The organism is Colwellia sp. 6_MG-2023 (genome assembly GCF_030547765.1).
GTDB lineage: Bacteria > Pseudomonadota > Gammaproteobacteria > Enterobacterales > Alteromonadaceae > Colwellia.
Map to the genome: position 1 here is coordinate 1 of NZ_JAUOPP010000016.1, position 57,671 is coordinate 57,671.

Below are 57,671 nucleotides of genomic sequence, written 5' to 3' on the forward strand. Positions count from 1 at the left end.
ATTTCAACAACACTTAAGAATAAACTTCCGCGCCACCTCTAGAAAAGCACACGGTGTTCAGAGCTACGGTTTACTGCAGCACTCTGGAAGAGCCTTCCTAATATATATAATTTCAACAACACTTAAGAATAAACTTCCGCGCCACCTCTAGAAAAGCACACGGTGTTCAGAGCTACGGTTTACTGCGGCACCCTGGAAGAACCTCTTTATATTAGTTAAGTAGTAATAGGTAATCAAAACAAATTTCCGCGCTATCTCTAGAAAAGCACACAATGTAGAATAGTATGGTCAACTTCGCTACCTAGGTAAAAATTTTCTCCTTATACTTATAAGTAGACAACCTAATAACCACTGGCAAAATGAATGGTTATTTGTAATATAAAATCTTAACTCTTACTTTTATTATTCCCTTTAATTATTTATAAATTGATAGTTTACAGTCGTTAAATATTACCTTTAATTAAACGTGTTCAAATAGGCTTGAAGTTATTATTTAAGCTGCTATATTGGGCCTATGAAAACACCTATTTCAGTATTTTATTATATTTTATTTTTAGGGAGCTTTGCCCTAAAATTCCCCGTTTAAACGAGCGTACCTTTACGCTCGTCTGTATTTCCAGATAAAAACTAAACGCACAGCATTTATTTAATGGTTCTTTTTAAGTTCGCTTAATAAAGAAGGCTTAATTGTATCCATATTTTCTAGATCTGTTTATTTCATAAAATATTTAGCTAACTCATTATAACTATCTAAGGAGGGTATTTTATTTGATTTATTTTCTATAATTTTTAGTTTTTTGCAAAAAACATACGTAATTAATCTGTAATTTATTATTAGGTGATAATATGTCTAAAAATGAAAAGAAAAAGCCCGTATTAACGTTAAAAGAAAAACGTAAATTGAAAAAAGAATCAAATACTACTCAAGTAGTAAAACCGAGAAAAAGAAAAGGTTAAATTTACTGGGCGCCAATTGTAGTGGCGCCCTTTTATTTTCTTTTCCACAAAATAACGTCAACGACCGCTGATTCGCTAACGACTACTCAATTGAGTACCTTTCTCTATTTTATATACCCTGCCTCAACAAAAAGTAAATTTAATAAAAAGTGCATAAACCCCATAAATTACTACGTAAACAGTTGTAAAATAAATAAATTTCATATTTTTCATTATAAATTTAATGATTTATACTTTAAAAGATTAAAGCCATTTAGACGTCTAGGCGTAAAAAAGATAGAAAAGTGATTCCTATAATAGTAAACTGCATCTATATATTGTATTAATGTTAATTTTTATCTTTTTTATCTACTTTTTAAATAACTATTTACTAAGCGAGATAGGTTAAAGATTTAAACTGTTGAGGTTTTATGTCTACACACTTTTTTACTTCTGAGTCCGTTTCTGAAGGACACCCAGATAAAATTGCCGATCAAATTTCTGATGCGGTTTTAGATGCTATTATTGCGAAAGATAAATTTGCACGTGTTGCGTGCGAAACAATGGTTAAAACTGGCGTTGCTATTATTTCTGGAGAAGTAAGTACTAATGCATGGGTTGATTTAGAAACCATTACTCGTAATGTTATTAGTAATATTGGTTATACATCTTCCGATGTCGGCTTTGACGGTGAAACTTGCGGCATTATGAATTTAATTGGTCAGCAGTCACCAGAAATAGCGCAAGGTGTTGATCGCAGTAAGCCGGAAGATCAAGGCGCTGGAGATCAAGGATTGATGTTTGGTTATGCTACCAATGAAACTGAAACGTTAATGCCTGCACCATTATATTATTCTCATCGTTTAGTTGAACGTCAAGCTGAAGCCCGTAAATCGGGTATTCTTCCTTGGTTACGTCCTGATGCTAAATCACAAGTAACCTTTATCTATGAAAACAATAAACCTGTGGCAATTGATACTGTTGTTCTTTCAACTCAGCATAACCCTGATATTAAACAAGAGGATTTAGTTGATGCAGTTATGGAAAATATTATTAAGCATGTGCTTCCTGCTGAGTTGTTAACTAAAGATACTAAATATCACATCAACCCAACAGGCCGCTTTGTTATTGGTGGCCCAGTAGGCGATTGTGGCCTAACAGGTAGAAAAATTATTGTTGATACTTATGGCGGCATGGCGCGTCATGGTGGTGGTGCTTTCTCAGGTAAAGATCCATCAAAAGTGGATCGTAGTGCAGCATATGCTGGTCGTTATGTTGCTAAAAATATTGTAGCTGCAGGTTTAGCTGATCGTTGTGAAATTCAAATATCATATGCTATAGGTGTTGCTAAACCTACATCAATTTCTATCGATACCTTTGGTACAGGTAAAGTAAGCGAAGAACGCTTAGTTGAACTTGTTCGTGAACACTTTGATTTACGTCCTTACGGCATTACTAAAATGTTAGATTTATTACATCCTATGTATCAACAAACAGCTGCGTATGGACATTTTGGTCGTGAACCTTTTGAAATGACTGTAGGTGACGATACATTTACTGCATTTAGTTGGGAAAAAACGGATAAAGCTGATGATTTAAGAAAATCAGCTGGAATTTAGTTAAAAGCTTTATTCATTAAAAACTGAAACAAAGTAATAAAACCAGCACTTGTGTATAAGCAGTGCTGGTTTTTTGCTTTTCTTCATTGAAAAACAAATATAGTACTAAATAGTTCATAGGGAGTATTGTTTTTATCATTTATGCCCTTATCTTTTAACTATATAGTCCCATACATTAATTAGTATTAACCAGCATGCCTAAAACACGTATTTACCAAGATAGTGAGCTAACTTTAAATGACACAGTGAAATTATCTGATGATGCCTTCGGTCATATTGTCAGAGTGTTACGTTTATCAGAAGGCGATACTGTTGCCCTGTTTAATGGTAAGGAGGCTGTACAATACACCGCCCAATTAGTCGATGTAAAAAAGAAAGAAGCAAGTGCAAAAATCATCGAACAAAAAGTAATAACAAATGAATCTCCAATAGATATTCATTTAGGGCAAGGTATTTCTCGTGGCGATCGTATGGACTACACTTTACAAAAGTCAGTAGAACTAGGGGTTAGTAAAATTACGCCATTATTTACTGAGCGTTGCGGAGTAAAGTTATCAGGTGAGCGTTTAGCAAAAAAACATGACCAATGGCAAAAAATAGTCATTAGCGCTTGTGAACAAAGTGGTCGTTGCATAGTGCCAGAAGTTACAGAACCTATGTATTTAGAAGATTGGTTAGCACAAGAAACAAGCTCGCTTAAATTAAACTTACACCCTAAGGCTACACATTCTATTATGACATTACCCGTTGATAGCACTGAAAATGCGCTTCAGGTTAGGTTATTAATAGGTCCTGAAGGTGGATTAAGTGATGAAGAAATAAGCAAGGCGAATACAGCTGATTTTCAAGACATATTACTTGGTCCTAGAATTTTAAGAACAGAAACTGCGGCACTAACCGCAATAACGGCATTACAATGTCGTTTTGGTGATTTAGCATAAATCATTACCAAGTTACTTAACTAAATAACATACAGATAGGATATAAAATGACAATAGAACAACCTAAAACCATAAAGCTCGGTATCGTAATGGATCCTATCAGTGAAGTTAAAGTAGCTAAAGACTCTTCTATGGCGATGATGCTAGAAGCACAGAAGCGTGGCTATGAAATTTACTATATGGAAATGAAAGATTTATATCTAGATCGTGGTCAAGCTCGTGCAAATACTCAGAGAATAAAAGTATTTGATGACGCTAATCATTGGTTTGAATTAAGCGACCAACAGGATATTCCACTGAGTGATCTTGACGCGATTTTAATGAGAAAAGATCCTCCTTTTGATACTGAATTTATTTATGCCACTTATATGCTTGAGCGTGCAGAAGTAGAAGGTACATTAATCGTCAATAAACCACAAAGTTTACGTGACTGTAATGAAAAGTTATTCACTGCTTGGTTTGCAAACCTAACTCCTCGTACTTTAGTTACCAGAAATGATGTTCAAATTCGCGCTTTCCATCAAGAATTAAAAGATATTATTATTAAGCCACTAGACGGCATGGGTGGCTCTTCTATTTTTCGTATAAAAGAAGATGATGCCAATGTAGGTGTCATCATAGAGACCTTAACTAATCATGGGCAACAGTACGCGATGGTACAAGAATATATGCCTGAAATAGTTGAGGGTGATAAACGTATTCTTATTGTTAACGGTGAACCAATGCCTTATTGCTTGGCCCGTATTCCTGCTCAAGGAGAAACTCGTGGTAATTTAGCTGCAGGTGGCCGTGGGGTCGCACGTCCGTTGAGCCCTAGCGATAAGCTCATTGCCGACACTATTGCGCCAGCGCTTAAAAAACGCGGTTTATTCTTTGTTGGTCTAGACGTTATTGGTGATAAGGTTACTGAAATTAACGTCACTAGCCCAACGTGTATACGTGAAATAGAAGCAGCTTACCCCATTAATATTAGTGGTAAATTAATGGATGCTATTGAAGACAACATCCGTAAAAAATAAACTTAATATTTTACTCTTATCAATTTAGATAAAATATTATTTAGCATATGTAGTGTAAACTTTCTGTTTAAAACAATCTATAAAAGGTAAATAGATGAAAAGCTTAGAGAATCAATTTTTAATTGCTATGCCATCATTAGCCAATGACTATTTTAATAAAACCGTAACTTACATTTGTGAGCATAATGACCAAGGTGCTATGGGCTTAATTATCAATATGCCAGTCAATATCACCTTACATGATTTATTAAAGCAAATTGAAGAGAATGATCGAGAAGAAAGCAATAAAAATATCGCCAACCAGAGCACTGATGATGCATCTGAACAATCACTTGCACATCCCCTCATGTCTGAAACAGATAACGATAGCGACAACATCTTAGTAGATATCAGCTTAGAGCAACCCGTACTTTCTGGCGGTCCTATATCTCAGAACCGTGGTTTTGTTTTACATCAAACACAACCGGGTTGGAAAAGCTCTTTAGCGTTAAGTGAAGACATAATGATCACCACCTCGAAAGATATTTTAATGGCATTAGGTACAGATAAAGCACCTGAGCAATTTATGGTAACCCTAGGCTATGCCGGTTGGGGTCCAGGCCAACTTGAGTCGGAATTAAAAAGTAACGCTTGGCTAACAATTGATGCTGACAGTGATATTTTATTTAACACACCAATTGAACTACGTTGGAAAAAAGCGACACAAAAACTCGGAATAGATATTGCGCATCTTTCTTCTGAAATTGGCCATGCATAATGACTAAAAAAATAACAAAAGAAATAGGTCAACGTACCATTATTGGTTTTGATTTTGGTAAAAAGTATATTGGTGTAGCTGTCGGTCAAGAAATCACAGGATCTGCTTCGCCATTAGGATCGGTTAAGGCGACTGATGGAATTCCTCATTGGGATTCCTTATCAGTATTTTTAACAGAGTGGCAACCAGATTTAGTTGTTGTTGGTTTGCCTCTTAATATGGATGGTAGTGAACAACAATTAACGAAAGATGCTCGAAAATTTGGTAATAGACTTGCTGGACGCTTTGGTTTAAAAGTCGAATTTCAAGATGAAAGATTGACGACAGCTGACGCAAAAGAACAATTATTTGCACGTGGTGGCTTTAAAAATTTGAAAAAAGATAATATCGATGCAGAATCGGCAAGGCTAATTATTGAAAGCTTCTTCGAGCAAAGCTATCAATAATAGCTATTCAATAACTCACTAGTTTACTTAACAGTTAGCGACTTGAATAAACATCAAGAATAAGATAAATGTTCTTCAGCTATACTGATATCTTTGTATAAAAACTTTGTTGAAATACTTAGCTGGCAAACCTTACTAAAAAACTATACTGATGGTAATCAAATGACTACACAAAAACACTTCTCGCACGTTAATGGAAAAATGCTAGTAGAAGATATTCCACTTAGCGATATAGCAAAGCAAGTAGGCACACCTTTTTACTGTTATTCAAATACAGCTATTAGCGAAAATTATAAAGATTACCAACAAGCATTCTCTACGGTATTGCCTGATCAAGACACACTTATTTGTTACGCAGTTAAAGCAAATGGGAATCAAGCCGTTTTATCAACATTAGCGAAATTAGGCTCAGGTGCAGATGTTGTATCAATAGGTGAAATACGCCGAGCACGTGCCGCAGGTATTCCAGCGAATAAGATTGTTTATTCCGGTGTAGCAAAAGTTGAGCCGGAAATAGAATATGCATTAAACGAAGGTATTTTTCAATTTAACGTTGAATCAGAGCCAGAGCTAGAACTCATCAGCCAAGTTGCTGTTCGTCTAAATAAAGAAGCCGCTATTGCCTTTCGTATAAACCCGGATGTTTGTGCGAATACGCACGCTAAAATTTCTACCGGTAAAGCTGAGAATAAATTTGGTGTTCCTATTAGTAAAGCTCGCATTGCATACAATAGAGCGGCTTCGCTTCCTAATATAAAGGTACAAGGGGTTGATGTTCATATTGGCTCCCAACTTACCAAACTTGCTCCTTTTGAAGAAGCTTACAAGCGTATTGCCCAGTTAATTATTGATTTAAGAAGTGATGGTCATAACATTAGCGTTGTTGATATTGGCGGTGGTTTAGGTATTACCTATAATGATGAAGTGATTCCAAGTAAAAAAGAATATGCTTCAATAGCCAAAAAGCAGCTAGGTCATTTGAATTGTAAAATAATAATTGAACCAGGACGCTCTTTACTCGGCAATGCCGGTATTTTAGTTGCTAGCGTTGTGTATGTTAAAACAGGTGAAGAACGCCAATTTCTTATTTTAGATGCAGGCATGAATGATATGATCCGCCCAAGTATGTATGAAGCTCATCATGAAATTTTGGCAGTTGATCAAAGCCAAACTGCACTTAAAGCGTATGATGTGGTTGGCCCTGTTTGTGAAACAGGTGACACCTTTGCCAAAGCACGCCAAGTGCATGAGTCAAAATCAGGTGACTTAATTGCTATTATGAGCTGCGGAGCTTATGGAGCAGTAATGGCGTCCACTTATAATACACGTATGCTAGCACCCGAGATTATGGTAAAAGGATCTGACTTTGCCGTTGTCAGAGCACGACCTAATTATGATGAAATCATAAACGCAGACTCTGTGCCTAGTTGGGTATAACGATAAGTTACCATGTAAATACAGCTAGAAAAATAAAGTTCAATAAAGAGATAAGTTACGTAACATTAAATATTAGTAGACTGTTTCGTAACTCATCCTTTGCAACTATCCTTTTGTAGCTAAAAGTCTCATCTAGGCTATTACAATGATTAAAATACGCAACAAACATCATCAAGCATACAAGTAACAACCCAAACATTTTTGTAACCAACACGATTCAGTTGTTCTGCAGCAAATGTAGCTCTAGCTCCTGTAGCACAATGAATAAAAATAGCTAAATTCTCATCTGGATACATTTGCAACATTTTCATTTCTAACAATCCGCGAGGGATATTAATAGTACTATCTCCTGACCTTTCAGCGAACTCTGCAGGCTCTCTCACATCAATAATAATACCATTCTCAAGCTTGCATTTTACTACAGCATCGGCTGCAGTTATGGTATTAAGTGATTGTCTTGCCTGAGCAATAACTTCAGGAATTGTTTTTAACATATTTATATCCTCAATTAAATTTTTTACTCTATTAATGGTTATCTACATTCAGTATTACTGTCTTTCAAACCTAGCTTTTTTAAAACAATCATCATTAAACACCACTTGCTGAATGCGGATTGTAATAAATTAAAACCAATAAACGCAGTAAACCATACCCAATTTGGGGAGTGATATTGTGTAAGCAGTAATGAAACTAGAATCATTACGCTTACGATCAAACGAAATACATCATTCACTGTCATGATCTTATCCTTGTAATCTCTATAGCGGTTATCACTTTTTATCAAATATATTTTCTTAATATAAAACAACCTTTAAATTAGATTATACTAAATTAACTTTATCTTATATAATGTATATTAGCCTTTACTAAATTAAAGTACAATAGTAGACTAAAATAAAATTAACGGATGAAATTTGTACAAAATATGAAAGCAGATCAAAAAAAGTTACTGGAAAGTGCGCAGCATGTTTCAACAATACTTAAGCAACTTTCTAACCCTTATCGATTAATGGTGTTGTGTTGTTTAGCTGATGGCGAGCTAACCGTTGGAGACTTGAATGAACAAATAGATTTATCACAATCGGCATTATCACAACACTTAGCAAAATTAAGAGAAAGTGAAATAGTAGCAACTAGACGTGAATCTCAAACAATTTATTATCGAATTGCCAATCAAAAAATATCGTATTTATTAGACGTTTTACAAACACAATTTTGTGAAGATATCTAAGTTATTGCCATTGCTTCTATCGAAGGAAAGTTAACTAAACATGCAAACACCAAGCAACTTAACATCGACATTGCTAAAAAGAACATTAAACAGCAAAATACCTTTCATCTTGCTAATGTTATCTATAATCGCCGGCATAATGGCATTGAACTATACGCCACGCGAAGAAGAGCCACAGATTGTGGTACCTATGATAGATATTATAGTCAGTGCCCCAGGGGTCAATGTTCAACAAGTAGAACGACTCGTCACAACACCGCTAGAAAAATTATTATCACAAGTAACTGGGGTTGAGCATGTTTATTCAGTTACCAACAATAGCCAAACTATAGTCACTTTACGATTTCACGTTGGCGAAAACCGTGAAAAAGCATTACTTAATACCTACAACAAACTTCACTCCAATACAGATAATATTCCCTCTATTGTCAGTAATTGGCGTGTGAAACCCATAGAAGTAGATGATGTACCTATTGTTATGCTCGGTTTATGGAGTAGCGATAGTGAAACAGTAGACGACTACAGTTTACGTCGATTAGCTGAAGAAGTTAGCACCTTCTTACAAGCGATAGAAAGCACAAGTGAAGTGAATATTGTTGGCGGGCGCTCAAGAGAGATTCAAGTCAATTTAAACCCTGAGCAAATGACTGCCAGAAAAATAGCAATGAACGAAGTATTGAATGCGATTCACTCTTCAAATGCTTTACAGCATCATGGCAATATTACTTTAGAGAACCAATCTTTTCGTCTTGAAAGTGGTGATGTTTTCAGAGACATAGAAACGTTAAAACAAACGCCTATTAATGTTATTGATGGCAGTGTGGTGCTACTTAAAGATATCGCGACTATTATCGATGGACCCAGCGAGCAAAATAATTATACTTGGATTGACTTCGCTAACGAATATCAACAAGCTCACTACGCTTCTAACAACAGTTTACCGCAAGCAGCACACTTTCCTAATAATGGAGACCACCCTCTTGTGACTATCAGTGTTGCCAAGCAACGCGGTAGTAATGCTGTGCAAGTAGCACAAGCAGTACATGATAAAATTAATGAATTACAAAAAACGATATTTCCAACAAATGTTCATGTACAAACTTTACGTGATTATGGAGAAACCGCTAACGAAAAAGTAAACAACCTCACTACAAGTTTAGCGTTTGCCGTATTTACCGTTGTCGTTTTTATTGCTGTTTTTTTAGGTTGGCGTTCGGCTCTTGTCGTAGGTTTAGCAGTACCTATTTGTTATGGCATAACCTTATCGCTAGATTTACTCTTTGGTTACACTATTAATCGCGTGACACTCTTCGCTTTAATTCTTTCATTAGGTTTACTCGTTGATGATCCTATTACGGGTGTTGATAATATTGAACGTTACTTAAAAGAGAAAAGTGGTTCTTTGCAAGACAAAATTGTCGGTGCAATAAACGAAATTCGCGTGCCTTTATTAATGTCGACATTAACGATAGTACTAGCCTTTGTACCACTCGCTTTTATCACTGGCATGATGGGTCCTTACATGGCACCGATGGCGTTTAATGTACCGTTAAGCGTTATTAGCTCTACCTTAGTCGCTTTTTTAGTAACACCTTGGTTAGCCTCAAAATTTATCAAACCGAAAACAGCGACCAATTTAGCGATCGCCGATAAAGGTAATCAAGGCTTTGAACAATTTTATCGTCGTATACTAACGCCTTTATTAGATAACAGGAAAAAAGGTAAATTTGTTTTATGGCTAGTATTAGGACTGTTTATTATTGCTGCCATGCTACCTGTATTAAGGTTAGTACCACTTAAATTGCTCCCCTTCGATAATAAAAATGAAGTACAAATTATTATTGATATGCCAGAAAGCGCTACCTTAGAGCAAACCGCTACCATAGCAAAAACAGTATCAAATAAAGTGCAGCAATTATCTGAAGTAAAGGCGATCGCCGCTTATGTTGGTACATCTTCGCCTATCGACTTTAATGGTATGGTTCGACAATATTATCAACGACAAACTCCTTACATGGCTGATTTGCGAATAATATTACTTGATAAAACAGAGCGAGAACATCAGTCTCACGCGATTGTTTTAAGATTAAGAGAACATTTAAAATCCATTAACACCTCGCTTTTTAAAGAAAATGATATTCAAATAAAAGTAGTCGAAGTTCCCCCAGGACCACCAGTATTAAGTACATTAGTTGCTGAGTTATATGGTGATGAATTAACGCAATACAGTGAATTACAACAAGCAGCAAGCATAGTTAAAAAACGCTTAAAGCAAGAACCTCATGTGGTCGAGGTAGACTCTACTGTGGGTGATGACCAACCAAGATTACGCTTTATTACCGACAAAACCAAAGCAGCCTTATCAGGTATTTCAACACAAAATATTAACCAAGCTATCGCTGTTGCTAATAGTGGCACTGTCGCGGGGTACTTACATGTTAACGAAGAAGCAACACCTCTGGCCATTAATATTAAGCTTCCCATTGAGCAAAGAGAAACACTTGCCGATATTTATCGATTAACCATTAAAGGGCAAGCAGGCATAGTACAACAAACCACACCTCAAGGAATTGATATTTCACCTCAATCATTGGTATCGCTCGGAGAATTAGGTCAATTTGAGCAAGGTATCAGTGACAAAGTAATATTACATAAAGATTTAAGACCCGTGGTTTATGTCACAGCTGATATTTCCGGTAGAACCCCTGCTGCAGTGATTGCCGACATTAGTAGCGATCTACATTATCGTAATATCGAGGACAATATAGAGGAGAACTCCCCTGCTCTAGCTCAATCAAACGACTGGCAGAATCGTACTTTCTTAACAAGTGGTAGTGGTAACGCTTGGTATTTGCCTGACAATATCCACTTATCTTGGAGCGGTGAAGGTGAATGGCGTATAACCATTAGAGTATTTCGCGATATGGGTATTGCTTTTGCTTTTGCGTTAACGGCTATATTTATTGTATTAAGAATACAAACAGGCTCAGCAGCATTATCTGGCATTATCATGTCAGCTATTCCATTAACGGTTATTGGCATAATGCCAGGCTTTTTCATGCTAAACCAATTTGGTGAACGTACCATTGCCAATGCACCTGACTCGGTATTATTTACCGCAACCGCCATGATAGGCATGATAGCGTTAGCAGGTATTGTTGTACGTAACTCTCTAATTCTCATTGAATTTATCACTCAAGCACGAGATCGAGGCGAACCAATTAAAGAAGCTTTAATTCAAGCAGGTTCAGTACGTATGCGTCCAGTATTATTAACAGCAGGTACAACGTTATTAGGCAATTTAATTATAACATTAGACCCTGTATTTAGTGGCTTAGCCATTGCTATTATTTTTGGCATTATTTCATCCACAATATTTACTTTATTGGTTGTTCCTATTGTTTACTTGTTAGTTTTTGACAATGAAAATCAACGACAATCATCAACCCATTCACCATTAGAACAGCCAAATAAAGCGGTTATCTAGGAAAAAACATGACTCAAATTAACAACCCCAAAAGTACTCAAAAAAGTGCCCAGAAAAGCATTATAAAAAAATTACTACTACCGGTTATCGCCTTGTTCGCTCTGCTGCTAATGGTCGCTTGGCTCGCTGGTTCATTTGATGAGAAGATTTCTCCTTCACTGAACGAAGATATTAATCAAGTATCCAATATAGCTAATTTTGATAAAGCTAATACTTATACAGTCATTGAAAGATCTGATGCGATATTCGAACCAGTTGCAGCCAGCGTAGAAGCAAAACAAACCACTATTATTTCATCACGTATGCTAGCTCGAATAAATACCATTGCTGTGAGAGCGGGTGATAAAGTAAAAAAAGGTGATTTATTAGTTGAGCTTGAACAAAGCGATTTACAATCACAAGTACTACAAACAAAGCAAAACATTATTGCCTTACAAGCACGCTATAAAGAAGCTAAACAGAACTTTGAACGCTCAGAAGAATTACTGGCAAAACAACTTATTTCGACATTTAATTTTGACAAGGCTAATGCGGATTACCAAAGTATTGTCGCTGAGCTAACCGCAGCCGAACAAAGGTTATCCCAAGCAGAAACTACGCTAAGTTATGCAACATTAACTGCGCCAATAAATGGTCTCATTGTTGATCGCTTTGCACAACCTGGCGACACTGCACAAGCCGGTGCTAAATTATTATCATTATATAACCCGTTACTATTACGTGTAGAAGCACAAGTACGAGAGCAATTAGCGCTAACCTTAACTCTTGAACAGAAAATTGATATTGAATTACCCAGTATTAACAAAACGATTACAGGTGAAATAGAAGAAATAGTACCTGCCGCGAATACAGGTTCACGTAGCTTTTTAATCAAAACACGCATTAAACATAATGAACACTTATTACCTGGCATGTATGCTCGTATGTTGATACCTGCTGGAGAGCAAGTAAGCCTAACGGTTCCATTAGATAAAATATCTCATGTTGGACAACTCGATTTTGTTTGGCTGAATGTGAATGGCACTGTGCAACGTCGTTTTGTGCGATTAGGTAAAATACAAGCCAATAATATGGTTACGGTCATTTCAGGGTTACAAAGTGGTGATGTAGTATTTACCCCGCTCTCTAAATAATATTGGCTTAATGTTAGCCAATACTCTCATCATTTTGAGTAGTATTGGCTACTTAAATACAGCGGGAGCAAAAGCAAAGTAGTCTAGCCCTTGATAACATCTAGGTAGTTACTTAAAATAGCCTACAACTTAATCTTTACCTCTTGGGATTCCCATGGCATTACCAGATAAATTTATATTCTCAATGAACCGCGTAAGTAAAGTGGTTCCGCCCAAACGTACCATTTTAAAAGATATTTCTCTCTCATTCTTCCCCGGTGCTAAAATTGGTGTTTTAGGCCTAAATGGCTCAGGTAAATCAAGTCTATTACGCATTATGGCAGGAATAGATAAAGAGTTTGAAGGTGAAGCAAGCGCATTAGCCGGAACAAAAATTGGTTACTTGCCGCAAGAGCCACAGCTAGATGAAGAAAAAACCGTTCGTGAAGTGGTTGAAGGTGCAGTAGCTACGGTTAAAAATGCATTAAAACGTTTAGATGAAGTGTATAACGAATATGCAGAAGAAGGCGCTGATTTTGACGCACTAGCCAAAGAGCAAGGTCAACTTGAAGATATTATCAATACACAAGATGGGCATAATATTGACAATGTGCTAGAACGAGCGGCTGACGCTTTACGTTTACCACCTTGGGAACAAAAAATATCAGTACTTAGTGGTGGTGAACGTCGTCGTGTTGCTTTATGTCATTTATTATTACAAAAACCAGACATGTTGTTACTTGATGAGCCAACCAACCATTTAGATGCTGAATCAGTTGCTTGGTTAGAGCGTTTCTTACATGATTACCCTGGAACCGTTGTTGCGATCACCCATGATAGATATTTCCTTGATAATGTCGCCGGTTGGATCTTAGAGCTAGATAGAGGTGAAGGCATTCCTTGGGAAGGTAATTACTCTTCATGGCTTGAACAAAAAGATGCACGTTTAGCCCAAGAAAGTAAAAGTGAAAATGCCTTACAAAAAACCATTAAACAAGAACTAGAATGGGTACGTTCTAATCCCAAAGCACGTCAAGCTAAAAGTAAAGCTCGTATGGCACGCTTTGAAGAACTAAATAGTCAAGAAAATCAAAAACGTAATGAAACAAATGAGCTTTATATACCACCAGGTCCACGTTTAGGTGATAAAGTTTTAGATGTGCATAACCTTAAAAAATCGTTCGACGGTCGAGTATTAATTGACGACTTAAGTTTTAGTATTCCAAAAGGCGCGATAGTTGGTATTATCGGCGCTAACGGCGCAGGTAAGTCAACTCTATTCAAAATGATGTCAGGTACAGAACAACAAGATTCGGGTACAATTGAAATTGGTGAAACAGTAAAGCTTGCCAGTGTTGATCAATTCCGTGATGACATGGATGATAACAACACCGTTTATCAAGAAATTTCTGAAGGACATGATATTTTAGAAATTGGCACATACCAAATACCAAGTCGTGCTTATTGCTCGCGCTTTAACTTCAAAGGTAATGATCAGCAAAAATTTATAAAAGACTTATCTGGTGGTGAGCGTAACCGTGTTCATTTAGCTAAATTAGTTAAAACTGGTGGTAATTTATTATTATTAGATGAGCCAACCAATGATTTAGATGTTGAGACATTGCGTGCTCTTGAAGAAGCTATTTTAGAATTCCCTGGTTGTGCTATGGTGATCTCTCATGACCGTTGGTTCTTAGATAGAATTGCTACGCATATTTTAGACTACCGCGACGAAGGTGAAATTAACTTCTTCGAAGGTAACTTTAGTGACTACGAAGCTTGGTTGAAGAAAACATTAGGTGCTGCAGCAATTGAGCCTCACCGTATCAAATATAAAAAAATAGGTTAAATATTTACCACACTTAAAGATACATGGGTTAAACATGTATCTTTAAGTGCCTTTTGTTTAAAAGACAGCTATGCTGAAACTATAATTCATAACGATAATAAGTTTACATGGACAATAGACGACAATTCACCCGAGTATTATTTTCAATTAAAGCAGAGCTAAACATTGAAAATAATAGCTATCCGGTCTCTATACACGATATATCTCTTAAAGGTGCATTAGTGACTTTAGTAGAGCCTAAACAATCACTCAAAGAAAAGTTAGGCACGCTAACGTTTTTCTTATCTGACGGTGAATCTAAAGTTACTATGGATATTATCGTAGTTCACGAGCAAGAAAGCGAAATAGGGTTACACTGTGATGCTATCGATATAGACAGTATTACCCTGTTACGTCGCTTGATTGAGTTAAATCTAGGTGACAGTCAACAACTTGATAAAGAATTAAATCAACTTTCCCGAGTAGTATAGTACATTATCATTATTCACAAACTCCGTATTTAAGGATTCCTATGAACCATATTGTAATTTCATGTATTGGTGCAGACCAAACGGGTATTGTAGATACCTTGTCTAATGTTATTAAAGAGCATCAAGGTAACTGGCAAGTAAGTAGCTTACATCATTTATCTGGTTTTTTTGCCGGTGTAATAGAAGTTGCAGTGAGTGTAGATAAAACTCAAGCCTTAGTGACAGCACTTAACAATATTGAAAGTTTACATTGTAAAATTGAAATAGCTCACTCAGTTTCAGAAAAAATAAACGCTAACCTAACACTCGAGTTAACCGCAAATGACAGAGCAGGTATTGTACAAGAAATATCGTCTGTAATTCACCTTCAAGGCGGTAACTTAGTTAAACTAGTAAGCTCGCAAGCAAGTGCTGCTCATACGGGGCAACTAATGTTTAATGCTAAAGCTCACATTGCAATAAAAGCAGATGATGTAGATACACTAGTGGATGCTTTAGAAAATATTGATGATGACTTAATGGTTGATATTGCCAGAGCTTAACTGCGTTAATTTAAAGCTAAATTAACGCAGTTAATAAAAAAAACATTAAATAAAAATGGTTAAAATAGCGTGATAAATTCACAGGAAAGGGCTTGATAATAGAATACTATTACTTTTAAGCCCTCTAATAAATAGCAACTTAATACCTGTTTAATACGTACTCTTTTAGCGATGCTTGTACTGAGTAGGACAATACCCCCGAGAGACATCGGCACTGCGAAGTTTTATATGCTTTGTTGCACGCCCAGAAACACGAGAACGCCAAAGTTTAAAACTGCCCAACTTTAAATGACTACGCATAAAGCGAATAACGTCAGACTCATTCAAACCAAATTGTAGCTCTATCGCCTCAAACGGCGTTCTATCTTCCCACGCCATTTCAATAATTCTTGATTCACTTTCTTGAGATAATTTCATTGAGTACCCTTTATTTGTCAACAGAGTAAACATACGTACATTCTACACTTTTAGATCAAAAGGGCGTCCACCTTAAACATTGGTGCACCTAAGTAACCTGAGCTCGGCTTAGCATATTCTTCTCTAACAACTAATTTTACTTGCTTCATCGTTAAGTTTTATTAGTAATTATTTCAATGGATTAAAAACATCTTAAACCGAGTTCAAGTTAAGTTACTAGTCGAGGGGAAATACAGTGGTAATATAAGCTATCAATTTAATGAATAAATTTTTTTAGCCGTAATGATGAGAAAAATCCTTTTATTTTAATTACAACTTTTGCCTCACTAATTAGTAGTGCTACAAGGTTAAAATAAGATGATACTTGTGGAAGAGCTTAGCCAGAATGTGTCTTCTCACTAGTTGAGCGTAGTTTTATATTTGTATAAAGACAAACATAGGGGTGCTGAAAATAACAGACTCCTGATAAAAATTGAGTAATTAAACTTAGCTAAAACTCATCATTAAAGGAGTCTAATTATCTTATTACCTATTTGAGCATTGTCATATTGTTATATCAAGCTATTACAATAGGTATATTGAGTATATTTAGAGTAGCTGTTCAGCTAATTTACGTTTAATTTAGAAACTTCAGCAACACTTTTCTTTGTTGAGTTGAAGCTACCTTCAATTACTGCACCCTCTTCAATACTGATAATTTCATGTTGGATGTCGCCATGCACCTTAGCACTTTTTTCAAGGACAACCTTTCTGGCCTTGATCGTACCAACGACTTTACCTTTAATAATCGCTTCATCTGCCACAATAGAGCCTTCAACCCAACCATCATTGCCGACGGTCAAATGATTGATATTGATATCGCCTTCTATTTTCCCTTCTAATTGCATTACGCCTTGGCTTGAAACATTGCCAACGATAGTTACATCTGAGCCTATGATTGAAGGAATAGCATTATTTGAAGTTTTTTTCATATTTGTTTCCACTTTAGTATCTTTGGTTACTTTCGTATCTTTAGTATCTTTGGTTACTTTAGGCGATATAATTTTAGAGAACATCTGTCAGAGCCCTTATCAATTTTACTGGATTAATCTGCTTTTTATCGAAGATAACTTCATAATGTAAATGAGTACCTGTGCTACGTCCGGTGCTCCCCATTAACCCGATAATATCATCTTTATCAACTTGCTGTCCTTTTTTTACTTTGATGCTGTGTAAATGACCATAGCGTGTCGTAAAGCCATTTTTATGGTCAATTTCAATAAAAATACCATAACTACCATTACGACCTGCTCGACGAACAATACCGTTAGCAGGAGAGTATATTTTAGTTTTTGGCCAGCCAGCCATATCAATGCCTTTATGCATTGCAGGACGAGTCATCATTGGATCACTTCGAATACCAAAATGGCTCGATATATAATATTTTTTTGCTGGAAATGCTCTAGGAACGTTACTAAGTGCCTCTTCAATATTAAGCAGAGAGACAAGTTTATTTAGTAAACTTTGATTATCGGCAGACATAGAGTCGAGAGCTAGATCACCTAAAGGTCCACCCTGCGCTTGTCTCGTCATATTTTGCAGTAACATATCAGGAGAGATCCCTGTTGACAAAACAGCGTTTGTCAACACTTGTTGTCGTTGACTAATTTGCTGAGCAAGCTGAGCCCGACTACTTACCTGATAATTTATAATATTTTCCAGCCTAACTTTTACGTTCTCTATACTATCCAGTACAACATCCGTTTGTTGGTTCGCTTTAGCTGTAGGTTTTTCACTTCCATCCTTCAATTCTGTATTTAAGATCTCAGACGATTTAATATCAGGACTTGTTTGGCTGGTTTGTTTTTCTGGTAGTACTAATGACATTGAATCAAGAATATTTTGTAAAAACTTTTGCTGCTTTTCTACTTGTTCTAGTTTTAATACCAGAGCGTTTTGCTTTTCTTGATAAGTTAATGATAACTGATTCAGAGAGTTTCGAGATTCACCTAGCTCATTTTTAGTTAATGATATTTTGTCATTAAGCGTAAAATATTCCAAACTAGAAAAGGCTAACCAAACAATACAAACGCATAAAACAACTACAAAGCTAAACTGCAGACGGGCAGAAGCGCTAATATATTTAATTTCACCGTCTTGACGAATTAATAATTGTCGACGCGGAAAAAGGTTCTTATAAATTTGTTGTATTTTTTTGAGCATGAGTTCGATTTAATATAAAAGCTAAAACATGAGTTCCTTGATAATATAACATCAAATCCCTGTAAAAAAAGAAATAATATCCTATTTTTATTTCATATATATATATACGGTTAAAAATCAAAATATAACAGTGTCATTAATAGCATAAAATCAGTTAGTATTGTTAGTTATTGAATTAACTTATTAATAGTTTCAAATAAATAGCTTTTCAATAACATCAATAAAGTATTAAAACGACTGTCTAAGTAGTCGAATCGCCTTTCGCTGAAATATGAAGCATGAACAAGGTCAGTTTTATTTGTATTGCTTGGTCAACTTTTATAGACACTTTTCTTTTGGCGTGAAGTCACTTTCAATAGTTTCTCCTTTAGCAAATATAAAAGCTATCGATAGATCTAATAATAAAATACTTTTATCTGAATGCGACATACACCATGCTTATCTCTACCACCTTTTATTTCTATGCTATTTCAGCCCTTGAATAAACTCACAAGCATAGTTTTTTTAAGGTGCGCTAGCACAAGAAGAAACAAGCGCTAAATTGCACCTGATTACAATGTCAGTTATATGATCTACAACCAATTTTATATCCTTATTCAGTTTTTTGTTATGTTACCTACTAACTAAAAACCTTGTCTTATATTAATCGCAGTAAAGTTTGACGGATTAGCCTTTAGTAATTTTCCATAAAATCTGCAGCCATTACAAAAGGCTTTTTATTACCTAATTTTTCTTTCCTAGTATTTCTTATACTGTTATTTTAAATAAACTATTTAGTAACTAGCTATTTACTAACTAACCAGATAGCTATTTCCCTGTTAAAACTGCTTCATAAACTAATGAAATAATACTACCGTATTTTCCAGTTTCAAATGCTTTACCTTTAAAGGTGTAATGCGTTTCATCACCTTCTACTAAACTGTGTCTAGCGTTAGTAAGCAATACAATAGCCAAATCATGTTCAGGGTCAATAACTGTCACTGTGCCTGTCCAACCAGTATGTCCGTAAGCTGATGGACTAGCATAAGGTCCAAAGTGCCATTTTAATGCGCCATTGTTATTTCGACGCCAACCTAAACCGTAACTACCATCGGTGTCTGCGGGTTTGATAAATTGGTCTAATACGCTCTGATCAAAAACCTGCGTACTTCCATAGCCGCCTCTATTTAAAAGTGTTTGCATTAATACCGCTATATCTGACGTTGTTGAAAAAACGCCTGCGTGCCCTGCTACACCAGAAAAAGAATGAAAAGCTTTTTCATCATGCACTTCACCTTGTAAAACATAACGACGAACATTGTCAAAATCTACGCGACCACCGCGTGTTGTACCATGAATTTCAGTTGCCGCTATTTGTTTTTTACTTTTACCTTTAGTTAAAGGATTAAATAACGTGTTATGTAAATCAAGTGGCTGATAAATATCAAATTCACAATATTGGTCTAGACTTTTCCCTGTGATACGTTCAATTAACATTCCCAGTAACATGAAGTCAGTATCACTATAAATATGCTTAGTATTCCTACCCATTGAAAATGGTACTTTAGTTAAAATAAGCTGTTTAGTTTTATCACTATTTTGAGAATAAAAAGCTCTGCCAAGTTTATTGTTTTTATCAAAAAAACGTACTTGAGGGCCATAGCCTGCACTATGAGTGAGTAAATCTTTAACGCGTCGCGTTTCCCTACCTGAGCCACTATAATCGGGTAAATAATATGACAGTGGTTTATTGGTATCTAAACGACCTTCACTCACTAACTTCATTAAAGCAAAGTTAGTTGCAAACATTTTAGTATTTGAGGCAATGTCAAAAATGGTATTGGTTGTCATAGGTACAGGTGAAGCTAATAACTCGCCGCCATCACCATACTTTTGTGCATAGCCATAAGCCGTGCTTTTGATCACTTTACCATCTTTAATAACCATTAATGCTGCACCTGGAAAGCCTTGTTCGATATCCGCATTAATTTGTTTATCTACATTGATAAAGCGTTTGTCTTGTTTTTTACTATTAAATTCAAGCTCTGGAAATGGAATGATAATATTTAACGACGCTCCTTCTGGGAAAATATTATCAACTTTTAACGTGTTAACACCATTGATAGTACGGCGCTTCAAGCTATATTGATATCGTTCGCCTATTTCCATGCGTTCTCTAATATTGATTTTTTGACCATTAATATAGATATCTGCAGATAACGCATCGTTATTATCAATGATAATTTCACCTGAGCCACGATAGCTTTTAAATGTAGTACGGTCATTAACCAGTTCTCGGGTACTTCGATCAATTTCAGGAAAACGTTGATCAACTTGGCCACGTTTTTGTGTAAGTAATACTTCAGGGGCAGCAGTTAACTCGCTCTTATATCGTTTTAATAAAGCAGTGGCTTTTTCAGGAAAATATTTTTCTAATAAGGCGAATATAGTAGCCACTGTTTTTGAGTCGGGTTGACCTGTTACTTTCCAAGGCACAAAGTGCATTTGAAATGCTGATAAAGTATCTAGTGTTTGAGCATCTAATTCGCCCGTTTCTACCACACCATAACCGTAACTTTTTAGTGCCGCTTGAATAAGGCCAGTATTCGCTTTTTCTTGTTCGAATATTTGCCAGTATTTATCTACTGTATCGGTTTCATACCAAGCACCAATACCCGCCTGATAAAGTTGTTGCCATGGAAATCTTGGACCGGGATCATTTTTTCGTGTTGGGGTAATATCTGAATGACCAACAATCTGTGTAGGTGATATATCTGGATTACGTTTAAGTATATCTTGTGAGAGTTTTATAATTAATTCGACTTGTTTCGGGTCGAAATCGGGGAATATACAGAGTTTACTCTCGCTGTTTTCTCGGATGTAGGTTGTCGTCTCATCAGCAACTTGTGCTAACTTTCGGCATTGCGGTACATTAACAATTTCAATTCCAATCGATTGATCGTTTAATTCAGTACGGCCTTGCCAATAACTTTTACCAGCATGCCAGGCACGTTGTGATTCAGGCACTAATTGGTAAATATTTAATTCATTTTCAGTATAGGTTTCATCATTTGTTTGTGGAATAAGGTAATGTGAGCTTACGTGACCTTTTTCTACTAACGCCTGCACTGATTTTTCATAATCAATGGCAGTGTAGTGCATAACTAAAAACTTTATTCGTTCACTGTAATTATGTGATGGCAGTGATTTTATTGGTAATGATGAGCAGCTAGTCAATAATAAGACACACGCAAGTAGTTGTCCTACTAAAAAGCACTTGGTGTTTTTACTATTAAAAGAAAAGAGTTTTTTTTTCATAATACTTGCCTATTCACTGCTGAGATTTCTGTTTTTGTAAAATCATAAAATAATAATCAAAAAGTAATAAGAAAAATCCCCATCTAATGACGGGGATTTCAATAATAACGTTAGCTAAAAACGTTAAAGATTCACTATTCGATTTTCAATTAAAAGCTAATTTTAGCTGATAATTGTAGACGACGTGGATTTATTAGACTACGTGCTTCACCAAACGTGGTATTTGATGCATACGGGTCGTAATCATAACCTGTTTGATTATCAAACACGTTAAATAGGTCTGCTTTAAATTCAAGCAAGAAATCATCATAAATAGTAAAGTTTTGGCTATAGTTTAAATCCATTTGCCAATGACTACTTTCACGACGGCTACCCGCAGTTTCAGCATAGCGTATTGTTGAGCTGCTAAAGCCGTATGCAGCGCCATCCCATTTCTCCCATACATCACCTGATTGGTAGACAAAGTATGCACCGATATTAGCTTCCCAATCCGTTGTGTAATAACCATAAGCTTTAAACACATGTGGTTTGTCACCATTTAATGTACCGTACTTACCATCCCAAACTTGACGACCTGCGCCATCAGCAAGGTTTGATGAACCAATGAATAAGTTAGCATCGCTATCGGCACCAGTAACATCTTGATCATAATTACCATAATAATGACTCCACACATAAGAGGCATTAAAGTATGTTCTATCACCGATATATTCAGCTTCTAAACTCACTTCCCAATACTTAGTGAAGGCATCATCCAGTTCAGCAATAACGTATGATGAACCACCTACTTCGGCGCGCATTGCGTCTAAGTTTTCGATATAAAGTCCTTTTTCAGCAATATGTGCTGGCACACCACCAAATGGACTTTGGTAATCACCTAACAGACGATCTGTGTTTGCTGTATCTTCCCAGAAATGATCACCTTTACGATGACGTACATGGCCACGTAAATATAGGTTATTAGACATTGATTTAGTTGCACCAATGGTAAATTCATCAATACTACGAGGTGTCATATCATCTTGGAAAAACTTACCAGAAGAGCCTGCACGTGCTTCAGATTCAATGTAATCACCATTTTCATCAAAATCAACATCTAATGCAGCACGCGTATTTCGTGCCCACGAAGCGGCACGCGCTAAAGAAGTTGCTTCAGGATTATATTTTGCGTAATTAATAAATATAGACGCATCCTCTTCATAATTCCAAGTAGCTCCTAAACGCGGCTGAATCATATCTTTAAAGTCAACGGTATACATTTCATATTTTTCACCAGGTGCGAGTTCATACCCTGACACATTTGATGAATTTTTTCTAAGACCTTGACCATATAATACGTCTTTGCTGATTAATACACCAACTTCGAAAATAAAATCACGGTACTCTATTGAATCATTAATTTCAAAGTTAAAGCTTTCACTAGATGATTCAATTACTGGTACGCTAGCACCCGAAGCATCTTGTAAGCTCATTTGTTCGGTAATAGTACGATAATAAATTGGCGTACCATCAGTTGCTGTTTCTTGACCACCAATATATTGCAGAGAGCCCCAACCATTTGAAAAACGGCTAATTTCTTCAGTACCTTCAGCCCATTTAAAGCCGAAATGAAGTGTGTGGTATGCAGGACCCCATTCAAATTCATGATCTAAAGATAGCTCTAAACTATCGCGGTAGAAATTTTGTTCATTAATTGTAGAAGCAGCGCCAATAGAGCCGCCACCCGTTAGAACACCTGCCTCATCAGTATAACCATATTGGTTAATTAATGCCTGAGCGCCGGCACTATCAAAATCGGCATTATCAGCTTGCAAGTTTGGTACTGAAAATAAACCAAGGTTATCTAAATTATTTAAATCTAAAGAGTCACCTAAAGACGGGGTAACGCCTGATAATAATCTATCTGGGCTACCAGCAGTTTCAAGGGTAAATTCACTGTACTGGAAATTAAAGGTTGTCATATCATTAATAATATATGAACCTTCAAACGTTAAAATATCTTGATCCGCTTGTGAGCCTTCAGAAGTACTATCAGCACTAAATGCTTCTATTGACTCACCCGTCAGGGTTTTATCAGAGGTACGGTAACTAAAGTTTAATAATAAATCATCTACTGGTGCATAAGTTAATTTACCAAAATATTCTTTACGTTCACTGCTGTAATCTTTTGTTTCACCGTAAGCGGTTTCTTTGTTTACGCGATCTTCTTCTGGTTGATAAAATGAACCATAGAAAAATAGTTGATCTTTAATGATAGGACCACTTACGCTACCCGTTAACCAACTTTTATTTGTATCGAATGAAGTACCATCAGCATCATCTTTGTCAGCAACAAAGTTTTTATCTTGAATTTTGTACTCTAAACTACCATGAAATTCATTAGTACCTGATTTTGAAATAGTATCAATTGAAAAACCACCAGAGCGGTTAAAGCCTATTGCTTTTGCTCCACCACGGTCAACAGTAACACTTTGTACATCATGCGTAGACGGCTCAGAAGCTAAAGTACCAAACATAGGTAACGATACATCAACACCATCAAAACCATACTTATTATCACGACCAGAGCCACCTGCAGATGGGCCCAATACTTCATTCTCAGAATATTGAACACCTGGAATTAGTTTCATTAAATCACGATAGTTAGTACCTGTTGGAATGCCTTCAACAACATCAGCACCAATAGAGTTAGTTAATGAAGAGTTACCTTCACGCACTATTGAAGAACCTGTAACCGTAATAACTTCAATTTTATTATCAACCGGTTCAAGTGCTAAATTTACTCTTGTTGATTGATCTAAGAATACTTCAACATTCATTCTACGTGTTGTGCCATCAGCAGAAACAAAGGTAAGTTCATAATTCCCAGGAATTAACGCTGGTAAATTGTAACTACCATCAGCGTTTGTTACCACACTACGTGGTTTTGGCATATTTTCACTTGAAGCGGTTACCTTAATACCACCAATAGCAAGGCCTGAGCCTTCAGCAGTTACATTCCCTTTAATGCTAGCAGACTGTGCGAATGTAGATACACCCAGTCCCATTGCAATGATAAGAGCTATTTTTTTTAATTTCATGTTTAACTTCTCCAACTTAATTATTATAAGAATTAAATACGCGCTGTGCTTACATTTTAATACAGGTATTTCGTTTTAAAATCCGTAACCTTTTTAAATGTAGAATTTTTATTCAGTGTTATTAACTTATCACAATAGTAATAAAAGTAAATATTTTATTACTATATATTAAAAATAAACAAATATATTATTATTAATATGTCTAAATATAATTTTTCAATTTTATTTTCAGGTGTTTTTCTGTCTTATATAATTTTTTACTAGTAATTCTTACTTATTAATTAAATAATAATATAAGTTTAAAAATAATTTATTACTGTAGGTAACAATGTCAGCACTTCTTAAAATTAAAGCTATTCAAAAGTCTCTTTCAGTAAGTGAATTAAAACTTGCCAACTTTGTATTAAAATCATCCAATGCAATCAGAGATTTATCATCTCAAGAGCTAGCCAATGTGATTGGAATAAGTCAATCTAGTGTGGTTAAATTTACCCAAAAACTCGGTTATAAAGGCTATCCAGCTTTTAAAATGGCTGTTATTGATGCTCTAAATAGTGAAGCAAGTAGTGCCCCAACCTTACATGGGGAAATCACCTTAGATTCTACATTAACTCAAATTGCGGATATATTACTTAACAGTAAAATGGCTGTGCTTTCTGAAACCAAAGCACTTAATGAACAAAGTGCTTTTGAAGAAGCAGTAAAGTTAATCACTTCTGCTAAGCGTATTTTAATCTGTGGCTTGGGCGGCTCAGCTTTGGTCGGTAAAGATTTCTCATACAAATTACAAAAGCTAGGTTTACCGGCCTGCGCAGAGCTGGACGGTCATGCACAATTAGCTTATGTATCAACGTTTAAAAAAAATGACTTAGTCTTTGCCATTAGTGAATCAGGCCAAACAAGAGAAATTAAAGCAGTTACCGCTCAGGCAAAAGCGAATAAAAGCTCAGTAATATCTTTAACCAAGTATGGCTCTACACCTGTTTCAGATAATGCTGATGTGAAACTCTATTCTATTGCCGAACAAGAGTCTGTGCGCTTATCGTCGATTATCGCCAGAACATCACAAGAATTTATTATTGATATCTTGTTTATTGCGTTAACGCAAGCCTCTAGCCAAGGCAGAAAACTATTGGAAAAAAGTAACCGTGTGGTTAAAGACTTCCAACAAGCTTATGATTAATTGATACAGAGCTAATGGAAGTAAAGCCAACTAATAGTAGCCTAGCCAAAACCAAGCTAATTAGGATAAAGCAAATATTTAGCGCGTAACTGTTTAAAATCTGATAATCCCTGTTGCCAACCTGCTTCTATTTGCTTGAGGCTAACCCCAGCTTGAATACTCTTTCTTAACTCATCAGTGCCTGCTAACTTATCCATAAAATCAGGGTACTTGAAAAACACTTTCTCGTTTGTTGCGAACACCTGATACCACTGAATAAATGGTTGAAGATCTAGCCCATTCATCGTTGAAACTCTTAAATCTTGCCCAGTGAGTAACTTATCCATCAATTTAGGACTAAGCGCACTGCCTGGCATTGAAATAGGAGTAAAATGAAAATCACCAATAGAATATTCATTATGACCAATCACTTGAAAAGGAAACTCTGTTCCTCGCCCAATACTTACCACGGTTGATTCAAAAAAAGTAAGCGATGGATAAAGCTGAATAGATTGATCATTAGGTAAATTAGGACTCGGTTTTATTGGTAAAGAATAAGTGCTATGTCGCGTGTAGTTTTTGACTGAAATCACATGTAAATCGAGTTCATTTTTACTTGTTAACCACCCTTGCCCACTGATCATTTTTGCTAATTCACCTAATGTCATACCGTGTAAAACAGGTATTGGGTGCATACCAACAAATGACGAAAACTCTGCTTCCAATATTGGTCCGTTCACAAACTTTATATTAGGGTTAGGTCGATCGAAAACAATAAAGCTTTTCCCTGCTTCAGCCGCGGCTTCCATCATATAATGCATAGAGCTTAGAAAAGTGTAGAAACGGACACCAACATCTTGAATATCAAAAATAATAACATCAAGTTGTCTGATAATATCTGGTGAAGGCTTTTTGTTTTTTCCATAAATAGAAATAACAGGAAGCTGAGTAAGTGGGTCTATATTATCTTTAACCTCAGCACCTGCATCATGATTACCTCTAAAGCCATGCTCTGGGGCAAAGATATATTTAATATCAACATCGTGACTAATTAAAAAATCAACAAGATGTTTACCTTCCACGCTAGACGTTTGATTAACCACCAAACCCACTTTTTTACCCTGTAAAAAAGGTAAATACTTAGCAGGCTGTTCAGCCCCCACAATGATAGATTTAGCATGCCCAGTGAAACTAACAATACTTATAACAACAAAACACAGGCAATATAAAAACAAGTTAAGTGTTTTCATTTTATACATTTATTTTAATAGGTTGTTCGATAGAGTCATTAACCGCTGCTCTTAAGAAACCATGTTTACTTTCTAGTAATACAGCAGCTTCTTCTATTGGTAAATCAGTTAACACTAATAAAATGGCAAGCTTTACATTGTTATTTGCCTTAGCTAAAGCAGCTGTTGCTATATGAATATCACAAGCAGTTGCTTGCATAACAATACGGACTGCTCTAGCCTTCAGTTTCTCGTTACTTGCATGCACGTCAACCATCAAATTTTCATAACTCTTACCGGTTTTAACCATACTTGCCGTGGTGAGCATATTCAAAATCAATTTTTGTGCTGTGCCTGATTTTAGGCGCGTAGAGCCGGTTAATGCTTCAGGACCAACCTCGGCACAAATAGCAATATCAGCCTCGGTTAGTAACTCAGATCCTGAATTACAAGAAACACCAACAGCAACAGCACCAATTTCTTTAGCATATTTCAACGCTGAAATTGTATAAGGCGTACGTCCACTAGCCGCTATGCCAACCACGACATCCTCTTTGCATAAATGACAAGACTTTAACTCTGTTATTGCAAGAATAGGATCATCTTCAGCACCTTCTACAGCTTTATACATAGCACTTTCGCCACCCGCTATTAATGCGATGATTTGATGTTCAGAAACACTAAACGTTGGCGGACATTCAACAGCATCAAGTACACCTAAGCGACCGCTTGTACCTGCACCAACATAAATAAGTCTTCCACCTCGGCGAAACGCAGAAACAATTTTTTCTACTGCTAAGGTTATTTCAGGAATAGCTCGATGAACAACGTGAGCAACTTTCTGATCTTCTTTGTTTAAGGCAACTAACAAGCTTTTTGTATCGAGTAAGTCTAAATCCATGGTATCTGGATTACGACCTTCGGACGCCATTAGTTGTAGATCCTCAATCAATTGAGATTGTTGACGGTTTACTTTAATTTCCATGTATTACACACCCTGTAATTTGAATCTGTGTTAATTTTTTAGCCAATAAACAAGCGCCGTCTAAAGCATTACCTTTAGCTTCAACTAACATACTTTTTATTCTTGAGTTTAAAAAAGGCAATGTTGGTATTGATAAACCACCAAGTAATATAACTGGCAATTGATAATTTGATCGTGTTTTATCAATGAGATTTTCTACATGACCAACATGTTCCATTAAAATATTTCTAGCGACACAACATTTGTCATGATATTCGAAAACTAAAGGCGTCAGACTTGCAAAATCAGACGGTTTCGCTGAAGTAGACCAAGCTAAAACATTATTTTGGTCGCCCCCCAACTTACTTACAATTGCTTGCGCCAATATACTTTCTACATGGCCTAGATCTTCTAGCTCTGATAATACTGCTCTAATAGCGAGTACTCCCATTTTGGCGCCACTCCCTTCATCGCCGACATTAAAACCCCAACCGCCAATTTGAATCTCTTTTCCATCAGCGGTTAACACCGCACCTACTGAGCCAGTACCTAGCGAAACAACCACAACAGGATTGCCTTCATTAGCTCCATATAGAGAGGTTTTTGCATCCGTATAAATGTTGACATTTTTATAGTCAGCGACAACAGAGCATTTAAATTCAGTTGCTTTTTCTTTATTACCTGCACCAGCTAAGCCAAATACAGCAGTAACATCAGTACTGCTACAGTTGGCTTGCGCACATAATTCAGCGACTAACGCCTTACAATGTTGTAAGGCTAAATCAAAATCATTAGTTAGTGATGCTGAACCGCCAGTTGCTAGCCACTGCTGTCCAGTGTGTAAATTTTCGAGTCTCGCAATGGTTTTCGTACCACCACCATCGACGCCTAAAATAAATTCACTTTTATTTATCATATCATTCATCGTTAGGAATCCAGACTAGCCGTTAAGTTGTTATCAACTACCTTTTTATTACGTCCTAGCATACAAACTAATAATGAAATAAACGAACCTATACATAATTGCCACGTAAAACCTAAATCAAATAACCATGCTTGAGGAAGGAAAATAGACATAACGTAAGGTTGGAAAAATAGCGTCACAATAAAGCCAATCATCAAGGCCCAAAACACAGAACTTGCATTCCCTCTTTGGGTAAACAATGCGGTAAAATAAACACCCAATAAGCCACTATAAGAGAAAACCATAACGCTTAATGCAAATTTCAGTAATGGCATATCTGTATATCGTTGCCAATAGAAGCAAAGAATTGCCATTAAACAAAGCGCGCCTGCAACAACAATCATGCCTACTTGGCCTGCTTTTACATAGTGTGACTCAGGCAAAGCTATTGTTTGTTTCTCTTTAAATGGTCGATATAAATCATTCACAATAACTGATGACATTGAGTTGAGCCCTGAGTTCAATGTCGATAAAGCCGCAGCAATAATACCAATAGTCACTAGTCCACGCACTCCTGAAGGAATTTCATTGAGCACGTAATACATAAATATTGTAATTTTTTCTCCTTGGAAACTTTGAATAAGATCACCCGTAGCCGACATTTGCATAATGTCAGGACGCTGATACAAAATAAAAAGTAATAATCCTATAACAATAAATAGCAACATCACAGGAATAACTAATAAAACAGAAAGTAGCATAGCTTTATTGGCTTCTTTCGCATTCTTACACGTTAGAATGCGTTGAGTCATATCTTGATCTAAACCAAAAGCAGCAAAATTTAGTAGCATGAAACCAGTAATTGCTGACCAAAAATTAAATACACCTGCTGATGAGAAATCCCAATCAAATTTGAAAAGTGCTAATTTAGAAGGAGCATTAGGTGCTGGATGTTGCAAAGCCTCAACTATTTGAGAAAAACTAGCGGGTATTGCAGTATAAATAAAATAGATAACAAAGACTGCCGCACTAACATAAACAGCACATTGAATAACATCACTATAGATTACCGTTCTAATGCCACTAAATACGGTATAAAGTAGGCCAACTAAGGTTAAAATAATCGTTGCTATAATCACGTTTTCAGCGTCGATATTACCAAATAGAATCATAGCGACAGCTAAAGCGGCCATATAAAGCCTTGCACCACTAGCAAAAATTCGCCCGAATAAATACATAATCCCTGCCTGCTTTTTAGCAGAGCTACCCATACGCTTTTCTAATAATTCATATACAGTAAATACTTTATTTTGATAAAATTTGGGGACTAAAATAACCGTCACTAAAACAGCAGCAATAATAGCACCAATATTTGTCGCTAAATAAGATAGATCACCTTGATACCCTTGATCAGGCCCACCTAAAAATGTCGCTGCTGACTGCGAGGTCGCTAAAATAGAAATAGCGACCATCCACGTTGGAATAGTATTCCCCCCAAGAAAAAAATCTTGGGTGTTATTTGATTTTTTACGGTTAAAATAAAGGCCAGAGCCTAATAACATAGCCCCATATAACCCAAAAACTAACCAATCCAAGCCTGAATATAATGTGCTCATATACTTCTCACAACGCCACTTCGTTAACATTTAGGAATAAATTATTCAAAGATTAACACAAATATATAATTAAATATAACAAAAATCTATAATTTACTATAACAAAAAGCTGATTCGAACATTAATTTGAAACTTAAAGCTCAATTAAACCATTGACAACATCTATTCCTAAACCAGGTAGTTCATTTAACTGAATTATCGACTTGTTGAAGGAAACACCGCCAGAGACAGGATCAAACTTACCTAATGCCGGACCATCCAAATCAATTTTAGTGATAGTGTTAGATTTTGCGACGGCTAAATGTGCTGCTGCAGAAACCCCAATACTGCCTTCAAGCATGCAGCCGATCATACATTCAACTTGATAAATTTTTGCAATATCAGCAATTTTAATGGCGTTAGAAATACCACCTGTTTTCATTAATTTAATATTGATAATATCGACTGAATGGCTGGTAATTAGATCTATTACTTGTTTAGGCGAGAATGCACTTTCATCAGCCATTATCGGGGTATGAACGCGATCTGAAATATATTTCAAACCCGCAATATCATCAGCCCGAACAGGTTGTTCAATTAGCTCTAATTGAATCCCTATACGCTCGAAGTAGTTAGCTGCATAAACCGTTTGTTTAGCGCTCCATCCTTGATTAACATCTAATCTTATCTGTACGTCATTACCTATAGCACTATGAATGGCTTTAACTCGCTCAATATCTTCTTTGATATCAGTACCAATTTTAATTTTTAGTATGTCAAAGTCATCCTCTATCGCTTTAAGTGAATCACTTACCATTTTATCGATTGTATCGACACTAATAGTTATATCAGTTTTTAATCTATTATTCCCTCCTCCTAATAATTTATAGAGAGGTGCGTTATGAAATTTACCCCAAAGATCATAGATAGCAAGTTCTACTGCAGCTTTAGCACTACTGTTATTTACTAGTGAAGATTGAATAACATCAATAATATTGTTTAAATTCTCAATCTCCATTCCTCGTAATTTAGGTGACAATACACTACTGATTGCCGCCATAATACCACCATGGGTGTCACCAGTAATTACAGGCGTTGCAGGAGCAGATCCATAACCTACCTGACCAACATCTGTTTCCACAATAACAACCAAGTCTTCAATATTTTCTACCGTTCTCATAGACGTTTTAAAAGGCGTGATCAATGGCACAATTAACTTGGCGAAACGGATATTTGTAATTTTCATTTTGTTACCTTATAACTTGAGGTAAATCATGTACCTCTATTACTTTGCGTTTGTTTAATCTGGGTTTTAGTTAAGTCTGATCTTTTTGATGTTATAAATTGTATCAATATAACTTTTCGTTTCTGACAAATGTAACGGCAACAATGGTGTAACTGAAACGCCATTAAGTGTGCCTTTATAATATTGTTTGTCTTTAGTGTAATATGACAGTCCTTTAACATCATGAATGATGTAAGGCTCGCCATTGTCATCACCTAAGTACATAACCACATGACCTGGAATATAAATTAAATCACCAATCTCTAACTGGCTAATAGCAGCCAATTTCTCTTGTTTACTAGATTCCGTAGTAAAATCAATATTTTTTCCATAACTAGCTTTGCCTTGTTGGCCTGAATTTCTCGGCATTAACAAACCAAATGTTTTATAAATTTCGCCAACAAACCCGGTGCAATCACGGCCATTATAGTCATGCCCCCAACCATAGCGTTCACCTAAAAACTTAAAACCTTGCTTGATAATATTTTGTTTTGTGAACGGTAAGTAACCAATATGGGTGTCTTTACTTTTGGCTATCATTGCGGGTAAAAAATCTAATCTGCCTTCGCTCGTTCTCACCGGTAATTGCACAATATAAGAAGCAAATGGATTTTGACCATATAAATGAGCAGTGTAGTCTTGCTTACTTATTAAAGGTAATTTAACTCCCATATCCAATTGAATCTCAGATACTTGTGCTTTATTAGGCACAAAAGTAGTAAAAACTTTATCTCCGGTGATCATTAAGAAATTAGTGTTATGTACAAAGTCATGAACGATTTTTTTGTCGCCTAGCGCAATATCTTCTTTTAATACCCAAGCAAGGTAGTTGTATGACTGTACGAGGTACCATTTTTTATCTTTACTTTCATGCAACACGGCAATAGCTTCACCGGGAAATACTGCCGTTTCTTGAAACCTATCAAGGTCGGTATCCATACCATTATTAAATACTCTGTCGGTTGTCGGAAAAGTACGCAGAGAGGTACGTTTAACAACGAGTCCCCATCTAACATTATTTTGCTCAAGTACCGCCGGTATATTTACATTATCTCTGTAGTCGTTAAATTCTTTATCAGTTAACTTATGACCATCATAATAAAACCTATCACTACTTGGCACAGAGCTAATAGTATTAATATGGTGAGTTAATTGTGCTTTCGTTAACACCTTTGGTATTGCTAATGGATCAACAACGTGTGAATTACTCTGCATCACTTGCTGGTTAAATAGATTAACGCCCTTTTTATCTATTAACACTATGTTATCACTCGCTTTATTTTTTTCGTATAAATCAACCCAATAAGCACTATCTAACTGTGCTTCGTTTACATTAATAACATCTGATTTCCCTTCTACATAAGGAGATGCAGTAAGAGAGTAAACATTCATTTGTATAAATAATACGAATGAAACAAAAATTTTAACTTTCATGTAAAGTCCTTAAAACAGTAAATAATGTGACGCTAGATTTAGCTGAGTAATAAAAAGTTATATCGTTATAGGTAAATGCCCAGTCGCGCTTATTTGCCCACTGATTATTTGAGTTAAACCATTAAAAACAGCACCTGTGTATTCATCTGATCCACTAACTTGATACGCATTACCATCAAAGCAAGCTAATACCCAATCAGCGGTATTAGTAAACTGCTCTAATTGATAAGGCGCTTTAAGTGAAATATAAATAGTCGCTAATTGCTTCTGTTTTGCGTAAGCTAAAACATCTAATGCTTTATCCGCGTTACTTTTGTCACTTGATTTTTTAAGTGTTGTCGCCAGAGCTAAATCGCCAGCTTGCCCTAATTCAACAGCCGTCTTTTGACTATCATTTGCCACAATAACAAGCTCACTATTATCTAGCTGCTCAAGCATTGCAGTAGAATTACTCTCATCTAAACTTGAGCTAGTAATTGACCATGACGCTCCACCAATATTTAACGCGTATTGATTAAGTGCTAACGCCATTGCCTCTGATTGTGATTTTTTAGGGAACACAAGATGAATATTGTTAATCGTTGACATGCGTTTAACTAATGCTGGATTAGGTTTTATTTCAACAATTGAATGCTGCACGAGTGCTTGTTCTAACGCTCTATGCTTTTCTATACCAAGCGTTTCTTTAGCTTGCGTCGTTAATTCACTAACATCTGTACTAACAGTGGCAGTTACCGCAGGTGCTAATTTTTGCTTTAAGGCAGTAATTCTTTCAACAGAGCTGTCAATATCATCAAGTGATAATTCTTCTGATAATACTTTATCAACTAATAGTTCAATAAATGCTTTAAAACGGGGTATATCTGAAGGTTGTCTAATACTCATTGGCATCATGGCAATATCAGCGCCAGCATTAAAAGTGTGAAGTACCGCCTCTTCTTCAGAAAAGAACTCTGCAATACCCGCCATATCTAACGCATCAGTAATAATTATGCCATCAAAGCCCATTTCATCTCGTAATAACGACGTTAATATTTTTTTCGATAACGTGGCGGGCTTTATCATTGATTCGCCAAATTTATTTACCACCAAACTATCATCAAGCGCTGGATATTGAATATGCGCGGTCATGATCATTTCAACATTGCTACGATCAATAGCTTGTTGAAATGGGAGTAAGTCAACCGATCTAACAACGTCATAAGGGTGCTCGACTCGCGGTAAACCAGTATGACTATCGGTATTGGTATCACCATGACCAGGAAAGTGTTTTAACGTGCCAATAACACCTTTAGACTGCAACCCTTCAAGCATCGCAATACCTAGCTCAGCAACAATCTCTGGTGTTTCGCCAAAAGATCGTACATTGATAACGGGGTTATTTGGATTAATATTTACATCAACATCTGGAGCATGGTTAACATTAACGCCCAAAGTAGCTAATTCAGCACCAATAACTTCGCCAACTTTTCTTGCGTAATAATCACCATGGTTCTCATAGGTGGCACCAATTGCCATATTGCCGGTAAATGAAGTAGCCATAGTGCGAGGTAAACGAACAACTCGTCCACCTTCTTGATCAATTGAAATAAGTAATGGCTCTTCGCTTGCTGATGCTAACGCTGCTTGTTGCAAATCTTGAGTTAAATGAATAGTTTGCTCAATACCGGTAAAGTTTTCAGCAAATAAAATGATCGAACCTAATGATGTATCGGTAATTAACTCAGCTAAGTCCTTAGATAATGTTGTTACCGGCGTCACACATTGATTATCATCGGTAAAAACAACATGTTCTGTTAGCTCTGGACAATAATAGCGAATATCTAGCATTAATTTTTGCGCTATTTTTTGTGCTATTTCTGTACGACCGTCTTGATGTTTCCCCAATAAAGAGAATGCTATAACTATCATTACAGCAAAGCTCAATATAATTTTTATACTAATACGACTCAACATACTTCCTCTTATTCTAATTAATGTTGTTCTATGGTTAAAATATTTGTAATGCTTGATGGCTTATTTTGAAATACGTGTGAAATTTAGATCAATGTAATCAAAACTTGCATCAACATCATCCGAGTATCTATCCATTTTTAGCCCTACTACATTATTGTTTCCATCAATAATAAATTGTGCAAATGCATCTGCTTCTAGGCTTCTATCGTCATACCAAACAATAAATTCGTTATTTTCATTCTCTATTAATTGCCCGTGCATACGAATGGATTTCAATGATTCAAAATACAGTTGTTTATTTTTCATGGAAATTTTTACCTGACCAAACCAAGGGTCTTGATAAACACCTAAATAAGACGTCAAAGGTAAATTAACGCTTTTTCTATCAGGCATCACTTTGAGGTTTACTGTTGAATTTTTGGCTTGAATTCGGTTTTGTCGCTCTTGCTGCCTTTCCAATTGAATTGCGAGCCAATCTCTTTGTTCTACATCCATAAATGATTGCACAATACTGCTCATGATCGCACTTCTGGCATATGATGAGTTTTGGTTTATCAAGACAATAACACCTAAATCAAGCTCAGGTATCATCGTAATATAAGATAAGTTTCCTGATAGGCTACCAGTATGAGATACACGCTTATAGCCATGCATATCGGCTAAGCGCCAGCCTAAAGCATAAGACTTAAAGTTGGTGTTATCGTATTTTTTGTCATTATCAGAAACAGATAAAATAGTATGTGGCTGCCACATTGCTTTACTTTGTTGTTCACTAAATATTTTAACGCCTGCTGGTGATGTACCTTGGTTTAATTGTGTTTCAACCCAAGTAAGTAAATCATTAACGCTACACTTAATCCCTCCTGCCGCAGCCATAACACTATCTTTATGGTAGGTTTGATTCCGTTTAATAATGGTAGGTTTATTATTGATTAAGCCATGTGGTTGAGCAATGTTCGTCATTTGTTTAGCTGGTACTGCACCCGCAAAACAGCGGCTCATCTGTAGAGGCATAAAAATATTTTTTTCGACAAAATTCTCCCAAGACATACCTGTAACATTAGCGACAACTTCTCCAGCAACAATATAAAGCAAATTATCATAAGCATATTCACTACGAAAACCTGATGCTGGCTTGAGGAATTTTAAGTTATTAATAATCTCATCACGGCTAAAACCAGCCGGCTCAGGCCACAACATTAAATCGCCAGTAAAACGAGCTAAACCGCTGCGATGTGTTAACAAATCAGCTATGGTAAACTCTTTTGTTACCCAATCATCATATAAGGCAAAGTTAGGAATAATATCAACAACTTTACTTTCCCAAGTTATTTTTTCCTGATCAACTAATATAGCTAACGCAGCAGCAGTAAACGCTTTCGTGGTTGATGCTATTTTAAAGAGCGTTTTTGAATCAATTGCTAGCGCTTTATTAACATCTTGGCGTCCATAACCTTTATTTAATAATACTTTGCCATCCTTTATTACTCCTACTGCCGCACCTGGTACATTAAAAGTCGTTAATACGTCATTGACCAAGGTATCAACGTCTTCAGAATTAAAGGCCTTTTTTTGGGCATATACTGGTTGGCTAACCAATACACAAATAGAAATGAATATAATTAAATAATTTTTCATCGTTAAAAACGTCTCGAGTTAAATAATAAAACAGAATGTTGTCTAAAAAAGCAATACTTCAAATGAAGCATTGCGGATAGTAAACATCATAAAATAATGTTTTTACAAAAAGGCGATACCATAAAATGCATAAAGAATAATGGTTAATGCTCCACCAAATAACGCATAAGGTAATTGCGTTTTAACGTGCTCTAATAATTCACAACCGGATGCAATAGCAGAAACCGCGGTAGTATCGGAAATAGGTGAACAATGATCTCCAAAAACCCCCCCCCCTAAAATAGCCGCAATAATGAAAGAAGGTGGTAAGCCCATAGTTTGAATAAGCGGAACGCCAATTGGGATCAAGATGGCAAAAGTTCCCCAAGATGTTCCTGTAGAGAAGGCAATGACAGCACCTGCGATAAACAACATAGGGGCAATCATAAATAATGGTAAAGTGTCACCAATAATTTGTGCCACATAAACACCGGTACCTAATACTTTTAAGCTAGCGCCTAATGTTAATGATAATAAAACAATGGTCACCAATGGCAATAACTCACTCATACCATCAAAACCAATTTTCACTAATTGGTGATGAGTAAATTTCTTAGTAGACAACATCATAATATAAGCTACTAGGCAGGCACTAACGGTTGCATACAAAACTGATTTTGAACCGCTGCCATTAGCTAAGGTGCCATCACCGGTCAAAAACATAAACATGATCATACCTAACACCATGGTTAATAAAGGTACAAACATAAATCTTGCTTTTGTTGGTTTAAACTCAGGTGTTGGTGCCGCATGGTTGTTTGATTCGTTGTCAATTTGATCTTCCCCTATCGATTTTGAACGAGCTAGAGGACCGTGTAAATTTCCAGTGTAAGCCGTATACCAAACCATCATAAGTGCAATAATAGGGTAGAAGTTAAGCGCAATAGTTCCCCACATAATTTCTGCCGCACTTTGTTCAAATTCATAGTTACTTAACAGGCCCAAAACAAAGGCTCCCCAGCCATTAAGAAGGACTAAAATACAAATAGGTGCTGCACTACTGTCAATAATATAAGCAAGTGTTGCACGACTCATTTTATAACGGTCAAACAAACCTCTAGAAACAATGCCCGCAGTTAATACCGAAAGATTACTTTCAATAAAAATTGCCATACCGGTGAAATTTGCCATAAACGCAGCTTGTCGCCTATTTTTCCCTAAACCTTTAGAGATAACATATTCAACCATTGCTGTTACGCCGCCAGAGTGACGCATAAATGCAAGCACAGCACCAATAATTAAACTAAAAAGAAGAATTCGCGTATTTCCTGCGGAGCCAAATACTGAGACAATACGCTCAAAAGCACCAACAACACCATCAAACAACATTGTCGAGCCTGTTTTAGCGAGTAATACTTCAGAAGTAATAATCGCTAATAGCAAAGCAAGTATTACTTCTTTCTTCCATAAGACCACTAAAACAGCAACTAACGGCGGTAACAATGAGTACCATTCCATATTCAACCCTTTATATAAATATAACTAATAAGACATACTGACAAATAAGAATAGATTATTCAAGCTTTAACAGTAAATGGTAATTTTTTATTAATAATAACAACAATTATTTGTTATCAAAAATTTCTTGGTAAGCATACACACCTTGGCTTCCTCCAGTATGTAAAAAAAGAATATTTTCTTTAGCACTAAAAACACCTTTTCGGCATAAATCAATCATGCCAGACATCGCTTTGCCCGTATAAACAGGATCTAGTATTAAACCTTCATGTTGTGCACAAAGTCTAACAGCCTCAATCATTTCATCTGTTGGAATACCATAACCTTGGCCATAATAATCTCCATTAGCAAACACTCGACCTTTGGCGAGGCTAGGGTCTAAACCAATTAAGGTTAAAGTTTTTTCTAATAATTCCGTTACTATCTGAATTTGTTCATCTGCTGGGCGACTAACACATATACCGAGTACCGGAATATCAACATCAGCTAAGATTAACCCTGCTAAAAGCCCTGCTTGTGTACCAGCACTGCCTGTAGCAAGTACAATATGATCAAGCGCGATGTCTTGATCTTTAATTTGATCAATAACTTCTTGAGCACACTGAATGTAACCTAAGCTACCTATTTCGTTTGAGCCCCCCATCGGAATCAAATAAGGCTGTTTACCACTATTTTGTAAGCTTACCATCAGCTCATTTGCATAATCAGCGCAATTCTCTTCTGCTGATATACGATGAATAGTCGCACCCAATAAATTATTGAGTAAAACATTGCCGTTTTGGTAATAGTCAGATTTTGGCGTACCTGATACATCTTCTAATACTAATTCACACTTTAAGCCAAACTTTGCAGCGACAGCAGCTGTTTGACGCGCATGGTTCGATTGAATTCCGCCAACAGTGACTAAGGTATCAGCATTACCGGCTAAAGCTGCAGCAAGCAAATACTCTAACTTGCGCGTTTTATTACCCCCGCCAGCCAAGCCCGTACAATCATCACGTTTTATCAAGAGATTGTGGTTTAATATTTTCGATAAATGTGGCATCACCTCCAGCGGTGTAGGACTATGAGAAATAAGAACACGAGGGATTGTATTGAATTGTGGCATTGTTCGAAAACCTTAAACTTAAAAAATAAATGATAATATTGGATTATTGTCGGTCAGACACATTAAAAATACTATTAAATTGTGATCAACTATATATTTTAGAATAGATAATGTAATCACTGAAATAAAAATCCCCGCAAAAGCAGGGAGTTTAAATATACAAAAGTAATGTGATTTAAGTTGGTTTTATTGTTTAGAACTTACCTACTAAGTTAATAAACCAACCTTTTGAATCGTAATTTAAATCAGTTAAATCATCACTAAAATCGGTAAAGTTATAACCGACACCTACTTTAAAGTGTTGACCGATATGACGATGCAAAGCAACCAACATACCGCTACGCTTATCGTCAGCTTCACTGACTTCAAGCATACGTCCTTCAATTAAGAAATCCCAATGTCTAATAACATGCCAATCAATTCTGGCAACATATAGGCTAGATGAACTATCGAACCATTCTCCAGCTTCTCTACCTGCTCGAATTTCACCTTTACGATGAGCTATTTTACCACCAATAGTCCAACGGGCGGTTAAATCGTAGTTCATATCAATGGCCGCAACATGACTGCGTTGTTGATAATCATTCTGCTGATAACTGGCAGTAAATTGTTCTGCAGGTGCTAAATCATATAAGTAGTTATAAGTTAGCAAAGCATTAAATCTATCGTTGGTAACAGGTCGATAAGCAAAACCTAAAAGCGCTTCGCTATAATCACTATTTAAACTTTCATCGATACTCGAATTACTAATAGCAAAATCAATACGTAATTGCGCTCGCCAATCAGGATTCACTTTATAAGAAAGGTTATTTCTAACTAAATAAGAGTCACGCTCTTCCAACGCTTGTTTGTCATTTCGATACTCTAACGCACCACCATATTTAAAATCTGTTGTCGCGTAATTGGCATTTACTACCACAGCATTACGCTCCAACGATGGGCGTCCAGGCTCTTCTTGCGTACCGTTCTCTAAGCTGAGTCCTAGCAACCAACGTTCACTTGGCAAATACTCAATACCGTAAGCATGTGTTAAACCAACACGATTATCTCCATGTTGATAGCGCTCTTCACCATAAACATTCACGGTATCACTATAGCGATGACGAATACCACTAACGAGCTGCCCATTTCGGCCACCTAAACCGTTATCAGTTCGGTCAGGATCCAGTGCATAATTTAAATAAATATTACTGGCATCATCATACTGATAATCAGTACCTATTAAGGCACCTAATCCTTGATTACCACCCGAGACTTCACCATTTAACTTAATGTTTTTAGATATTTGATAATTACCACCAAGACCCACACGGTTATTCGCTAATTTACTTTCGTCGTGCGTTAACGTTCCTTGTACAAAAGCGAGTAGCCCCCAATTAGCATCATGTTGATAGTCAACCTGTACCGCTAAATCGGTTCGTTTACCTATATTTTGTTGCTGAGCTTCTGTCGTAGCCTCACTATTTTCTGCGCGTAAACCGGCACTAATAGCCCATTGTTGATCAAGATCGTGACGTAAGTTTAGCTCGGCACTAAATTTATCTATACCGCCCTGCTCGTCTCTCGAGTCAACTTTCAAACTCGCTGCAGTGTCTTCCCCCACAGGTAGATTGATTTGAATACCCGCTTGCTCAGTATCATATTGACTAAATTGACCAACGCCTGAAAAATCTGCATCACGGTTTTGCCAATAGATATTTCCTCGTCCATTATTGTCCAAACCTAAATCTTTAAAAAGAAATGCAGATTCGACGCGCAACGCCTGAGCTTTATCATCAGTTGCGACTGGCGCAGTTAAGTCGCCAAAGTGATAGCCACCATTATTGGAGCTAATACTTGTAACACCTTGCCCTTCGGTTTGAGCGCCTTCTAATTTAATATAAGTTTGAGCAGAGTGACGATAGGTTAAATCAAGACCTTGTAACTTGTGGTCTTCAATCCCCATATCTTGCTTACTGCCACTAAAGCCTATTTTCCAGCTATCATTAACCCAATGGCTTATTCGTCCGCCAAGCGCTAAGTCATCTAACTCATCAAAACCCGGTGTATATTCATAATTAACCACTAAATAGGCCGAATGACCAGATAAACCACCTGTTCTAACCGTTTGATCATCTTGGCTAATAGAAGATAATGGTGTTGTTAATAAAACTCGTCCTTGAATCGCATTAATGTCGTAATCAACACCCGCAACTAAAGGCTGTGAACTTAACACTAAACCAGAATCTTTATCACGTATTTCAATGGATAAACGTTCTGAGCCCTGGCTAATATCTTGATTGCCCAAATAGTATAATGAACCGCCTGTTCCACGGAATTCTTCGTAAGCGGCATTAGTACCTGCTTCAGCAGCAAATAAATCAACTTGCGTAGTACGCTCGCCAAATTCCGTTAATTTTTCACCATTCCAATCTAGACTAGCACCGTAGAGTCCGCGCTCAATACGAGAAAATTCTGTCTCATTTATATCAGAGATAAAATTACCCCACATTAAATGAGATTTATAATCGTTTATCTTGGCATAGAAACGACCTTGCGTAGGCGCGTCATCAACAAGTGTTGAATCATCGCCATAAACTGCATAATGGTTTTCTTCTTCTAACCGTCGTAATAAACTACTTGGGTCTTTCTTGTCAAAATTAGAAAATAAATTTTCTAACGGCTCTTCCGTTGAATCAATGCTGGTAGTGATGGTGTATTTATCACGCCACTTACCTTTTGCGTAAAAGGCAAGACGTCCATCAATGAATAGGTCGTCATCAAAGGCATCGTCTTGAGTCAAAAGTTTAGCCGCACCATTGGTAGAGTTTTTACCTAGGGTTATATCAGCTAAGCCAAGATAGAACCAATCCTCTTTTTTCAATTCAAGATGACGTTGAAATAGTTCCCCATTACCATCTTTATCAAGTACTGCCACTTCCGCATTGAATTGCCCCGAAGGTATTATTTGTTGATTTACAAATTCACCTTGTTCGTTAACAGGTACTTGCTGACCTAAAAAGTAAACGTGATGTTCAGCTGGCACTTTTTCGCCATTAACCGTTAACGTTCCACCACTTAACGGGATATTTTGCAATACAAGTCGACTCTCGCCATAGCCACTTAATGTTGCTTGATTTACAGGTAAATCAGGACGTAGAGGTGTACTTGTAGGCATAGCCGAGAGTTGTGTTTCATCAAAATTGCCTTCACTATCATAGACTCTTAATAAGTAATGATATTCAGCCAATGGCGTATCAGGCAGTGCCCACTGAGCTTGAAGTGCTTTATTAAGTGAAATGATCGCAACAGGATCAGCCTGAGATGATTGCCTATTACTAAATACACGTACCTCTGCTTTATCAATAAAATTAAGATAATTGCTATAACCTTGCCAATATATTTGCCAATGTTCATCAATCTCTTGCAGCACAGGTGTCATATTTAATGCTGGTTTTATTGATAAATTATCATACTGTAACTTAATGTCAGCTTGATCCAAGGCAACATCAGTACAGCGTTGATGATCTGCATTACTACTTTGCTCTATGTCGTTCAATACTTGCCCATCAATACTAATCACTAAAGGACGAGCCTCTGTACTAGTAAACTGACAAACATCATTGCGCATCATCGACATCATAGGTTCAGGTATAACAACCTCATCATCAAACCAAGCATTTAATTCTACTCGACGATTTTGAGCTCTATCTTTTTCGGTTAAATTAGACGTGAGTGGTTCATTACTCCCTTTACCTTCAATAGTTATCGCGGTATCAGCCAATAACAATTTTTGTTGAAAATACTCAGCGACTACCTTGGCTCTAGCTATTGATAACGCTACATTGCTGCCATAAATTTTATGACTTCTGGTACTTAATGCTTGGCTATCAGCATGACCAACAAAATGTAATCGTACATTTTTCTTTCCTTTCAAGCTTTCAATAGCCTGATCAAACACTGATGTTAATTCATTGGACAGTGCATGTTTTCCTGAAGAAAAACTAACTTGAGGTAAGTTTTCCATCTCTAACGTTTTTGGTTCAAGCGCAAGAGTTGCCTGACTATTATTGGGTACATCAGGCAAGCCAAGGAAAATCCAAGATGCACTCGCTAAATTTTTCTCTGTATTCTCTTGTTTTTTAACAAGTACTTGACTGTTATCTTCACTAACACGACCGGCGGAATCACGTGAAGTACAAACACTGGATTCTTCACAAAACTGCTCAGCAACAACAGGTATTGTGGTAGATATAGCAAGCGCGATTGAACTAGCTAGTAAACTGCGACGCACCATTAAATTACTCATTGCCAGCTCTCCTTACATTAACAACATCGTTAATATTTCCCTCATCCTGATATATTTCTTGTTCAATAATCAGTTCATATTGACAGTCACACTCTTGCCATAACTCTTCACTACTTTCGCGTAATAAAGTTAGGCGGCGTTTTATCAAGTCATCACTTTCATCATGCTTGGCATAAGCTAAACGTAAAATCGATGGTTTAAAGTGCAGCGCCTTAATCGCTGATTGCAATTGTTGTTGAGACTCATCATTCAACTTATCTCCTTCAAAAGCACCAGCACTTAGCTGAATACGCACAACACGGTGAATGGTCGCACCAAAGTTAGCTTTTACCATTTTACCGCGCGTTAAACGAACAACTCTTGGGTTTTCAGTCGTGATTCTAAAACCTGACGGTAAAGTACGTTCATCAATTTTAAGAATAAAATTAGATCCGCGCATTTCATTCGGTACACCAGCGCAAGCGATGTGATAACGGCCCTGTTCATCGGTAGTAACTACTAACCCTTTTGCCGTAGCTAAACGTACTGCGGGTATGCCAGCTTCATCCTTGTCTTGGTAACCATTAGCATTTAAGTCATCAAATACCTTTCCGATAATATCTGAACAATCAAATAACGGATCTGGCACAATACGTACGGTCGCGTCAGCAATATTAGTAACAACTAATTGACTTTGTAAATATCCACCCCATGCCTGATTGACATACTCTCCTTCGCCAACACCAGCTCCAATAATAGTAATAAGATCAATTTGATACTGTTGATTTGGGGTGAAATCTAAATCAGACCAAATAAGTTGGCGTTCAGTAACAAGTGGCTCAACTTTCTCGCCGTCAATAGTCGCAGAGCCTTCAACATATTTGAATCCTGGCGGCAATTGATCAATGACACTAAGCTGACTCAAACTAAAGTTTTGATTATTCGTGACAACAATAGAGTAAGGAACAAAATCACCACGAGAAGCATTTTTCACGTTAGTCGTTTTAATGACACCCAGCATTTCATTATCAATAGGATCAACAGGAATATGATTATTAATAATATTGCCTGATGGTAATAACGGGTCAATATTGAAAGTTAAGTAATACTGTGTTCCTTCGTCTCCGTCGGAAAAATCTGCCGATGTAGCACCACAAGTTTCAGGATCTTGAACACTAGCACTCAATGCAGGAGGACTATCTTGACGTTGTACCAACGCTGGATTTGGCGATGCAAGCACGTCGACAGTATTAGTACACGCTAACAATACTCTAGATACTCCGGGTAAATAACCCGTTGGTTCGGTTACGACAAGGGTGTAAACCCCTTTAGGTGCAGAATTAAAAATTAGAAATTGATAAACACCATCTGCCCCGGTGATTTGTTCTACATTATCTAAACCACCAACTAAATCACGTTCTGGATCAAAGCCTGCAGGCCCTTCAAAACGAACAGTAGCACCCGCAACAGGCTCTCGAGTTTTACTGTCATAAACAATGCCTGACGGATCAATCGGTAGGTTTTGATTTTCAATATCCTCACCAACCTCTAAGGTGATGTTACGAATAGTACCAAAAGATAAATCAACACCTGCTTCATCGGAAACACCATAACCATAAATGGCACCATTTTGTTCGTGCATAAAACGCACTTCATAAACACCCGGTGATAAACCTTCAAATAAATAACGACCATTACTGTCTGTTTTTACGACCGCAATAGGTGTGATATCTTGATTATTTTTAGGATTATCTCGTGTATCAATAAGCTGAACGGTCCAACCTTCAAGACCATTACCTTCATCTTCATCACGGTTGTGGTTACTATCTAACCATACCAAGCCGCTGATACTAGCGGGGTCTCTAAGTAACTCGCCAAAATCATAGTCAGTAAGATGACTAATATGTTCAGTAAAAATAATCTCGCTGAATGAATCATTGTGTAACTCACCACCATGACTACCAATACTGTCTAGTCCATCATCTACATCACTTGGCTGTGTTTCCGTTACCAGATAACCTTGGCTATTAGGTAATGGTAAATGTTCAAAGGTATAACGACCATCAACCCCAGTTAATACACTGCGAACCACCGGATGACCATCAAGATCGATACCTTCAAGCTGTATAACAACATTTGGAATACCCGGTTCAGTTTCTGAACGGTTACCGTCTCGGTTTTGATCATTAAATACTCTGCCGCTTAATAGGCTACCTCGTTCGCCAAAGTTATAATCTACGCCGTTATTACCAGCAACAATGATAATATTACTAAATTGATCATTGCTAACTTCGCCCTCTAGACTACCGAAGTGCTCCTTACCATCGTGCCATGCTGCAGGCTGTGTTTGGCTAAGAACATAAGTGCCTGCACGTAATCCGACAAAGTTATACTTACCTTCACTATCGGTTACTTGAGTATATTCAACATTTTCATCTTCTTGCCAAGATTCAAGGCCTGTTAATGTGATAGTGACATCCGCAATCGTTAGTAATTCGTTTTCATCACGTTCACCATTATCATTTTCATCAACCCAAACCTCACCACTGAGTGACGCACCTTCTAACTCGGCAAAGTTATAGTTTTCAAGCTGTGTGTTTGATGCAAGTTGTATGTCAATAATGCTATCAGTTTGATAACTATCAGCAATAATTTGCTGGCCAATACTTTCTGCGCCATCTAAGTATTCAGTAGGCTGTGCTTCACTAATTTGATAACCGTTGATATCACTCGGGTCTAATGAGTCAAATAAATATCTCCCCTCGTCATCCGTTTTTACAGTACGAGAAACACTACTACCTAAGTGATCTTTGCCTGTTAAGGTAAGGTTGACATTGGCAATACCTGTTTCACTGGCTGTATAAAGGCCATCGGCATTAGCATCAATAAAAACAACACCGGCAATAGAAGCAATTGGCCATTCAGCAAAATTATACGCTTCTAACTTACTGGTTAATGTGATTTTAATGTTCGTGATTATATCGCTACCTTGACTATTAGGAACAATCACACCAGCAATACTTTCTTGGCCATCAAGATATTCAGTTGGATGCGTTTCTATCAAGCTATAGCCAGCAGCATCACTTGGTGGTAATTGCGTAAAGTGATATTGACCATCGGCATCAGTCTGTTGAACTAAATTGATCACTTGTCCGTTTTTACTGGTACCCGTTAATGTTAATTCAACATTAGCTAAGCCACTTTCAGTGGTATCTTTAAGACCATTTTTATTGTTATCAACAAAAACAACACCACTTAAACTACCTTGATATAACTCACCAAAATTATTGTTTGATAACGTCACCTTTGCTTTTAGCACTAAGCCAGTCAAATTATCTGAAGCAAGACTGTTTGCAACAATTACCCCTGCAATACTGTCTAAGCCATCGATATAATCTTTTGGCTGTACTTCACTAATTTGATAGCCGTTCTCATCACTAGGTTGTAATAAATCAAATAGGTATAAGCCATTTGCATCTGTCGTTGTATGACGCTCGACAACTGCACCAACATTATCTTTACCAGTTAATGTAAGACTAACGTTTGCTATACCTACTTCATCTTTTGAATTAGCTAAATAAATACCATCAGCATCAGCATCAACAAAAACAGTACCCGTAATAGCCGCAATAGCCCACTCAGCAAAATTATAATTATCTAGCTTACTGTTTAAGTTAATTTGAATAGCGTCTAAGGTATCACTCGCTTCACTATTAGCAACGACGATACCGGCAATACTCTCTTTATTATCAAGATAGTCAGCAGGATGCGTTTCTATTAAGCGATAACCAGATGCGTTACTTGGTGGTAATTGGGTAAAGAGATAATAACCATTAGCATTTGTTTTCTGAACTAGGTTTATCGTCTCTCCATATAAACTCGTACCAACCAATGTCATTTCAACATTAGCGATCCCTGTTTCATTATTATTTTTAAGGCTATCTTGGTTAGCATCAATAAAAACAAAACCACTTAATTGACCTTTATAGACTTCACCAAAGTTATTGTTGGTAAGCTCTTGGTTCGCAATTAATTTAAGGCCCGTTAATATATCGCTACCACGGCTACTGGTTATAACAACGCCAGATATACTATCTAAACCATCGTTATAATCAGCGGGCTGTGTTTCAGTAATTTGATAACCATTACTATCGCTCGCATCTAATAGACCAAAATAATAAAAACCATTGGCATCGGTTGTGGTGGTTCGTGTTACTGCAATATCAGAAATATTTTTACCTGATAACGTTAATTCAACCCCAGCTAAAGCCCGTTTATTGATAGAGTATTGACCATTATTATTGTCATCAACAAAAACATAACCCGAAATTGAAGCCGTTGACCATTCTCCAAAATTATAATTTTCAAGTTGACTCGTTAGGGTTATTTGAATAGCAGTTAAACTATCACTACTCTCACTATTTGCCTGTACAACACCATTGATACTTTCTTGACCATCAAGATAATTAGTAGGATGTGTTTCTGTGACTATATAACCCGTAGCATTACTTGGTGGTAAGTTGGTAAAAAGATACTTACCATCAGCATCGGTTTGTTGTACTAGATTAAGTGTTTCTCCATTACTAGAAGTACCCGTTAAAGTTAACGTAACACCTGCAATCCCGTTATCACCAATATCTTTAAGGCCATTTTGATCCATATCTCCAAAAACAAAACCACTTAAGCTACCTTTATATAATTCACCAAAGTTATAGTTTTCTAAATTGGTATCGGCAATTAAATCAATACCGTTGATGTTGTCTGTGCTACGACTATTAGTAACCAAACTTCCTGAAGCATTATCTAAACCGTCATCAAAACTACTAGGCTGAACTTCACTAATATTATAACCAGCAGCATTGCTAGGAATAAGGTTATCAAATAAATAATTACCATCGACATCCGTGGTTTCGCTTAAATTAACAATGTTCCCATAAAGATCGGTACCACTTAAGTTAAGTGTAACCCCGGCAATACCTTCTTCATTACCATCTACTATCCCATCATCATTAAAGTCTGCATAAACCTGACCAGCAATAGACGATTTTGTAACCAGCACTATGTCACTATCAGTATTATTAGTGCTATCAGAATCGAAACCGGCGGTGGTAATAGTCGCTGTATTGGTACTCGTTCCGCCTGGAGGATAAGTAATAAAGCGGACTGGCACGTCAATTATTACATTGCCACCATTATTGATGGTCTCCAAATCACAAACAAAACTTGTATCATTAGCCGCTCCAGTACAACTACCCTGAGCAGGAACCGGTGGTCCAGTTAATTCCATGCCTGCAGGTAAATTATTAGTTAGTTCTGAATCTGCACTATCCCCAGGACCATCATTAGCCACTATCATGGTCCAATTAAAGGGTTCGTATACAGTAACCGAGGTTTTAGATGGGGTAATATTAACCGTTAAATCGAGTTGAATCCGTAACGAGGTACTTTCATCTTCTGTATTATTACCTAAATTAGTATCGGTTTCATTAGAGCCTACTGTTGGAGTAATAGTGACGGTATCGCCTGTGGGCTTAGGTTGAGTATCAGCCTTAAAGAATAAATAACGCGTGTATGTATCATTAGCCTCTAACTGAGTAGTTGCGGGTAATTCACAGTGCATTGTCATGGTAGTAGCACCCGTTACCGAGCTTCCTACATTATCACAAATTGCAGTAGCGCCAATACAGCTACTATTACCTGCATCATCACATAAAAAAGTAAATTGTTTACCAGCTTCAGGTGTTAATATGGCGTCAAAATAGACACTAGTAGCGACAGAAGGACCACGATTGGTAATTTCCATTTTATAACGAATAACGTTATCAGTCGTTGCTGGGAATGCGGCAGGAGTTGGAGTCCAGCTTATAGGGTCTTCGACATCCGTGGTATTGATGAGTAAATCTAACTCTGCTGATTTAATGATTAAATTATTACTTTTATCATTATTAGTCAGATCGCTCTCTACTGTTGTCGTCTTAATTTCAGAAGCATTACCTAATGTCCAATCTGAGTTAGTATTTTCCCAACTTGGTCGTACATTTAGTGTAATAGTATGAGTTTCATTACGATTTAAAGTACCGATAGTACACGTGAGCACATTACCACTAAGCGGATCACAGCTACCCTGTGTAGAAACCGCTGAAATTAGATCGTAAGTAAAACCAGCATCAGGATCAAAAGTATGAGTTACCACAACGCCTTCGGCTTGTGATGGGCCATTATTTCTAAAAGTAAGTACCTTGGTAACATCTGTCCCCGCTTTTGCTGGGTTGGGGTTAATAGTTAAGGCTGTCATCTCAACATCAGCAATAGGATCTACCGTTAAATTGATACTGGCACTATTGTTATTTGGGTTATTATCACCTAATACAGCGGAATCCACTTCTGCAGTATTCGTCAAAAGGCCATCAGCTAAAGGTCGATCAACCGTAATGGTAAAAATTGAAACATCATTCATGGCCATAGTAGAACCATTTTTCAATTCACAACGCACTGTGCCATTAATGACGGTACAATCGAATTTACTTGAATTATCAGTCACTACTATTGGTGTTTCATTAGGCGAAGCACTAATAATATTAGATAAATAACCAGGGATATCATCCGTCACTACTACGGCATCATTATCCGTTCCACTCAGTGTATTCGGACCATAGTTAGTTACTGTTAATGTATAAGTTGCTTGGCTTTCCGTTGTTTCTAGTACATCATTTGTACCGCTGGTTGTGCTAACACTTTTAGTAATACCTAAGTCAGCAATTAAAGTCGTACTTTCTACTCCTGCACCAGTACAGTGATTATGATCAACAGGGTCATCTTGGCCTAATGTTGCACCATTATCTTCATCTGTAGCACAAGCATTGTTAGTTAACGTACCTGCAGCATTTGCGGTTGTTACTATAGATAAATAAGTTGAAAAATTTCCATTTGATAATTGATTACTATATTCACAGGTAACTACTTCAGGGCCAGATCCTGTAACAGCACAAGTCCAGTTTGTTCCAGAAGAAGAAACATAGCTTTCATTCACATCTAAAGTGTCAACGATTGTCACGATACCTGTAGTGGTTCTAGGCCCATTATTTTTGACTCGCAGAGTACTGGTCATGTTAGAGCCTAGCGCAACAGGATTTGGTCCTTTAGTTTTAAAAATTTCTAAATCAGCGCCATCAGCAACAACATCAAACGTGACTGAGTCAGTATTATTACTTGCAATAGGATCATCATTATCAGCATCAATCACGACGCTATTAACAACATTTACTCCTGTGGGAGGGACATTAGTTGTAATAATAATATTATCAGTTGTACCGACAGCATAAGAAGTTCGAGTACATGTTACCGGGTTAGCAGTACCAGCGGTGCCAGAACAACTCCAACCGGTGCCGATAGCACTTATAAACGTAAAATCACTCGGTAAGGTATCAACAACCGTTATATTACTGGCATCAAATGGACCATTATTGCGAGGAGATAAAGTAAATGTAACGGTTTCACCGCCAATAATTGGCGATGCGACTGTTTTAGTAATACTGAGATCAGTACCGGGATTAATGACAGTGTTTTCTGTTGTCGTATTGTTATTATCAATAGGGTCTTTAGTCGTTAATGATTCAGTTGAGACAGTAGCGCTGTTAGTAATAGTACCTGTAATAGCTCCTTCAACCTTGGTATTAATAATAATCGCAGGAGCATTGGTACCATTAATCAAAGAGTTTCGGGTACATGTGACTAACTGACTTGCACTACCACAACTCCATCCCGAGCCGCTGTATGAAACATAACTAACGCCGTTAGGTAAAGTATTAATCACTTTAATATCTTCAGCATCATTAGGTCCGGCATTATTAACAATTAATGTGTAATAAAATTCACCGCCAGCAATAACAGGGTCAGCGCTATCACTCATTGTTAAACTGAGATCTGCACCATTATCAATAGTGGTATTTTGAGTTGAGCTATTATTTCCAGAATTAATATCACTAGACGAAGTTCCCGCTGTTGCGGTAACCGCTATATCTGCTCCTGTACTAGCACTCGTCTTAATAACGATATTTACATCGATATCAGCCAAGCCTGCCAAATCACCAAAAGCACAATTTACTGTACCGGGTGTAGCTAAATCATGAACACAGCTACCATTATCAACTGATACAAAAGTGGTCGTTGCTGGTAAAGGAAAAACCAAGGTTACATCATTTGCTGTATCACTGGCATTGTTACTCACCTTAACAGCATAATTGATTTCCCCACCACGAGGCGCGGGATCTGGAGTATCTTCTAGTGTTGATACAAGCACATCAGCAGCAAAAATATTGGCGCTAAAAAGTGCAATAAAAAAAACTAAATAATATGAATTTTTCATAACTTCCTTTTTTATTATATTAATCATCAATGAATAACGTTTAATAACGACTCATAAACCACTTGAAATTTTTTAATAAAATCAAGTCTATGTAGGACAAAAATCTCAGAGTAATAATTTATCCTCTGATAAACCCACAACGGTTAAAACAATAAAAAAGTCACATATAAGTTTATTTTTTTATAAAATTAAATTATTAATACTATAAAAACACATAATTAAAACGTATAAAAACAGAAAGTTAAATAAAATACTGTAGTAGTTAAAATAAATAGAATCACTTCTTTTTAAATTTCCAGCAATATAAAATTCAAAAAAAATAAAAATCCTGTAATAATTTATTTTCTATGTGATACTATTTTATTATTAAGTTAAAAAAGTAGGAATAATCATGACTCAAAGACGAAACTTTATAAGAGCAATAATAGGCTCTGCTATTGCTACCAGTTTGCTACCTAATATTAGCAACGCTAAGACAACATCAAACACTAGCGCTAATGCTCACTCTCAAATAAAACCTAAGCGTTTAAAAGCAGGAGATACCATAGGTTTAATTACTCCTAGCAGTAACACATGGGAAGATGAGGAAATTCATTTCGCCATTGATGTACTTAAATCTTTTGGTTTCAAAGTAAAACAGGGCAAATATATTTTTGAGCGTAAAGGATATCTTGCAGGTAGTGATAAAAATCGTGCTTGGGATGTTAATAACATGTTCAAAGACAAAAATGTTGATGGTATTTTTTGTCTACGAGGTGGCTACGGATCTCCTCAAATCTTGCCCTATTTAGATTATGATCTTATCGCAAAAAATCCCAAAGCACTTATCGGATACAGTGATATAACAGCACTATTAAATGCAATTCATGCTCGTACCGGTTTAGTGACTTTTCATGGACCTATTGCCAAACAAAATTTCACTGAATACACCTTAAAAAGTTTTAAAGATGTATTATTTACTCCCAAAGCGAATATAGACCTTGGAACACCACCTCTTTTTGAAGCAAAAGAAGGCCAAGCGGAAAAAGACAATAGGCTAACATTAATCAATAAAGGGGTCGCACATGGGCAACTTATTGGCGGAAATCTTTCTTTGATGGTGAAATTAATAGGTACTCCTTTTGAACCAGATTACACCGATAAAATTTTATTTTTAGAAGATGTCGAGGAAGCGCCCTATCGCGTTGATGGTATGTTAACGCACTTAAAAATCTCTGGTCGATTAGATAAGCTCGCTGGTATTGTTTTTGGTAAATGTACCGATTGCACCGCAACAGGAAACTCATTAAGTATCGAAGAAGTAATTAAAGAGCGTTTAGGCGATTTAAATATTCCAGTATTAAAAGGCCTAATGATCGGGCATATTGATGATATATCGACAATACCTGTTGGCGCTATGGCAAAACTTGATGCAACCAACAAGCGATTAATATTAACTGAAACAGCAGTTAGCTAGATAACTTATGCATAATTTACTATTCGTATTATCTCAAGCGCTAGTTTTCCCCCAGCAATCTGATATTTATTTAGAAGTTGTTGGTGATCCCCATTTAACTAAAGACTGGGTCTTTTTTGCTCCACACGAAACAGAGTTTGTTGCCAATCAATATGTTGCTAAGCAAGTTGTTGATAAAGGTGGGGTGTTTATTATTTTAAGGCAAGATGGTAAACGCCTTATTACTTTAAATATTGACGGCACAAAAGTAAAAATAGATCCCAACCGTATCTTTACGTCACATGGACGTATAGAAAGTATAAAAAAGTTAAATCCAACTATTGCTGAACAAAAAAACTTGGTTAATAAAACCGAGCAATTGGCGGATAATCTCAGCAAATTTGTACTCAAAGCGCTAAACGGAAACCAAAAACCAACGGCATTAGTTGCTATGCATAACAACACTAATGGTTATGAAAATGACGGTAAAAATGGTGTTGGTGATGTCTCTATTATTCGTTATCAAAAAAAATTTTCTAGCGGGGCTAACTATTTAATTGATGTATCTCATGGCTCCTATGATGAAGATGACTTATATTTCATGACCGATAGAAAAGACTTTGAAGCAGCAAAAGAACATGGATGGAATGCCGTATTGCAAAACCCACAAGTCGCTTACGATCCATCAGAAGACGATGGTTCGTTATCTGTGTATGCTGAAATGAAAGGCTATCGTTATATCAATGTGGAAGCAGAAAGAGTCAATAATGGTTTTGGTGAAGATCACCTATCAGTACAAACTGACATGGTTGATTTTGTCTTTTCATTACTAGAAGAAAATAATGAATAATAGTATCCCTTGCTTACCAACCTAAAAAGAAATATATTATTCTCATATTAAAATCAATAATGAATTATTTATGAAAATAAAACCTCACATTTCGTACATCGACAATCAAATGCATATAGAAAATGTGTCGGTAGAGTCCATAGCTAAGGACATTCCTACACCTTTTTATTGTTATTCTTATTCTGCCATTAAGGCTGCTTACTTAGAATACGAAGCCGCCTTCAGCGATTTAGATACAATGATATGTTATGCGGTAAAAGCAAATTCTAATCAAGCAATATTAAAAACACTGTCCGACTTAGGTGCTGGAGCTGATGTGGTTTCCGAAGGTGAAATAAGAAGAGCATTAAGTGCCGGTATACCTGCTAATAAAATTGTCTTTTCAGGTGTAGCTAAAACTGAAGCTGAAATATCCTTGGCCCTAGATAATGATATTTTTCAGTTTAACGTTGAGTCTGAGCCTGAGTTATTATTAATTAGTCAAATAGCCGCTAGAAAAAATAAGTCTCCTGCGATTTCACTTAGAGTAAACCCTAATGTTTGTGCTAAAACACATGAAAAAATAACCACCGGAAAATCAGAAAACAAGTTTGGTATTCCAATAGCTAAAGCGAGAGAGGTTTATCGCTATGCTGCTTCATTACCAAATATCATCGTTCAGGGTGTCGATGTGCATATTGGCTCTCAATTAATAGATCTAGTACCTTTCGAAGAAGCGTTCAATAAGGTTGCAGAATTTGTTACTGTGTTAAAAGCTGATGGACATAAAATCTCTATTATTGATATTGGTGGCGGTTTAGGCATAGATTATAGTGAAGATGAGGTTGAACCTGACAAAAATGCTTATGCGACTATCGTTAAACATTGCCTTGGTCATTTAGGCTGTAAAATTATTATTGAACCCGGCAGATCAATTGTTGGTAATGCCGGTGTACTTGTATCAAGTGTTGTTTATGTTAAAAAAGGGGAAGAACGCCAGTTTTTAATTTTAGATGCGGGTATGAATGACCTTGTTAGACCAAGTATGTATGATGCTTATCATCAAATAAAACCAATTAGTAATGCTATAACAGAAACCTCCCATTACGATATTGTTGGTCCGGTTTGTGAGACTGGCGACACCTTCTCGAAAAATAGAGAGTTACCGACTGCAAAAGCAGGTGATCTCATTGGTATTTTAAGCTGTGGCGCCTATGGTACTGTTATGTCTTCAACCTATAACACTCGCCTCAACGCACCTGAAATCATGGTTAATGATAAACAATTCGCAGTGATTAAATCGCGTTTAAGTTATGAAGAAGTTATTGCTCAAGATATAATTCCTGATTGGTTATTAAAATAATGTATGGGCGTTTGTAGAGCGTGTTTTGTATGGGCGTTTGTAGGGGCGACTTCAGTCGCCTGTTCACAATACACATCAATAACGCTGTATTATGTTATATCCCATTATTAGGCGAATAAATTCGCCCCTACGGTGATGATAATCAATTCCTTCGTAGGACGTTTTTGTAGGGGCGTTTGTAGGGGCGACTTCAGTCGCCTGAGCAGGATATACAAGGTGTATTTTAAAAAGCAGTTGTTACTCTTTAAATTTAAACTAACTAATGGGTTGAACTTTCATCAAAATAAATAGAGAACTCGCTGCCCTCTCCCCATTTGCTGGTAATCACTAATTCAGCTTTATGGTGAAGTAATACATGTTTAACTATTGCTAACCCTAGTCCTGAGCCTCCGGTATCGCGAGAGCGAGACTTATCAATACGATAAAAACGTTCTGTTAATCGATTTAATTGTTCAGATTTAATACCATCGCCATTATCTTTGACGCTAAATATCATTTTATCGCCATTTTTTTGCCAACTAATTTCAATAGTGCCGTGAGGTTGAGTATAAGCAATGGCATTAGAAATTAAATTGGTACACGCACTTTTCAATTCAGTTTCAATACCATAAATACCGATACCATGGGTAATATTAGTACGAATTTCATGCTGTTTTATTTGATTTAGCCACTTTGCATCTTCAACAAGATTTTCGATAAGGCTTGGCATATCAACAGGCTTCATCGCATCATCATCACGATTATTTTCTACTTTAGACAAGCTCAGTAATTGTTCAACCAAGCGCTCCATTCGAGATACCTGCCCCTCAATGGTACAAAATACTTTTTGCCAATGGGAGTCTAACGCATATTCAGTTTCCTGAATCATTTCAACGTAACCACGAACAACCGTGAGTGGCGTTTTAAGTTCATGAGACACATTAGCCACAAACTCGCGTCGCATTTTTTTCATACGGTGATATTTAGCAATAGCACGAGACATTAAAAAAACACGTTCCCCACCAAAAGACATTACTGATATTTCAAGTTGTAGTTCATCATTAATAGGTGAAGTAATTAAACAAGGTGATTCAAAATTATCTTGGGATAAATATTCTGACAATACAGGATCAATAAGTAACTGCTCAATATGCTTACCGATGTCATCAGGAAAATTAACACCCAGTAAACGCTGTGCCTTTTTATTACCCGAAACAATTAATAAATCGTTAGATAAGATAAGCGCTGCATCAGGTAAAGCCTCTATTCCTGAGTGAAAACGAAAGTCTGACTTATCTTCAATATTTAAATGAGTTTGCATTATTTATACTTGCTATGTTGGTTATTAATCATATTGTTTGACAACAATATTTAGTTTTTAGACTTTTGGACTGTTTTACCCGAAAAGCGGTAACCTGCACCACGGACAGTTTGAATAAAATCTTCATGGCCCGCGCCTGAAATAGCTTTTCTTAAACGTCGGATATGAACATCAACGGTTCTATCTTCAACATAAACATTGGTTCCCCAGACATTATCCAGCAGTTGTTCGCGTGAATAAACACGTTCTGTATGAGTCATAAAGAAATGCAATAATCGAAACTCTGTTGGTCCCAAATCTAAGGCATCTTCATTGATAGTGACATGATGAGATACAGGATCTAACTTTAAACCATGAAACTCTACTTTTTCAGCTAGTAATGTCGGAGACACACGTCTAATTACGGCTTTAATACGGGCAATCAATTCTTTAGGTGAAAAAGGTTTAGTAACATAGTCATCAACACCTGCATCAAGGCCTTTCACTTTATCATCTTCA

At 36.7% G+C, this 57,671-nt stretch carries 37 protein-coding genes (1 of these 37 running past the window's edge); 16 read left to right on the forward strand and 21 right to left on the reverse strand.

The genetic code is table 11. The annotated features are described in order from the left end of the window. Window positions 1-1,367: 1,367 nt before the first annotated feature. From metK to lysA (Q4503_RS11310), 6 genes are all read left to right on the forward strand, one after another. Window positions 1,368-2,555: a methionine adenosyltransferase gene (gene metK, locus Q4503_RS11285; protein ID WP_303602330.1), complete on the forward strand. Its 1,188-nt coding sequence runs from the start codon at window positions 1,368-1,370 to the stop codon at window positions 2,553-2,555. Between the two features lie 194 nt (window positions 2,556-2,749). Then, the gene (rsmE, locus tag Q4503_RS11290) at window positions 2,750-3,496 is read left to right on the forward strand and encodes a 16S rRNA (uracil(1498)-N(3))-methyltransferase (RefSeq protein WP_303602331.1); all 747 of its coding nucleotides are present in this window, start codon (window positions 2,750-2,752) and stop codon (window positions 3,494-3,496) included. 47 nt (window positions 3,497-3,543) lie between these two features. Beyond that, window positions 3,544-4,515, forward strand: a complete 972-nt coding sequence (gene gshB, locus Q4503_RS11295) for a glutathione synthase (protein ID WP_215971247.1) — start codon at window positions 3,544-3,546, stop codon at window positions 4,513-4,515. A 94-nt stretch (window positions 4,516-4,609) separates the two neighbouring features. Further along, window positions 4,610-5,272, forward strand: a complete 663-nt coding sequence (locus tag Q4503_RS11300) for a YqgE/AlgH family protein (RefSeq protein WP_303602332.1) — start codon at window positions 4,610-4,612, stop codon at window positions 5,270-5,272. After that, the gene (ruvX, locus tag Q4503_RS11305; RefSeq protein ID WP_159818804.1) at window positions 5,272-5,718 is read left to right on the forward strand and encodes a Holliday junction resolvase RuvX; all 447 of its coding nucleotides are present in this window, start codon (window positions 5,272-5,274) and stop codon (window positions 5,716-5,718) included. Before Q4503_RS11300 ends, ruvX begins: the two co-directional genes overlap by 1 nt. 162 nt (window positions 5,719-5,880) lie before the next feature. Then, window positions 5,881-7,155, forward strand: a complete 1,275-nt coding sequence (gene lysA, locus Q4503_RS11310; protein ID WP_303602333.1) for a diaminopimelate decarboxylase — start codon at window positions 5,881-5,883, stop codon at window positions 7,153-7,155. Window positions 7,156-7,304: 149 nt separating this feature from the next. Here the strand turns inward: lysA (Q4503_RS11310) and Q4503_RS11315 are convergent, their stop codons facing one another. Next, on the reverse strand, window positions 7,305-7,649 hold the full coding sequence (locus Q4503_RS11315; protein ID WP_215971250.1) for a rhodanese-like domain-containing protein: 345 nt from the start codon (window positions 7,647-7,649) through the stop codon (window positions 7,305-7,307). A gap of 38 nt (window positions 7,650-7,687) precedes the next feature. After that, window positions 7,688-7,894 (reverse strand): DUF2892 domain-containing protein, encoded by a 207-nt coding sequence (locus tag Q4503_RS11320; protein WP_303602334.1) that lies wholly within the window; start codon window positions 7,892-7,894, stop codon window positions 7,688-7,690. A 186-nt stretch (window positions 7,895-8,080) separates the two neighbouring features. On the opposite strand from Q4503_RS11320, the gene Q4503_RS11325 reads away from it, so the two are divergent. The 6 genes from Q4503_RS11325 (at window position 8,081) to Q4503_RS11350 (ending at window position 15,846) form a co-directional block, all read left to right on the forward strand. Further along, on the forward strand, window positions 8,081-8,386 hold the full coding sequence (locus tag Q4503_RS11325; protein WP_303602335.1) for a helix-turn-helix transcriptional regulator: 306 nt from the start codon (window positions 8,081-8,083) through the stop codon (window positions 8,384-8,386). Between the two features lie 40 nt (window positions 8,387-8,426). Then, window positions 8,427-11,873 carry an efflux RND transporter permease subunit gene (locus Q4503_RS11330; RefSeq protein ID WP_303602336.1) on the forward strand — a complete coding sequence of 1,149 codons (3,447 nt, stop codon included), beginning with the start codon at window positions 8,427-8,429 and terminating at the stop codon, window positions 11,871-11,873. 8 nt (window positions 11,874-11,881) lie between these two features. Then, window positions 11,882-13,006, forward strand: coding sequence for an efflux RND transporter periplasmic adaptor subunit (locus Q4503_RS11335; protein WP_303602337.1), 1,125 nt, complete (start codon window positions 11,882-11,884; stop codon window positions 13,004-13,006). Window positions 13,007-13,160: 154 nt separating this feature from the next. Continuing rightward, entirely contained in the window at window positions 13,161-14,834 is a 1,674-nt protein-coding gene (ettA, locus tag Q4503_RS11340; RefSeq protein WP_303602338.1) for an energy-dependent translational throttle protein EttA, read from the forward strand. A gap of 107 nt (window positions 14,835-14,941) precedes the next feature. Next, window positions 14,942-15,304: a PilZ domain-containing protein gene (locus tag Q4503_RS11345; protein WP_215971256.1), complete on the forward strand. Its 363-nt coding sequence runs from the start codon at window positions 14,942-14,944 to the stop codon at window positions 15,302-15,304. 41 nt (window positions 15,305-15,345) lie between these two features. Beyond that, on the forward strand, window positions 15,346-15,846 hold the full coding sequence (locus Q4503_RS11350) for a glycine cleavage system protein R (RefSeq protein ID WP_215971257.1): 501 nt from the start codon (window positions 15,346-15,348) through the stop codon (window positions 15,844-15,846). A 165-nt stretch (window positions 15,847-16,011) separates the two neighbouring features. Here Q4503_RS11350 and Q4503_RS11355 read toward each other — a convergent pair whose 3' ends face one another. The 5 genes from Q4503_RS11355 to Q4503_RS11375 form a co-directional block, all read right to left on the reverse strand. Then, window positions 16,012-16,263 carry a TIGR03643 family protein gene (locus Q4503_RS11355; protein ID WP_303602339.1) on the reverse strand — a complete coding sequence of 84 codons (252 nt, stop codon included), beginning with the start codon at window positions 16,261-16,263 and terminating at the stop codon, window positions 16,012-16,014. Between the two features lie 605 nt (window positions 16,264-16,868). Then, window positions 16,869-17,318, reverse strand: coding sequence for a polymer-forming cytoskeletal protein (locus Q4503_RS11360; RefSeq protein ID WP_252727307.1), 450 nt, complete (start codon window positions 17,316-17,318; stop codon window positions 16,869-16,871). Continuing rightward, a complete protein-coding gene (locus tag Q4503_RS11365) occupies window positions 17,308-18,465 on the reverse strand; it encodes a M23 family metallopeptidase (protein WP_215971259.1) in 1,158 nt (385 codons plus the stop codon). Before Q4503_RS11365 ends, Q4503_RS11360 begins: the two co-directional genes overlap by 11 nt. Before the next feature lie 807 nt (window positions 18,466-19,272). Continuing rightward, window positions 19,273-21,762, reverse strand: coding sequence for a penicillin binding protein PBP4B (pbp4b, locus tag Q4503_RS11370; RefSeq protein WP_303602340.1), 2,490 nt, complete (start codon window positions 21,760-21,762; stop codon window positions 19,273-19,275). A 149-nt stretch (window positions 21,763-21,911) separates the two neighbouring features. Beyond that, window positions 21,912-24,842, reverse strand: a complete 2,931-nt coding sequence (locus Q4503_RS11375) for a TonB-dependent receptor (RefSeq protein ID WP_303602341.1) — start codon at window positions 24,840-24,842, stop codon at window positions 21,912-21,914. Between the two features lie 328 nt (window positions 24,843-25,170). On the opposite strand from Q4503_RS11375, the gene Q4503_RS11380 reads away from it, so the two are divergent. Then, the gene (locus tag Q4503_RS11380) at window positions 25,171-26,025 is read left to right on the forward strand and encodes a MurR/RpiR family transcriptional regulator (RefSeq protein ID WP_215971262.1); all 855 of its coding nucleotides are present in this window, start codon (window positions 25,171-25,173) and stop codon (window positions 26,023-26,025) included. Window positions 26,026-26,081: 56 nt separating this feature from the next. Here the strand turns inward: Q4503_RS11380 and Q4503_RS11385 are convergent, their stop codons facing one another. From Q4503_RS11385 to Q4503_RS11440, 12 genes are all read right to left on the reverse strand, one after another. Continuing rightward, a complete protein-coding gene (locus tag Q4503_RS11385; protein WP_303602342.1) occupies window positions 26,082-27,263 on the reverse strand; it encodes a DUF1343 domain-containing protein in 1,182 nt (393 codons plus the stop codon). Further along, window positions 27,256-28,218, reverse strand: a complete 963-nt coding sequence (gene murQ, locus Q4503_RS11390; protein WP_303602343.1) for an N-acetylmuramic acid 6-phosphate etherase — start codon at window positions 28,216-28,218, stop codon at window positions 27,256-27,258. The genes Q4503_RS11385 and murQ overlap by 8 nt, the downstream gene beginning before the upstream one ends. Next, window positions 28,208-29,122 carry a BadF/BadG/BcrA/BcrD ATPase family protein gene (locus Q4503_RS11395; protein ID WP_303602344.1) on the reverse strand — a complete coding sequence of 305 codons (915 nt, stop codon included), beginning with the start codon at window positions 29,120-29,122 and terminating at the stop codon, window positions 28,208-28,210. Before Q4503_RS11395 ends, murQ begins: the two co-directional genes overlap by 11 nt. A 2-nt stretch (window positions 29,123-29,124) precedes the next feature. After that, window positions 29,125-30,717, reverse strand: a complete 1,593-nt coding sequence (locus Q4503_RS11400; RefSeq protein WP_215971266.1) for a sodium:solute symporter — start codon at window positions 30,715-30,717, stop codon at window positions 29,125-29,127. Between the two features lie 133 nt (window positions 30,718-30,850). After that, window positions 30,851-31,942: a dipeptide epimerase gene (locus tag Q4503_RS11405; protein ID WP_303602345.1), complete on the reverse strand. Its 1,092-nt coding sequence runs from the start codon at window positions 31,940-31,942 to the stop codon at window positions 30,851-30,853. 66 nt (window positions 31,943-32,008) lie between these two features. Continuing rightward, the gene (locus Q4503_RS11410) at window positions 32,009-33,415 is read right to left on the reverse strand and encodes an SH3 domain-containing protein (protein WP_215971268.1); all 1,407 of its coding nucleotides are present in this window, start codon (window positions 33,413-33,415) and stop codon (window positions 32,009-32,011) included. A 57-nt stretch (window positions 33,416-33,472) separates the two neighbouring features. Next, the gene (locus Q4503_RS11415; RefSeq protein ID WP_303602346.1) at window positions 33,473-35,371 is read right to left on the reverse strand and encodes a glycoside hydrolase family 3 protein; all 1,899 of its coding nucleotides are present in this window, start codon (window positions 35,369-35,371) and stop codon (window positions 33,473-33,475) included. 60 nt (window positions 35,372-35,431) lie between these two features. Then, window positions 35,432-37,009, reverse strand: a complete 1,578-nt coding sequence (locus Q4503_RS11420; protein ID WP_303602347.1) for a serine hydrolase — start codon at window positions 37,007-37,009, stop codon at window positions 35,432-35,434. Window positions 37,010-37,111: 102 nt separating this feature from the next. Continuing rightward, window positions 37,112-38,506 carry a Na+/H+ antiporter NhaC family protein gene (locus Q4503_RS11425; RefSeq protein WP_303602348.1) on the reverse strand — a complete coding sequence of 465 codons (1,395 nt, stop codon included), beginning with the start codon at window positions 38,504-38,506 and terminating at the stop codon, window positions 37,112-37,114. Between the two features lie 106 nt (window positions 38,507-38,612). Further along, window positions 38,613-39,614: a D-cysteine desulfhydrase gene (locus Q4503_RS11430; protein ID WP_303602349.1), complete on the reverse strand. Its 1,002-nt coding sequence runs from the start codon at window positions 39,612-39,614 to the stop codon at window positions 38,613-38,615. Window positions 39,615-39,807: 193 nt separating this feature from the next. Then, window positions 39,808-43,902, reverse strand: coding sequence for an OmpA family protein (locus Q4503_RS11435; RefSeq protein WP_303602350.1), 4,095 nt, complete (start codon window positions 43,900-43,902; stop codon window positions 39,808-39,810). Next, a complete protein-coding gene (locus Q4503_RS11440) occupies window positions 43,895-52,246 on the reverse strand; it encodes an SdrD B-like domain-containing protein (RefSeq protein ID WP_303602351.1) in 8,352 nt (2,783 codons plus the stop codon). The genes Q4503_RS11435 and Q4503_RS11440 overlap by 8 nt, the downstream gene beginning before the upstream one ends. Window positions 52,247-52,637: 391 nt before the next feature. On the opposite strand from Q4503_RS11440, the gene Q4503_RS11445 reads away from it, so the two are divergent. The 3 genes from Q4503_RS11445 (at window position 52,638) to lysA (Q4503_RS11455) (ending at window position 55,873) form a co-directional block, all read left to right on the forward strand. Next, window positions 52,638-53,702, forward strand: coding sequence for an LD-carboxypeptidase (locus Q4503_RS11445; RefSeq protein ID WP_215971275.1), 1,065 nt, complete (start codon window positions 52,638-52,640; stop codon window positions 53,700-53,702). A 7-nt stretch (window positions 53,703-53,709) separates the two neighbouring features. Beyond that, a complete protein-coding gene (locus Q4503_RS11450; protein ID WP_303602352.1) occupies window positions 53,710-54,531 on the forward strand; it encodes a hypothetical protein in 822 nt (273 codons plus the stop codon). Between the two features lie 70 nt (window positions 54,532-54,601). After that, complete coding sequence (gene lysA / locus Q4503_RS11455) at window positions 54,602-55,873, forward strand: diaminopimelate decarboxylase (RefSeq protein ID WP_303602353.1); 1,272 nt, start codon at window positions 54,602-54,604, stop codon at window positions 55,871-55,873. Between the two features lie 259 nt (window positions 55,874-56,132). Here lysA (Q4503_RS11455) and phoR read toward each other — a convergent pair whose 3' ends face one another. Further along, a complete protein-coding gene (phoR, locus tag Q4503_RS11460; protein WP_215971278.1) occupies window positions 56,133-57,173 on the reverse strand; it encodes a phosphate regulon sensor histidine kinase PhoR in 1,041 nt (346 codons plus the stop codon). A gap of 50 nt (window positions 57,174-57,223) precedes the next feature. Then, a protein-coding gene (gene phoB, locus Q4503_RS11465; protein ID WP_215971279.1) for a phosphate regulon transcriptional regulator PhoB crosses the window boundary here: on the reverse strand, window positions 57,224-57,671 show its 3' portion. The gene runs 260 nt beyond the window's last position; the window shows 448 of its 708 coding nt (coding positions 261-708); its start codon lies off the right edge, out of view; the stop codon is at window positions 57,224-57,226.

What these genes read in the sequence shown, in the direction of transcription:
- Q4503_RS11405 (WP_303602345.1), bottom strand. Translation starts at nt 31,942, where the DNA reads ATGAAAATTACAAATATCCGTTTCGCCAAGTTAATTGTGCCATTGATC.
- rsmE (WP_303602331.1), top strand. Translation starts at nt 2,750, where the DNA reads ATGCCTAAAACACGTATTTACCAAGATAGTGAGCTAACTTTAAATGAC.
- Q4503_RS11360 (WP_252727307.1), bottom strand. Translation starts at nt 17,318, where the DNA reads ATGTTCTCTAAAATTATATCGCCTAAAGTAACCAAAGATACTAAAGAT.
- lysA (WP_303602333.1), top strand. Translation starts at nt 5,881, where the DNA reads ATGACTACACAAAAACACTTCTCGCACGTTAATGGAAAAATGCTAGTA.
- phoR (WP_215971278.1), bottom strand. Translation starts at nt 57,173, where the DNA reads ATGCAAACTCATTTAAATATTGAAGATAAGTCAGACTTTCGTTTTCAC.
- Q4503_RS11430 (WP_303602349.1), bottom strand. Translation starts at nt 39,614, where the DNA reads ATGCCACAATTCAATACAATCCCTCGTGTTCTTATTTCTCATAGTCCT.
- Q4503_RS11415 (WP_303602346.1), bottom strand. Translation starts at nt 35,371, where the DNA reads ATGTTGAGTCGTATTAGTATAAAAATTATATTGAGCTTTGCTGTAATG.
- Q4503_RS11375 (WP_303602341.1), bottom strand. Translation starts at nt 24,842, where the DNA reads ATGAAATTAAAAAAAATAGCTCTTATCATTGCAATGGGACTGGGTGTA.
- Q4503_RS11350 (WP_215971257.1), top strand. Translation starts at nt 15,346, where the DNA reads ATGAACCATATTGTAATTTCATGTATTGGTGCAGACCAAACGGGTATT.
- Q4503_RS11435 (WP_303602350.1), bottom strand. Translation starts at nt 43,902, where the DNA reads ATGAGTAATTTAATGGTGCGTCGCAGTTTACTAGCTAGTTCAATCGCG.
- Q4503_RS11450 (WP_303602352.1), top strand. Translation starts at nt 53,710, where the DNA reads ATGCATAATTTACTATTCGTATTATCTCAAGCGCTAGTTTTCCCCCAG.
- Q4503_RS11410 (WP_215971268.1), bottom strand. Translation starts at nt 33,415, where the DNA reads ATGAAAGTTAAAATTTTTGTTTCATTCGTATTATTTATACAAATGAAT.
- Q4503_RS11365 (WP_215971259.1), bottom strand. Translation starts at nt 18,465, where the DNA reads ATGCTCAAAAAAATACAACAAATTTATAAGAACCTTTTTCCGCGTCGA.
- gshB (WP_215971247.1), top strand. Translation starts at nt 3,544, where the DNA reads ATGACAATAGAACAACCTAAAACCATAAAGCTCGGTATCGTAATGGAT.
- Q4503_RS11385 (WP_303602342.1), bottom strand. Translation starts at nt 27,263, where the DNA reads ATGTATAAAATGAAAACACTTAACTTGTTTTTATATTGCCTGTGTTTT.
- lysA (WP_303602353.1), top strand. Translation starts at nt 54,602, where the DNA reads ATGAAAATAAAACCTCACATTTCGTACATCGACAATCAAATGCATATA.
- Q4503_RS11345 (WP_215971256.1), top strand. Translation starts at nt 14,942, where the DNA reads ATGGACAATAGACGACAATTCACCCGAGTATTATTTTCAATTAAAGCA.
- Q4503_RS11315 (WP_215971250.1), bottom strand. Translation starts at nt 7,649, where the DNA reads ATGTTAAAAACAATTCCTGAAGTTATTGCTCAGGCAAGACAATCACTT.
- Q4503_RS11330 (WP_303602336.1), top strand. Translation starts at nt 8,427, where the DNA reads ATGCAAACACCAAGCAACTTAACATCGACATTGCTAAAAAGAACATTA.
- Q4503_RS11420 (WP_303602347.1), bottom strand. Translation starts at nt 37,009, where the DNA reads ATGAAAAATTATTTAATTATATTCATTTCTATTTGTGTATTGGTTAGC.
- ettA (WP_303602338.1), top strand. Translation starts at nt 13,161, where the DNA reads ATGGCATTACCAGATAAATTTATATTCTCAATGAACCGCGTAAGTAAA.
- Q4503_RS11325 (WP_303602335.1), top strand. Translation starts at nt 8,081, where the DNA reads ATGAAAGCAGATCAAAAAAAGTTACTGGAAAGTGCGCAGCATGTTTCA.
- Q4503_RS11440 (WP_303602351.1), bottom strand. Translation starts at nt 52,246, where the DNA reads ATGAAAAATTCATATTATTTAGTTTTTTTTATTGCACTTTTTAGCGCC.
- Q4503_RS11300 (WP_303602332.1), top strand. Translation starts at nt 4,610, where the DNA reads ATGAAAAGCTTAGAGAATCAATTTTTAATTGCTATGCCATCATTAGCC.
- murQ (WP_303602343.1), bottom strand. Translation starts at nt 28,218, where the DNA reads ATGGAAATTAAAGTAAACCGTCAACAATCTCAATTGATTGAGGATCTA.
- metK (WP_303602330.1), top strand. Translation starts at nt 1,368, where the DNA reads ATGTCTACACACTTTTTTACTTCTGAGTCCGTTTCTGAAGGACACCCA.
- Q4503_RS11320 (WP_303602334.1), bottom strand. Translation starts at nt 7,894, where the DNA reads ATGACAGTGAATGATGTATTTCGTTTGATCGTAAGCGTAATGATTCTA.
- Q4503_RS11400 (WP_215971266.1), bottom strand. Translation starts at nt 30,717, where the DNA reads ATGAGCACATTATATTCAGGCTTGGATTGGTTAGTTTTTGGGTTATAT.
- Q4503_RS11380 (WP_215971262.1), top strand. Translation starts at nt 25,171, where the DNA reads ATGTCAGCACTTCTTAAAATTAAAGCTATTCAAAAGTCTCTTTCAGTA.
- ruvX (WP_159818804.1), top strand. Translation starts at nt 5,272, where the DNA reads ATGACTAAAAAAATAACAAAAGAAATAGGTCAACGTACCATTATTGGT.
- Q4503_RS11355 (WP_303602339.1), bottom strand. Translation starts at nt 16,263, where the DNA reads ATGAAATTATCTCAAGAAAGTGAATCAAGAATTATTGAAATGGCGTGG.
- pbp4b (WP_303602340.1), bottom strand. Translation starts at nt 21,762, where the DNA reads ATGAAAAAAAAACTCTTTTCTTTTAATAGTAAAAACACCAAGTGCTTT.
- Q4503_RS11425 (WP_303602348.1), bottom strand. Translation starts at nt 38,506, where the DNA reads ATGGAATGGTACTCATTGTTACCGCCGTTAGTTGCTGTTTTAGTGGTC.
- Q4503_RS11445 (WP_215971275.1), top strand. Translation starts at nt 52,638, where the DNA reads ATGACTCAAAGACGAAACTTTATAAGAGCAATAATAGGCTCTGCTATT.
- Q4503_RS11395 (WP_303602344.1), bottom strand. Translation starts at nt 29,122, where the DNA reads ATGAATGATATGATAAATAAAAGTGAATTTATTTTAGGCGTCGATGGT.
- Q4503_RS11335 (WP_303602337.1), top strand. Translation starts at nt 11,882, where the DNA reads ATGACTCAAATTAACAACCCCAAAAGTACTCAAAAAAGTGCCCAGAAA.